Source organism: Nocardiopsis sp. TRM 82005 (genome assembly GCF_056312425.1).
In genome coordinates this window covers 113927-158564 of sequence record NZ_JBWDTQ010000023.1, presented here as the reverse complement: position 1 = coordinate 158564, position 44638 = coordinate 113927, and the positions used below count along the sequence as shown (strand labels likewise).

Sequence of the window (44638 nt, the reverse complement as noted above, 5' to 3'; positions counted from 1 at the left end):
GGGAGAGTAGGTTGCTGCCACGGTTTTTCTTAAGGAGGGGAAGGGCTCTTTCGGGGTTCTTCTCCTCCTTTTTTGTGCCTGGGCTCGTGCATTTGTGATTTCGGGTGGGGGCATGCGAGGGCCGGTTTCGTCCGGTGGGACAATTTCCGCATGACGAAGACAATCCCCGCAGAACTCCTGGCCGCGGCTGAGGCCGCCAAGGGCTTCATGCCCACGGACGAAGGCACAGCCCTCTTCGAGGCCGCGGTCGCCCACGCGCACATCGGTCCGATCGTGGAGATCGGCACCTACTGCGGCAAGTCCACCGTCTTCCTGGGCGCCGCCGCCCGTGCGACCGGGACCAAGGTCCTCACCGTGGACCACCACCGGGGCTCGGAGGAGCACCAGGAGGGTTGGGAGTACCACGACGAGACCCTCGTTGACGGTGCCACCGGCAGGTTCGACACCCTCCCGCACTTCCGCCGCACGATCACCGAGGCGGGCCTGGACGAGGAGGTCATCGCGGTCGTCGGCCGCTCCGCCGACTTCGCCGGTGTCTGGGGGACTCCGCTCGGGATGGTCTTCATCGACGGCGGCCACAGCGAGGAGGCAGCCCAGAACGACTACGCGGGCTGGAGCCCCCACGTCGCCCCCGGAGGGGCCCTCGTTATTCACGACGTGTTCCCCAACCCTGAGGACGGCGGTCGCCCGCCCCACAACATCTACCGCAGGGCCCTGGACTCCGGGCTGTTCGGCGAGGTGCGCGTCGTCGGTTCGATGCGGGTCCTCGAACGCATCGCCTGATCGCCGGCCACGCACCTTTCCCGTCCGTACCACGGAGAAGTGACCGGGTTAACAGATAATCCGCCACACGCCCGGAGAGGGTAAGCCCTGGGTGAGAAGTGACGGTGAGGTTATTGCTTTGCCCTTGACATGGTTACGGGCGGGTATCGTGGTGCCGAGGGCGGAGCGATGGTGGCGTTATTCCCCGAGATACCGCTTCGGGCCTGACTCGGTTGAACGATCAGGGACACTCGCGCGTCAAATACCAGGACGGCACGGTGCCGGACGTGATTTGCCATGGGGGCGGGGAGCTGAGCGAGAACACACACGGCGAAGGCGGGGCGGGCGGACAGCGCCCCGTGACTGATGAGCCGGAGACCAGGAACACCTCTGCCGAAGAGCTGTCCGGCAGGACCGTCTCCGAGGATGGCGTGCCCGCTACCGACGGAGACCAGCCCACTTACGACACCCCTGGAGGAGACCAGGAACCAGGAGACCAACCGGAGCCGGAGTTCATCGGTCCGGTCAGCTTCAAGACCAGCGGGACCTTCTTCCGTGAGAGGGTCGCACGCAATCTCGCGGAGCAGGGATTCGACTCCGCCGAGGCAGATACCCGGGGCCAGGCGGCTTCTTCCGACGGGGTGTCCGCCGACGCTCCGTCCTCTCCGCCCACCGCCCCGGCTCAGGACAGCGCCCCTTCGGCCGACGGCTCCTTCACCGCCTCCCCAGCGGAGGAGCCTGATGCCCGCCCGGAGAGCACCGGTGAGGACGAGCCCTCCCACGGTGTTGAGGACGGATCCGTGAGCGAGGCGGCTGTGCCCTCCACCGCCGCCGGTACGGCTGGCACTGGTGAGCCCCCATCACCCGTGTCCGACCCGACCGAGCCCATCTCTCTCGACGCCGTCCGGGCCGAAGCCACGGCGGAGGAGACCTCCGGGACCGGAGCTTCCGAAACTCCGGAGTCCGCGGACGACGAGACCTGGCAGGACGGCACCGGATCCGTCGACGACGGTGCCGGGTCCGGCGAAGCAGAAGGCACGGCCGCGGACGTTTCCGAAACCGCTCCGACCGCTGCCGTGTCCGCCGATGCCGTCGCCGCAGCGGCGGCGGCCAGTTACGTACCCGGTACCGGGGAGGACGACGGCACCGAGTCCAACAGCTCCCCGCCGACCGAACCCCTCCCGGGCGCGGGGGACGAAGGCGTCACCGCCGCTGACGGTGACGACACCTCCCACCCGCGGGACGGTTCCGCCGCGGAGGACGCACGCGGAGGAGAGGACACACAGAGACCCGAAGCCAGGACCCCGGTGGCCGGGACGGTGGCCGACGTGCAGGCCTTCGAGTCCGCGCCTGCGGCCGAGGACTTCGGGGATGAGGACAGGACCCGTGCGCAGGAGGCGCCCGACGGGGCCTCCGCCGCCGAGACCGCCTCCCTGTGGCCCTCGCCGCGCCGCTTCTCGGACTACGCGACAGAGTCGCCCGACGCTGGTGAGCGGTCGGAGGAGACCCGCTCCGATGGCCTCGGTGCCGCCGATGCTGCCAGTACCGCCGGTCCCGGTGCGCCCCGGGACTCCCACGGCTCTCAGCAGGGGCCCACGGGGCCCGGCGGCCCCAAGGGACCGGCCGGCCCCGGAGGCACCGGGCCGGGCGGACCGAAGGGGCCGGGTGATCCCAAGGGGAAGAAGACGAGTAAACCCAAGAAGCCCCTGTGGTGGAGAATGCTCCGTTCCCTCCTCATCGTCACCGGCCTGTTCATCATCATCGCCTGTGGCACGTTCGTCTACCTCTACAACACGGTGGAGGTCCCGGACGCGGCCAAGGCCGACGCGCTCGAACAGGGATCGACCTTCTACTTCGCCGACGGCGAGACCGAGTTCGCCTATCGGGGCACTGACCGCGAGATCCTCTCCTACGAGGAGATGACCGCGGGCGGTGACCACGTCGTCGAGGCGGTCGTCTCCGCGGAGGACCGCGGTTTCTGGACCGAGCCCGGTGTGTCCGTGAGCGGTACGACCCGCGCGGTCTGGTCCACCGTCAGCGGCAAGCAGGTCCAGGGCGGCTCGACCATCACCCAGCAGATGGTCCGCAACTACTACGAGGGCGTCTCCCGAGAGGTGTCGATCACCCGCAAGATCCAGGAGATCATCATCTCCATCAAGGTGGACCAGAGCGAGTCGAAGGAGTGGGTGATGGAGCAGTACCTGAACACCATCTACTTCGGCCGCCGCGCCTACGGAGTCCAGGCCGCCGCCGAGGCGTACTACCACAAGGACGTCCAGGACCTGGACGCGGCGGAGTCCGCGTTCCTGTCCGCCGCCATCCAGCAGCCCTCCTACTTCGGCGAGGCGGACGTGGAGACCACCCCGGAGATGGAGCGCCGCTGGCAGTACGTCGTCAACGGCATGGTCACCACCGGTGCCATCACCCAGGCCGAGGCCGACGCGATGGAGTTCCCCGAGCCCGAGCCGGAGAAGCCCGTCAACGGCAGCGACCTGAGCGGCTACCGGGGCTACATGTACGAGGCCGTCATGCGGGAACTGGCGGACCTGGGCTACACCGAGGACCAGATCAACCGCCAGGGCTACACGATCGTCACCACGTTCGACCAGGACATGATGGACACCATGTACCGGACCATCGAGGAGACGATGGATCCGGAACAGCTGCCGGACGGTGTCAACGTGGGGGCGACCACCGTCGATCCCGCGACCGGCGGGGTACTGGCCTTCTACGGGGGGCACGACTACAACACCAACCAGTACGACAGCGCCCTGCTCGGCGGAGCGCAGGCCGGGTCGTCGTTCAAGCCCTACGTCCTGGCCACCGCGCTCAAACAGGGCTACAGCCTGAACAGCATGGTCGACGGCCGAGGACCACGGCACATCGCCGGGTCCGCGGAGCCGATCGAGAACGCCGGGAACGGACCCGGGGGCGTCATGTCGCTGATCCAGGCGACCCGTGTCTCCAACAACCTCGGCTACATCGAGTTGGCCATGGAGACGGGACAGGAGGAGGTCCGTGAGACCGCCTACGACCTGGGCGTGGCCGAGGGCAGCATCCTGGACAACCAGCTGGTGCCGACCATGGCGCTGGGTGTGAGCACGGTCCGGCCGGTGGACCAGGCCGGCGCCTACGCCACCTTCGCCAACGGCGGTGTGCACGTCGACACACACGTGATCGAGGAGATCCGCGACACCGAGGGCGAGGACGAGCGCCCCGAGGTCGAGAGCAACCGGGCCATCAGCGAGGACAACGCCGCGGACGTCACCTACGCGCTTGAGCAGGTCGTCAATGGCGGTACCGGTACCACCGCCAACATCGGCAGCCATCCGGTGGCGGGTAAGACCGGAACCACCACGGGCAGCGTGGCGGCCTGGTTCGTCGGCTACACCCCGCAGCTGTCCACGTCGGTGAGTGTCTACAGCGGGGACAACGAGAGCTTCACGGTGCCCGGCTACGGGGAGCTGTCCGGTGGAAGCCTGCCCGCGACGATGTGGCGGAACTACATGTCGGAGGCGATGTCCGGATACGAGTGGGAGGACTTCCCGCCCCCGGCCTACGCCGGGTCCACCCAGTACTGGGCGCCGGACCCGTCCACCCAGGAGCCGGACGAGCCGCCGCAGAACGACGGCCAGCAGCAGGAGACGGACGAGTCCGAGGACCAGACCGAGCAGCAGGACCCGGATATCCCCCTCGACCCCGAGCCGAACGACCCGGACCCCGGGATACCGAGTTTCCCCGGTACGGAGACCGACGAGAACGACGAGGGCGGTGGTGACGCCGACGGCGGTGACGGCGACGGCGGCGGCAACGAGTCCGAGATGCCTCCCGGACGCGGTGACGAGGACAGGTAGCCGCCGGAACGGTGGCGGATGGGCGAAGGGGCCCGGCGGCGCGCGCCGCCGGGCCCCTTCGCGGCGGCGGGCTTCCCGGCCTCGTGCCAGGTCATGTCGTGCGGACCGTTTCCGTGTCCGCGTCCCCGTGCCGCCCACGGAGGTCGGGCTCCGCCGGTGGACGCGGGGTACCCGCTGAACGCTCCCTAGCCGCCGGGGAGCTCGTCCCAGGTGTGCAGGAACACCCGTGAGCCCGGGGTGGTACCGGTGAGCGCGTCCACCGCCAGGATCACGGCGGCCGAGGTCCACGTACTGCGCTCCACCGGCCATCGCACCTGCTCGACGAACTGGTAGCCGGTCCAGTACACGCCGTCGTCGCCGTCGCGCAGGTGCTGCACGTCCCGCAGGAGGCCCACCCCCGCCTCGGTGTCGCCCATGGCGGCCAGGGCCATCACCAGCTCCGCTGACTCCGCCGCGGTGACCCACGGCTGGTCGCTCACACAGCGCACACCCAGCCCCGGGACCACGAACCGCTTCCAGCGCTCCCCGATCCGCTCCTTGGCGGCGGCGCCGCGCACGGCACCGCCGAGGACGGGGTAGAACCAGTCCATCGAGAAGCGGCCCCGGTCGGCGAACAGGTCCTCGCGCTCGCTGATGAGTACCGCGAGCCGGTCGGCGGCGGCCGTCCACGCCGGACGTTCGCGGCCCAGACGCGTGGCCAGGGCCGCACCGCAGCGCAGCGCGTGGTGCACACTCGCGCACACCGTCAGCAGCGCGTGGTCGCCCGGCGAACCGTCCTCCGAGCGTGCCCACAGGATCTCGCCGTGCTCACCGCGCAGGGCCATGACGAACTCCAGGCCCTCCTCGACCACCGGCCACATGTGCTCGGCGAAGGACGCGTCGCCCGTGACGAGCAGGTGGTGGAACAGTCCCACCGCCGGGTAGGAGGCGTGGTTGGCCTCGCGCAGCCGTGTGACGGGGACGCCCTGGCGGAGCTTGGCGGGCCACCCGCCACCGGGCGCGCGGTTCCCGGCCAGCCACAGGTAGGCGCGCCGGGCCGCCTCGGCGTGCCCGGGCACGTTCCGCCCGGTCACGGTCAGGGCCATGGCGCACTCGACGTGGTCCCACACGTCGGTGTGCCCGCCGGGGAACCAGGGGATCGCACCGTCGGCCTCCTGGCTGTGTACCAGGTAGGAGGCGGAGCGGTGCAGCTGGTCGGAGCTGAGCATGCCGGGCAGGTGTAGCGCCCTGGCGTCGTGCAGAAGCGGTGCGGGAGCGGGAGCGACAGCCATCAGGCGGCGTGCGGCTTTCGCACGTACACGACCACGCTCTTGCCGATGACCGGGTTGAGCAGGCGCTCGGCGACCCGGGTCACCCTCGGGGCCTTGAGCATGTCCCACACCAGCATCTCGTGGTACGCCTTGGCGAGGGGGTGGCCGTCGTTGTCGGTGCCCACCGCGCACTTGATCCACCAGTACGGCGCGTGCAGGGCATGCGCGTGGTGGTGCGGGCCGACCTCGAAGCCGGTGGCCTTGAGCTTGGCCTCCAGTTCGGCGCGCGTGTAGATGCGGATGTGTCCGCCCTCGTTGGTGTGGTAGTCCTCCGAAAGCGCCCAGCACAGCCGTTCGGGCAGGAAGCTGGGCACGGTGACCGCGGCGATGCCGCCCGGCCGCAGCACCCGCAGCAGCTCCGCCATCGCGGCGGTGTCGTGCGGGACGTGCTCGAAGATCTCGGCGGCGACCACCCGGTCGAAGCTGCCGTCGTCGAAGGGCATGTCGAGGGCGTCGCCCTTGACCGTCTCGGCCCGGGCCTCCTCTGGGGCCTCTCCCTCGTGGCGCATCGCGGCGAACATGGTCTCGACCTCGGCGAGGTCGGCGACGTTCTGGTCGAAGGCGGTGATGTCGGCTCCGCGGCGGTAGACCTCGAAGGAGTGGCGGCCGCCGCCGCAGCCCAGGTCGAGCACGCGGTCGCCGGGGCCGACGGGGAACAGGTTGAAGTCGACGGTGATCAGTGGAGGCTCCCTAGGGATCTGCGGACGCGTGGTGGTGGGTCAGCGCTCGGCCGGCCGGATCAGGCGCCGTTCGCGCGCGCCCGTACGGGCGCGGGACGCGTGTCGTCGCCAGCGGGCCTGGTCCCGCTGACGGTGTCGATGGTGGTGGCGTAGCGCTGCGCGGTCAGCTCGGCGACGGCTCTCCAGGTGAAGCGTTCCTGGACCCTTCTCCAGGCGGCGGCGCCCATACGCTCGCGCTCGGCGCCGTCGTCGAGCAGGGAGGCGAGGGCGTCGGCCAGGGCTTCGGGGTCGCCGGGGGGAACCAGGTGTCCGGCGTCGCCATCGGTGCCCACGACCTCGGGCAGGGCGCCGGCATGGCTCGCCACCAGGGGGGTTCCGCAGGCCATGGCCTCCACGGCTGGCAGGGAGAACCCCTCGTAGAAGGACGGGACGACCGCGACCTGGGCGCTGGCGACGAGCTCGGCCAGGGCGGTGTCGTCGATACCGCTGACGAACTCCACGCGATCGCGCAGGCTCAACTCGTCCACCAGCCGGTCGGTGGGGCCGCCGGGCTTGGGGCGGCTGACGATGGTCAGGGTGACGTCGCGCTCGGTGGCGAGCTTGGCGGCGGCGCGCAGCAGGACCGCCACGCCCTTGAGGGGGCTGTCGGCGCTGGCGGTGCACACGATGCGGCCGGGAACGCGATCCCGTTCGGGGCGCGGGTGGAAGTAGCGGGTGTCCACGCCCAGCGGGGTGACCTCCATGGCGGCGGGGTCGACGCCGAACTCGCGGGTGATGTCGTCGGCGGAGGACCGGGAGGGGACGAGGATCGGGTCGAGCTTGCGCGCCACCCTGGCCTGCATGCCCACGAACCCGTACCAGCGGCGCTTGGAGAGCTTCTGTAGGCCGCGGGCCTCGGCCAGCTCGATCCTGCGGTCCACGCTGATGGGGTGGTGGATGGTGGTGACCAGCGGCAGCCCCGCGGCGCGGACGCCGAGCAGGCCCCAGCCCAGGGTCTGGTTGTCGTGGACGACGTCGAAGTCGGCCAGGCGCCTTCGCAGCTCGCGGTTGGCGCGCAGGGAGAAGGTGAGGGGCTCGGGGAACCCGGCGGTCCACATGGTGGCGATCTCCAGGACGTCGATCCAGTCACGCCACTCGCGCACGTGCGGGGTGGCGAAGGGGTCGGCGTCGTTGTAGAGGTCCAGGGAGGAGATCTTCTCCAGGGCCACACCCTCGTCCAGCACGGGGTAGGGCTGGCCGGACAGGACCGTGACCTCGTGCCCCAGGGCGGCCAGTTCCCGCGACAGGTGGCGGACGTACACGCCCTGTCCGCCGACGTGCTGCTTGCTGCGGTAGGACAGCAGGGCGACGCGCAGGGGGCGCTCGGCGGAAGGCCGCGGGCTCGGTGTGGTGCCCGACTGGGTCAAGAGTCCACCTCTTCGTTGGGTCGCGGGCCCGGCCGCCGCCGGTGTGGACGCGGATGTTCGCCGGTGACAGGCGTGCGCGTCCATATGTTACTCGGCAGTTGGGTTCGGGTCGGCGTCGGGCTGGTTGGTAAGGGATCCTACGTCGGGCGGTGCGCTTCGGAGACGGTGGCCCAGCGTGGTATGTCGCCGTGCACGGTACGGCGGGCGAGGCCCCGTTCTTCGAGGAGCCGCAGGTGGGCGGCGGTCTCGGAAGCCGCCATATGCCGGGCATGGATGCGCATGCGGGCCCAGGAGCGTTTCCAGGCCAGGCCGGAGGTGATCTCCCACAGTGTGGCGGGGCCCCCGGCTAGGAGGGTGGCCATCTCGTCGAGCCGTTCCTCGTGGTGGGCCGTGATCTCCCGAGCGCGGGCGGCGAGGCCGGTGAAGCGGGCCTCGTGTGAGGGAAGGCACGCCAGGCGGTCGGCGTCGGGCAGGCGTCCGATAGCGGCCTGGGAGGCGAGGAAGGCGCCCAGGGGATCGCCGTCGGTGGACAGCAGCGGGAACTGGCCCACGTGAGGGGTGATGCGGGGCAGGACGTGGTCGCCGGTGAAGAGCTTTCCGCCGTCGGCCAGGTGCAGGCACATGTGGCCGGGGGTGTGGCCGGGCGTCCACACGGCGCGTAGGTCGCGGCCGGGCAGATCGACGGCCCCGCCGTCGGCCAGGGCCAGGTCGGGGACGGCGGGCGGGCTGATCAGGTTCGGGGCCTCCAGCAGGGTCCGGACGTCCTCCTCGGGGAATCCGGAGCGGCGCAGCTGGTCGGCGGTCCCGTCGAGGCGCTCCTGCGGGGGTGTGGCGTTCAGCCGCTCGGTGATCGCGATGTCGGCCGGGTGCATGGCGATCCAGGCGTCGGAGGCCTCGCGCAGGCGCCCGGCCAGACCGGAGTGGTCCGGGTGGAAGTGGGTGAGGACGGCGCCGCGGACCTCCGCGACGGTGTGCCCGGTCTGCTTGAGGCCGTGGGTGAGGGCTTCCCAGGACTCGTCGTGGTCCCAGCCGGTGTCGATGAGGACGGGGCCGCCGGAGCTGGCGAGGACGTAGACGTAGGTGAAGCCGAGGGGGTTGCCGGGGATGGGCACCGGCAAGCTCCAGACTCCGTCGCCGAGGGCCTCGACAGGGGGTGCGTCGGGCATGCGGGGGACGACCTCTCACTAGAAACCGAATCCGGTTCGATCCTAGGGTGTGGCCGGTCCCGAGGAGCGGGCGGGGGATCGAGAGGGGTGTGACGAAGCGGTCAGATCACGCTGATCGCAAGAATAAGAACATATTCTATAAAGCTGTTCAGGTGATCCGAAAACCTTGGTTCTCTTTTCGTATTGCTACTGCTACGTCGGGCGATGAGGCGAGAGTCATGGGTGAGGAGGACCGTGTGAAGGGGAAAACCTTGGATAACGTGTTCTCATAACGGTCGCCGTCCCGGCCGGGCGCCGACCACCACAACGGGTTCCAGCGCCGCGTGCGTGCAGACGGCGTGCGAGCTGACGACGAAGGGAAGATCCTGTGGCGGTGCAGGCGTCGAGCGGAACGATGTCGCGAAGTCAGACTCAGCGCCGCAAGCGCATCGTGCAGACGGCGGCCGCGCTGGCCGTGCGCGGTGGCGTCGACGCCATGCAGATGCGTTCGGTCGCCGAGCGCGCCGGGGTGGCCCTCGGCACGCTCTACCGGTACTTCCCCTCGAAGATGGACCTGGTCGTAGCGGTGGTCACCGAGGAGCTGGACCTGCTGGAAGGCGGTATCGTCCGGCATCCGCCCACCGCCGACACCGCCGCCGGGCGCGCCGTCGACGTCCTGCTGCGTGCCACGCGCGGCCTCATGCGCGAGCCCGAGCTGGCCGACGCGCTGGTGCGCTCGCTGATCATGGCCGAGGTCAAGATCGAGCTTGACGTGCGTATCTCCGACCTGGTGTGGCGGGTGGCCGTCGGCAGCCCGGAGGGCGCGGCCGGGGAGGACGGCGCCGCGGGTACCGATGTGGACCGCGACAGCACCGGTTACGTCCTGGCCGGCTCGCTCACCAGTGTGTGGATCTTCGAGCTCGTGGAGGTCCTCAAGGGCCGCCGCAACGTGGACGAGGTGGAACGGCGGCTGCACACCGCCGCCGAGCGGCTGCTCGCCCCGTTGTCAACCTGACCCGGCTCTGAAGGACCGGGCTTGGAGGTAGGGCACCACTGGCCGTGGTGTGGCCTTCTCCGCCCAGACACCCCTATGGGGCGGCAGGGACGCGTGACTCACGCCCCGCGATCCACGCAGCCTCGCCGCGGGCGGCGATCGTGCGGGAAGCGTTGCGGTCGGCGTGGGCAACGACCCCGCACGACCGGCAGACGAAGCGGGCCTAGCCGGCCCGGTTGCGCTTGTCGGCGTGATGGCATTCGGCGCGTTCCCGGCTGGTGTACGCCGGATCGACGTACACCAGCTGGACGCCCGCCCGGCGCGCCTTGTACTCAAGGAACCGTCCCAGCTGGGCGAAGGCCCAGGAGTGGAGCGTGACCCGTTGGGGCCTGCGGAGCCGTACCCTCTTCCGGATGCCGCCCAGGTCCTCCAGCGTCACGGTGGACGAGGTCGGCTTCGCCCTTGCGGTACTCACGCAGCGTCCTGAGCGCGTCGGGGGAGCACGCGAAGCGGACGCCGCGCAAGCGTCCGGCGGTGGTCCAAATGGAGACGGTCTGCGCGTCGTACTGCCAAGAAAGGCAGCGGTCATCAAATGGGTGCGCGGCCCCGGGCTGGAAGGCGATGGGCTTGGACCCGGCCTTGCGGCGGCGTTTCGATCCCGGCTTGCCGAGATTTCCGGCCCGCAGGTTCGCCTTCAGCGTGGTGTAGGCGTCGCGGACCTTCTTGATCGTGTGCTGCGCGGCCTGCGCCCCCCAGCCCACGGGACTTCAGCTCGGCACAGGTGTGCTTACGCAGCTCGTACTCACGCGGCACGCCATGCTCGAACGCCACGCCAGACACTCAGTTCGCGGCATCGTTGACCGCGTGCGGGGTCGCCAGGAGCGCGGCGGCCTAGTCGGCCTCCGGCATCAGCTTCACCTGCGTCACGATCTTCGCCGGATGATCTCAGCATTGACCTATGTCACCACGCTGGGAACCAAACCCCGGTATTCGCAGCGGTCGTACGGTCGTCTACCCCCTCCACGCGCACTTGGTCTTCACACCCAGGTACCGGCGGGGTCCCTTCACCGACGAGATCCTTCGCCGCTGCGAAGAGGTCATGCGTGCCGTCTGCGCCGACTTCGGAACCGAACTGGTCGAGTTCAACGGCGAGACCGACCACGTTCATCTCTTGGTGCACTACCCGCCCAAGGTCGCCCCGTCCCGGCTGGTCGGCTCGCTCAAGGGCGTCTCCGCCCGCAGGCTCAGACAGGAGTACCCCGGGCACGTCCGCAAGTACCTGTGGGGCGCGCACTTGTGGTCGCCCTCCTACTTCGCCGCCTCGTGTGGCGGAGCACCGCTGGCCATCATCAAGGAGTACATCGATCAGCAGAAACGTCCGTCGTAGCCTGCTGGGCAGAGCAGGCCAGAGAAGCGCTTCCTCCCGGGTGTGAACGCCCGGGGTTCCTCGCTAGATCCTGCTGAACGGTGCTTTCGCGGAGCTCAGCTCCGTGCCGGGTGAGAGCCCCGGCCCGGATCCGTCCGACGGACGGGGCGACCGGCGTCAGCCACCGCCGAAGAACAGCCCCAACAGCCCGTCGAACAGGCCTTCTTCGCCCTCGTCGCCGTCGTCGGACCCCTCATCGGACTGGTCGCCGGGGGCGCCGTCGTCTCCGTGACCCTCTTCGCCGGGAGACTCGGAGCCGTCGTCGGACCCGCCGCCGTCGGAGGGCGGGTCCACATCCTCGGCGGGCGGCGCGGGTTCGGTGCCCGGCGTGGGCGGCTCCCGCCCCGTGTCCTCCTCAGGCTCCGGCCCGGCGGTGGCCTCCTGGCCCGGCGGCTCCGGCGACCTCGGCGGTGCGCCGGTGGAAACGGTGGTCGGTCCGGCCTCCGGCTTGGCGTCGGAGGAGGTAGCGGCCGCCTCCATCTCCGACACCAGCGGGTTGCGCTCGGCCTCCTCCGGTTCGATGCCGATGATCGCGGACGGGCCGCCTATCGCGCTCGCCCACGCCCACAGCCCGACTGCCACCACGACCGTGGCCAGTCCGGAGACGGCGGGCAGCGGCCAGCGGTGCCGGGAGGCCCGGTCCTCGTCCGTGGGGACGGTGTCGGGGCCGGCCAGTTCGGCGACCGCCTCCTCGCGCACGGGATGGTCTCGGGTGGTCACCCGGTCGCCGGGCAGGGCGCGCGGCGGCGGTTCGGGGCCGGTGGCCTCGGCGGCCTGCTCAGGCTCCCCGGCGGCGCGGGCGCGGTGCAGGGGGTACCCCTCACTGGTGAGCGGGCGCATCTGCGCCGCGACGCGCTCGCGGACCGCGGCCAGTTCGGGATCCAGGCAGGTGCGCACGACCCTCTCGCGCAGGCCCGGCGGCGGGCCGGGAGGGCGCAGCAGGGACAGAGCGCGCGAGACGTGGTCGACCCGGGCCCTCCACCGCGTTGATCCGGGATTCCCGGCGGCGTCGGGGATGTCGGCGTCCGGACCGGCTGTTCCGTTGGCGCTCCCCGGCGCGCCGGCGTGGTCTCCGGAACCGCCTGGGGTCTCCTCCGTCAGGCTCTCGGCGGCGCGGCGGATCGCCGAACGTGACAGTTCGCCGCAGATCTGGGGGTCCAGGCCCAGCACGCGCGCGACCGCCGAGGTGGCCAGGGCGTGCCGCAGGTTCAGCTCGACCAGCTCTCGGTGGCTGGCGGGCAGCCGGGAGAACATGCGGGCCACTGGTTCCTCGGCGGGCACCGTGGCCAGCCTGGTGTAGGGGCTCACATGCACCAGGCCGCGCCGCTGGCAGGCCGAACGGACCAGGGCGTACAGCCAGGGCCCGCGGTCGGCCGGATCGGCGCGCCTGGACTCAAGGAGCACACCGGCGACCAGGCCTTCGTGTACGGCCTCGGCCACCTGTTCGTCCTCGTCGCCCAGCAGCGACCAGGCGTACCGGTACAGAGGCGGCGCGAACGCGTCGTAGAGCGCCTCGACCGCTGCCGCTTCGTCTCCTTCGTTCCCTGTGGTCACACTTCTCCCCCCGCCTTTCCCGTGACGGTAGCGAGGGGAGCCCCGGAGCGTGGGTGAAATAGTGACCTGTGTCCTGAAGGTAAGAGTTCTGTAACCGTTAGTTCGACGGAGTGTGGACCCCCGTCGCCGGAGCGGGGACTACTCTCCGCCCCGCGACGGCGAGCCGATGGCGACCATCCGTTCGACGGAGCGGCGGGCGCGCTCGGTGGTGTCGGCGTCGATGGTGATCTCGGTCGTGCCGAACCGCAGCGAGTCCAGCAGTTTGTCGGCGTTGATCATCTTCATGTAGTGGCACTCGGCGCGCGAGTTGACCGCCTCGAAGCTCGTGGCGGAGTTGGCGTTGCGCAGCTGGTGCAGCATGCCGGTCTCGGTCGCGATGAGCACCTTGTCGGCGGTGGTGTTCTCCGCGGCGGTGAGCATGCCGCCGGTGGAGAGGACCTTCACGCGATCCTGCGGGACGGCGCCGCTGCCCACGAGGTAGAGGGCGGAGGTGGCGCAGCCGCACTCGGGGTGGACGTAGACCTCGGCGTCGGGCTCGGCGGCGACCCGCTCGCGCAGGGTGTGGCCGTCGATCCCGGCGTGTACGTGGCACTCACCCATCCACACGTGGATGTTCTCGCGTCCGGTGATCCGCTTGACGTGGGCGCCGAGGAACTGGTCGGGCAGGAAGAGGATCTCGCGGTCCTCGGGGATGGAGCGGATGACGTCCGCGGCGTTGGAGGAGGTGCAGCAGATGTCGGTCTCGGCCTTGACCGCGGCTGTGGTGTTGACGTAGGCGACCACGACCGCGCCGGGGTGCTCGGCCTTCCAGGCGCGCACGTCATCGGCGGTGATGGTGTCGGCCAGCGAGCACCCGGCGTTGGGGTCGGGCAGCAGGACGGTCTTCTCCGGGGCGAGAATCTTGGCGGTCTCGGCCATGAAGTGCACGCCGCAGAAGACAATGGTGCTGGCGTCGACGCTGGCGGCCAGGCGGGACAGCGCCAGGGAGTCGCCCGTGTGGTGGGCGACGTCCTGGATTTCCGGGCGCTGGTAGTTGTGCGCGAGGATGACAGCGTCGCGCTCCTTCGCCAGGCGGTGGACCTCGTCGGCCCATTCCTGCCTGGTCATGGTGTCCGCCGTCGCGGTGACCGGTGCCATGTCCAATTACTTCCTTGAGGCTGTGGGCACGTCGCACGGGCGCCGTGCCGGGGAAGGTTCGATGCGGGTGAACAAGTTTTTGTCTGTCAGGCACAAACCTCTTGCAGCTTAACATGACGGGAACGGAAGGGACAGGTTGGACATCCCTGAAGAAAACGGACAGGCTTCGACGCCCGTCTGCACCGCGGCGGACCACGCGGAGCTCTCGGTGCACGAGGCGCTCGCGGTCGTGCTCCAGATCCGCGCCGGAGAACTGTGCGTACTGCTGTGGCGCAGGGCCCTGCCGCCCTGCGAGGGGGCGTGGGCACTGCCCGGCGGCAGGCTCGGTCGCGGGGAGAACCTGGGCGCCTCCATCCGGCGCCAGCTCGCCCAGAAGGTGGATGTGAGAGATCTGTCACACCTGGAGCAGCTGGAGACACGCAGCGACCCAGGCCGGGTCCCAGGGCGCCGCGCCCTGGCCACCGCCTACCTGGGCCTGGTCCCGGCCGACGTCGACCCGGTCGTGCCTGGCGACACCGGCTGGCAGCCGGCCGCGCAGCTGCCGCCCATGGCCTTCGACCACGCCTCCATCGTCCGTTCCGGACGCCAGCGGCTGCGTGCCAAGCTCAGCTACACCAACGTGGGGTTCGCGCTCGCGCCGCCTGAGTTCACGATGTCGGAGCTGTCCGGCTATTACCGGGCCGCCCTGGGCCACGACGTGGCCGCGACCAACCTGCGCCGTGTCCTGCTGCGCCGGGGGCAGATCGAGGAGACCGGCCGCTCGGTGCCCTCCGGCCGCTCCGGAGGCCGGCCCGCCGCTCTCTTCCGCTTCCGCGGCCGGAGCCTGGAGATCACCGACGCCTTCGCCGTACTGCGGCCGCCCGGCTGAGCCCGCCCGGAACTGTTGCGGGCGGCTTGTAAACTCCCTGATCGTGGCAATTCGTACTGTGGTGTTCGACGTTGGCGAGACCCTTGTCGACGAGACGCGGATCTTCGCGCGCTGGGCCGACCGCTTCGGCATCCCGCACATGGCTTTCTTCGGCACCATCGGCGCCGTGCTCGCCTCCGGCGGGACCCTCACCGAGGGCTTCCGGCTGCTTGTGCCCGGGTTCGACCTCGCGGCCGAGAGCGCCCGCTGGTGCGCCGAGGACCCCGGCGGCGAGCGCGAGCACTTCGGCGAACGCGACCTCTACCCCGACGTGCGCCCCGCCTTCAAAGCCATGCGCGAGTCCGGCCTGTCCCTGGTCATCGCGGGCAACCAGCCGCCCGAGGCCGGTCCCACCCTGACCGCCATGGAGCTGGGCGTCGACGGCATCGGCATCTCCGACGACTGGGGCGTCAAGAAGCCCGAGCCCGAGTTCTTCGACCGCGTCCTGTCCCTGGTACGGGACACCCGCCCCGGCATCGCCTCCGAGGAGATCCTCTACGTCGGCGACCGCGTCGACAACGACGTCCTGCCCGCCCTCCGAGCCGGGATGCGCACCGTCCTGCTGCGCCGGGGCATCTACGGCTACCGCCACGCCGCCACCCGGGACGCGGCGCGGGCCGACGCCGTCCTGGACGATCTGCACCAGCTCACCGACTGGATCGCCCGCCAGAGCTGAACGGCCCCGCCCCCGGGGCCCGACACGGTCGCGGCCGAGACCCTACGGCCTGATCGGCGGGTACACGGGTAACGTTGCACGGCCCGACCTCGCCACACCCTCACCTTCCGGTCCCCGAACGGAGACGAACCGGCCGATGATCACATTCGAGGGCGCAGCCAAGCTCTATCCCGACGGCACCGTGGCCGTCGACGGCCTGGACCTCACCGTCGAGAGCGGGCAGACCACGGTCTTCGTGGGCCCCTCCGGAAGCGGCAAGACCACGTCGCTGCGGATGATCAACCGCATGGTCGAGCCCACCGGCGGCGCCGTCCTCATCGACGGCCAGGACGTGCGTCAGCGAGACCCGGCCGCGCTGCGCCGCTCCATCGGCTACGTCATCCAGCAGGCCGGGCTCTTCCCGCACCGCACCGTGCGCGACAACATCGCGACCGTGCCCCTGCTGCTCGGCTGGGGGCGGGCCAGGGCCAGGGCGCGCGCCGCCGAGCTCATGGCACTGGTCGGACTCGAACCCTCCCAGGCCAGGCGCTATCCCCACCAGCTCTCCGGAGGCCAGCAGCAGCGCGTCGGCGTCGCCCGCGCTCTGGCCGCCGACCCGCCGATCCTGCTCATGGACGAGCCCTTCAGCGCCGTGGACCCCGTCGTGCGCGCCAGCCTCCAGGACGAGCTCCTGCGCCTCCAGGAGGAGCTGCGCAAGACCATCGTCTTCGTCACCCACGACATCGACGAGGCCGTCCGCCTCGGCGACCGCATCGCCGTCTTCCGGCCCGGCGGACGGCTCGCCCAGTACGACAGCCCCGAACGGCTCCTGGCCGAGCCACGCGACGCCTTCGTCGAGTCCTTCGTCGGCTACGACCGGGGCGTGCGGCGCCTGTCGTTCTTCCCCGCCAGGGAGCTGTCGCTGCGCGAGGACGTCGTCTTCGGCGACGACACCAGCGCGGGCACCGCGGCCGCTTCCGTGCGCGGCGAACCGTGGGTGCTGGTGGTCACCGGCGACCGCGCGCCCCTGGGCTGGATCAGCACCGGGAAACTGGCCCGCGTGCCCACGGGCGCCACCCTGGGCTCGCTCGGACTCGTCTCGTACGGACACACCTTCGCTGCCGACACCGACTCCCTGCGCGCCGCCCTGGACGCCGCGGTGCTCTCGCCCGCCGGCCGCGCGGTCGGCGTCGATGCCGACGGACGTGTGGTCGGCGTGGTCTCCCAGGACGACCTGGGATCGGCCCTGTGGTCGGTGACCGAGTGATCGCCGAGGCATGGGACTGGCTCACGCGCGTCACCGAGTGGGGCGCGGAGAACTGGAGCTATCCCGGCGAGCCCGATCGCGGCGTCCTGTCCCGCCTGACCGAGCACATGCGGCTGTCCTACCTGTCCATCATCATCGGGCTGGTGCTGGCCCTGCCCCTGGGGCTGGCGTGCGTGCGCTGGAAACCCCTGTACCCGCCGGTGCTGACGGGGGTGAACGTGCTCTACGCGGTGCCCTCCATCGCGCTGTTCTTCCTCATGCTGCCCTACACCGGGTTCAGCGACTGGACGGCCGTCGTGCCGCTGGCCCTGTACACCCTGGTGATCCTGCTGCCCAACGTGGTGGACGGGCTGCGCCAGGTCCCCGACCACGTCCGCCAGGCCGCCGTCGCCATGGGCTTCGGCCCCCTGCGCCGCCTGGTGTACGTGGAGACGCCTGTGGCCGTGCCGGTGATCATCGCGGGGCTGCGCGTGGCGTCGGTGGCCACCATCAGCATGGTCAGCGTCGCCTCACTGGTGGGCCTGGGCGGGCTGGGCCAGCTCATCCTCAGTGACGGGTTCCGCCGCCAGTTCGACGCGCCCATCGTCGTCGGCATCGTGCTCACCGTCCTGCTGGCGCTGATCACCGACACCGTGCTCGTGCTCGCCCAGCGCCTGCTCACCCCGTGGACGCGCCAGGGCGGAGGCGGTCTCCTACGCCGACGGCGCCGTGCCGCCGCGCCCACCGGGGCCGCGGCGGGCGCCGCGGGTCCCGAGGCCGCGGACGCCACTCGGGCACGGCACCTCTCCGGGACCGGGCACGGCCCCGAGCACACGGCGGAGGAGAGGTAGCCGTGGACGTCCTGAACGACCTGCTCGCGTGGTTCGCCGACCCGGCCCAGTGGACCGGGAGCGCGGGTATCCCCGCGCGCATGGGCGAGCACGTCTACTACTCGCTGCTCGGACTGCTGGTGTCCGCCGCCGTCGCCGTCCCCCTGGGGCTGCTCACCGGACACACCGGCGTGGGCGGTTTCCTCACCACCAGCATCGCCAACTTCGCGCGCGCCCTGCCCACCATCGGTGTCCTGTTCCTCATCGTGCTGGCCGCCGGGATCGGGCTCGTCCCGGTCCTGTGCGCACTGGTGGCGCTGGCCGTCCCGCCGATCCTCGTCAACACCCACGAGGGCGTACGCGGGGTCGAGCCACGGCTCCGGGACGCCGCGTTCGGCATGGGCATGCGCGGTCACCAGGTACTGCTGCGGCTCGAACTGCCCGTGGCCGTCCCGCTCATCCTCATCGGGATGCGCACCGCCGCCGTCCAGGTGGTCGCGACCGCGACCATCGCCGCGTACGTGGGCGTGGGCGGTTTCGGGCGCTACATCGTTGACGGCCAAGCCCGTCAGGACCTGTCGATGATGCTGGGCGGGTCGGTGCTGGTGGTGCTCCTCGCGGTTCTCACCACGCTCCTGTTCGCCGGGCTGCGGCGTCTCCTCGTCGCTCCCGGACTGCGCGTTTCCTAGCGTGCCGGCCGCAAGTGTGAGAAGGCACAGGACACCCGCCGGGAGTAGCACGGCACCGGTCGGGCACACACTGGACTCGTTGGCCCCGCCCCACCAGCCGGCCGCCATCAGCATGGCGTGCGGGGACGGCTGGTGCGGGGCACCGCATCCGTTCACGAAGTACTGAGAGAGAAGGTTCGGAACATGCACACGAGGCTCGCCCTCATCGGGCTTCCCCTGACAGCGGTGCTTCTGACCGCGTGCGGCGGCAGCAACCCCTACGAAGAGGAGGAGGGCGCCGGCGACGGTTCGGGCGCCGGCGGCGAGGTCGTCATCGGCTCCGCTGACTTCCCCGAGAGCACCCTGCTCGCCGAGATCTACGGCCGTGCCATGGAGGCCGAGGGGGTGGACGTCACCTACCAGCTCAACATCGGCAGCCGCGAGGTCTACTACTCCCAGATCGAGTCCGGGAACCTGTCGGTCTTCCCCGAGTACAACGGTGCGATCCTGGCCTACCTCGATGAAGGAGCGCCCACCGGCAGCGGCGAGGAGACCAGCCAACGGGTGGCCGAGGCGCTGCCCGAGGGCCTGGAGATCCTGGACTCCTCCAGCGCCGAGAACAAGGACTCGGTCACCGTCACCGGCGAGACCGCCGAGGAGCACGACCTCAGCAGCCTTGAGGACCTGGCCGACGTCGCGGGCGAGATGACCCTGGGCGGCCCGCCGGAGTTCGAGACGCGCCAGCAGGGCGTGGCGGGCCTGGCCGACGTCTACGGTGTCGAGTTCGGCGAGTTCCGCTCCCTGGAGGTGGCACTGCTGGCTCAGGCGCTCCTGGAGGACGACGTCCAGGCCGCGAACCTGTTCACCACCGATCCGCAGATCGCGGCGGAGGACCTCGTGGTCCTGGAGGACCCGGAGAACCTGTTCGGCGCCCAGAACGTCACCCCGCTGGTCAACGGCGATCAGGTGGACGACACCGCCCGTGCCGCCCTGAACGCGGTTTCGGCCGCACTCACGACCGAGGCCCTCACACAGCTCAACGAGCGTGTGGTCGTCCAGAACGAGAACGCCGCCGAGGTGGCCCAGGAGTGGCTGGAGCAGGAGAGCCTGGCCTAGGTCGTGTTTTTGAATCATTTCGGGCTCGCGTCCACCGGGCTGCCTCTCGCTACGCCTCTGCGCTCGTGAAGCACGACCAGGCTGAACTTCGCACATCGTCTTGCGAGAGATGGCCCGGACGGCCGCTCACTGACCCGAAAGCCTTCTAAAAACACTCCCTAGGTGCGCCGGCTCGGGCACCTTCACCGGATGATCTTGCCCGTAGCGGCAGTCTCGACCGCCGACAGTGCCGCTGGGGGCAAGATCACCGCGAGCGGGCGCCCTTCCAGCGCATCAGCCCAGGGAGTGGTAGCGGCCCGACCAGCGGACCAGCGCCGCGCCCGAGCCCGTGACCTCGGGCAGGCCCACCAATTCGGCGAAGAAGACCATGTGGTCGCCCACCAGGACGCTCTGGCGCACGGAGCACTCCATGGCGGTCAGGGCCTCGTCAAGCACGATCGCACGGGTCCGCTCGCCCCGGTGGTGGGCCTGGCCGGTCACCAGAAGGCGGGCGCTGGGGCGTCCCGCGGCGGCGAACCGGCCCGCCAACGCGCGCTGGCCCTCGCCCAGCACGTTCACGGCGAAGGCCCCCACCTCCTCGATGACCTCGGCCATATAGCCTTCGGCGTCCACGCTCACCGACACCACCGGCGGTGCGGCCGACACCGACCCGAACGCGCTGACGGTCGCCCCCACGTCATCGCGGCCGTCGGCGACGGTCACCACCGTGACCCCGGTGGGCAGCAGCGACATCGCGTCCAGGTACGAACCGGTCAACGGATCTCCCAGATCCCCGGCATCATCAGCGGGCCCCCGACGGGCAGCCCCATCGCCGTGGCCGCGTGCTGCAAGGGCCCCCACGCGCTGAGCACGGTCTGCGGCCCCGAGGCGCCCAGGTCCTCGCTCGACTCGTGCGGGCGGATCCGGTCCAGCGGGTGCGCGCGCGGGAAGGAGCGCAGCGGCAGCGTCCCCGCGCCGGCCCTCTCCCGGGCCAGCCGCACGGCCGTCTCCAGACCGCCCAGCTCGTCCACCAGACCGCGCTCGTGCGCGTCCTGGCCGGTCCACACCCGTCCCCGGGCCACCTCCTCCACCTGGTCGCGGGTCATCTTCCGCGCTTGGGCGACCCGGCCGGTGAAGTCCTCGTAGATCTCGTCCAGAAGTGCGTTGACCCGTTCCCACTCGGACTCGGTGAACGGCTGCTCGGTGTCGAACATGCCCGCGTGATCACCGGTGCGCACCGAGTCGCTGGTCACCCCGTACCGCTCCAGCAGCTGTCCCAGGACCGGTTTGCCGGTGATCACCCCGATGGAGCCGGTGAGGGTGCCCGGCTGGGCGATCACCGCGTCGGAGCCCAGGGTCACGTAGTAGCCGCCGGACCCGGCGATGTCACCCATCGCAGACACCACGGGGATGCCCGCCTGGCTGGTCAGTTCGCTCTCGCGGCGGATCGCGTCGGAGGCGGCGGGCGAACCGCCGCGGCTGTCCACACGGAACACGACCGCCTTGACCTGCGGGTCCTTGCGCGCGGCCCGGAACGCCGCGGCCACGGTGTCCGAGCCCATGACGGTGCCGCCGCCCAGCGGCGAGCGCCGGGTCCGGCCGAGGCTGATCATCCCGGTCGCCGAGATCAGCGCGATGTATCCGGGCCCGCTCGAGACCGGGGGCAGCGGCGGCGGGGTGTGCTTGCGGTGGTAGCGGGTCACGAACCGCAACTCCGGCTCCACCGACCGGCCGCCGCCCGCACCGTCCTTGCCGCGTTCCTTCTCCCGCACCTGGTCGAACAGCTCCGAGTACACCTCGTCCCGGTAGGCCAGCCGGTCGACCAGGCCTTCCGTGACCGACTCCTGGGCCATGAACGGGCCGCGCGAGACCAGCGCGCGCACCTTCTCCGCGGTCAGCCCACGGGCCTCGGCGACCGCTTCGGCCAGCTGGTCGCCCAGGGAGGTGACGATCCGGTCGGAGGCCTCGCGCTGGGCGTCGGTGTATCCGGTCTCCGTGACGTTGTTCAGCGCGTTCTTGTACTCGTGGCGCCTGCCCACCTCGTAGGTGACGTCCAGCTTGTCCAGGGCCCCCTTGACGAAGGTCGTGCGCATGAGCAGGCCGGTCAGGCCGAGAACGCCGGTGGGCGCCATGGCCACGCGCGAGAACGCGCAGGCCAGGTAGTAGGGCAGGTTCCCCGCCCCGGTCTCGCCGAAGGACTCGGCCCAGGCCACGGCCGGTTTGCCCGTCGCGCGGAAGTCGGCGACGGTGTGGCGCAGCTCCTGGACCTTGGCGAAGCCCATCGACCGGGCGTCCACCCGGACCAGTAGCGCCGCCACCCGCGGGTCGCGTGCGCCCCTGCGGATACCCTCCAGGACATCGAGGTAGTGCTGTCGGCGCCGGTTCATGATCTGGCTGATCGGATCTCCGGGGGCCTCGTCGGCGACCCCCTCCGTCAGGTCCAGCTCCAGGACCAGCGGCCCCCGGGGGCGCTGCCGGACAAAGGACAAGGGCTCCGTGATCTTCGCGAGGTCCACCATGGGCCCAGCGTAATGGTCACCGCTCCTGCGCGTTGGACGCTTCCCCACGCGTCTTTCGGACCGTTTCGGCCGCTCCGCATCCGCGCCGGCCGGCGCCCATCTGATGGAATCGGACGAGATCGCAGGAGATCGTCCAGTGCGCGCCGTGTGTCGGCAAGCGCTAAGGTCAACGGTGTTCTGACCACGGGACGCACGAGAGGACGACGCATGGCGGGCATCCACGGGCGACAGCGGCGGGCACGCGGTGTGCGTGTCGGGATAGGAACGGCCGCGGTGCTGCTGCTCCTGGCCGCCTGCTCCAGCGGCGGCGGCGAGGTCGAGCTGGAGCGTGGCGAGAGCGGCATTCTGCCTGCGGCGGAGCCCCCGGCGCCGGAGGAGTTCGCCGCCGAGGCGATCGAGGGCGTGTCCATCGAGGTCCCCGACGGCTGGGAGGCCCAGAGCGAGGGTGACGTGCTGTGCGTGAGTCCGCCCGGGCAGGCGGCTTGCGGGTACGGCTCGGTGCATCTGATCCCGCACGCCTCGGAGAGGCACCCGCAGGACTGGCCGGCCAAGGACGAAGCCTTCAAGAAGGACGGGGGCTGGGCGGACGACACCGACAGTTGCCGCAGCCTCAACACCTCCGCCTCGGGAGGCATCGGCGTGGAGAGTGCGGAGCTGGCGGCGAAGCCCGACTTCACTGAGCACGCCGACGGCCTCAAGTCGCACCACTCGGTGTGGGAGGTGACGTGCGTCAACGACGACACCTTCGAGGTGCGCATGTGGTTCCTGCCCATCAGCGACGTCCTGCTGTACGTGTGGTCCGCCGACTCCCAGTACTCCTCGGTCTACGACGAGATCGCCGTGTCCATGGACACCACCGAGTACCAGAGCTGAACACACACAACGGTTGGCGACCCTCCACACCAGCACCGTTATCAGCCCTGCCGATTAACGATTCGGGTGTCCTCGGGGTCCTGTGAGGCCGTAGGGTCGTAGTCGTCACAACAATGGCCGTTCGCGCGGGAGCCGCCGCGCGTACGGCGGCAGTTCAGTCGACGGCGTGAATCGGGGTGCAGCACTGGTGACCAGTATCGGAGCGGCAGGACGGGTCGGTCAGTACACACTCGACAACGGATTGCGTCTGGTGACCGCTCCGGCCTCCACCGGCCAGGTCGCCTCCGTGAACCTGTGGTACGGGGTGGGGTCACGGCACGAGGTCCCCGGACGCACGGGCTTCGCACATCTCTTCGAGCACCTGATGTTCCAGGGCAGCGGCAACGTCGTCAAGGGCGAGCACTTCGATGAGATCGAGCGGCTCGGCGGCGACATCAACGCCTCCACCTCCACCGACCGCACGAACTACTTCGAGACGGTTCCCGGCCACGCGCTGGACCGTGTCCTGTGGCTGGAGGCCGACCGCCTGGCGACCCTGCGCGAGGGCATGACCCAGGAGGTCCTGGACAACCAGCGCGACGTCGTCAAGAACGAGCGTCGCCAGCGCTACGACAACCAGCCCTACGGCACCGCCCTGGAGCGCATCCTGCGCCTGGCCTATCCCGAGGGCCACCCCTACCACCACTCGACCATCGGTTCCATGGCCGACCTGGACGCCGCCGACCTCGACTACGTCAAGTCCTTCCACAAGGCCCACTACGGCCCGGACAACTGCGTGATCACCGTGGTCAGCGACCTCGACTCCGAGGACGTCCTCGCCCGGGTGGAGAAGTTCTTCGGCGCCATCCCCGCCCGAGACACCGTCCCCGAGGCCCCCGACGCCTCGTTGAAGGCACCGCTGGGCGGCCCGGTCCGCGATTCGGTCACCGAGGTCGTGCCCGCCGCCGGGGTGTTCATCGGCTTCCGCGTCGCCCCTTACGGCGAGCGCGGCTTCGACGTCATGCACCTGGCCTCGGCCGTCCTGGGACAGGGGCAGGGCAGCCGCCTGTACCGGTCTTTGGTGGTGGACCGCCCCATCGCCGCCGACGACGGCGGGGCCGCCGCCGACATCCTGCCGTTCCGCTACACCGACAGCCTGATGCTGGTGAACATGCTCGCCCGTGAGGGTGTCAGCGGCGATGTGCTGGAGACGGCCATGCGCGAGGAGATCGCCAAGCTCGCCGCCGGCATCACCGAGGAGGAGCTGGACCGGGCGCGCGCCGTCCTGGAGCGCGACCACCTGCAGTCCATCGCCAGCCCCTCCGGACTGGCCGACTCCATCAGCAGCTGCACCCAGCTGTTCGACGACCCCGAGCTCGCCTACACCTGGCCCCAGCGGTGGGCGGACATCACCGCCGAGGAGGTACGGGCCGCGGCCGAGCGCCTGCTGGTCGACGACAACCTGCTCGTCGTCCGCTTCGACCCCGAGGAGCCCCAGGCCGCCGAGGCCGCGGGGGCGGACACCGTGGTGGACGCCCCCGGCGCCTGACGCGCCCGTCCCGCCCCCTGGCCCTGTTACCGCAAGCCTCAGAAAGAGCCGCAGAGCATGCCGCAGACCCGCCCGGACCTCGGTGCCGCAGCCTCCTACACCTTCCCCAAGCCCCAACGCATCACCGTCGGCGGCGGCACGGTCGTCGCCATCGACGTGCCCGGCCAACAGCTCGTCTCCCTCCGCCTCGTCCACCCCCACGGCGGTGCCGCCGAGCCGCTCGACGCCATGGGCGTCAGCGCGCTCACCAGCGAGGTCCTGGAGGACGGGCCCGACGGCAACAGCTCCTTGGCGCCCGCCCTGGAGCGCTACGGCGCCGAGTGGGTCTCCCGCGTCAACTGGGACGGCTTCATCACCGGCCTGGACGCCCCCGCCAACCGCCTGGGCGAGGCCGTCCGCCTGTTCGCCGACGCGGTGCGCCGTCCCGCGCTCAACCCCGACGACGTCGTCCGCCGCCGCGACCAGCTGCTGGAGCGGTTCTGGCTGGAGGCCGCCTCGGCCGGCACCCTGGCCATGCGCAGCCTGGGCGGACAGCTGTTCACGGGCCGCTACGCCACACCGCTCGCGGGCGGCCCGGTGAAGCTGGCCAACGTCACCCCCGAGACCGTGGCGGCCTTCCACGCCGACTCCGTCGCCTCCGTCGCCGGAACCCTCGTGGTCGTCGGTGACCTCACCGGGGTCGACCTGGAGGAGCTGGGCAAGACCGTGTTCGGCGACGCCTCGGCGGCGTCGGCGGGGAAGCCCAGCGAACCCGCGCCGCCGCCCGGGGAGCTGCCCCGGGTCCTGGTCGTGGACCGGCCCGGCTCCGTCCAGTCGGCCCTGGTCATCGCGCACCGCGCACCCTCCCGCTCGCAGGTGGACCTGCCGCGCGCCGAGGGCATCAGCGAGGTCCTGGGCGGCATGTTCACCTCCCGGCTCAACATGGAGCTGCGCGAGCGCCTCGGCTACACCTACGGCGCCGGGTCCCGGTTCGACCTGCGCCGCGACAGCGGGGTGTTCTTCATGACCACCCAGGTGGAGGCGGACACCACCGCCCACTCGGTCACCTCCTCGCTGGAGCAGATCGCCAAGCTCCGCGAGTCCGGGGTCACCGAGGAGGAGCTGTCCGCCGTGCGCGACTCCAACACGGTGGGCCTGCCGGTCAGCTACGCGACGGCGCGCGCCATGGCGGGTGCCCTGGTCGACATGGTCGTTCACGACCTGCCCGAGGACCACGTGGACCGTGTCCGGGCCGGCTACGAGAGGCTGACCAAGGAGTCCCTGGACAGTGCCGCCACTGAGTACCTGCGTCCCGAGGAGTCGGTCGTGGTGGTCGTCGGCGACGCCGACCGCCTCCGCCAGCCGCTCACCGACACCGGGGTCGGCCCGGTCGAGGTGCGCACCCCCGAATCCCTCTGGTCCTGAGTCCCGCGGGTGTGCGGGCGCCGTGCCCGCACACCCGTTTCCGCCCTCCGCTGGGCGGAAACATTCGAACGAGAGCTACGTCACTGCATGCGCGGGTCTTCGCCGGACATAACGAAAGCGAACCTATGTGTTCGTGATATGGCAACCACCAGCATGAACCTGGCGTCCTGCTGGTATAACGAGTGATCCGTGCACCTACGTGGTGTCAGCGACCGCAATGCTCCGCAGGAGGCCACCATGGCCGGTGAATGGACCCGTGGATAACCGTGTCCTCCCTAGAGAACCCCCACACGCAGCGACCCGAGGCGTCGCGCCCCTCCGAGACCCCGGAGACGACCGGTACGACCGGCTCCGGGGCTGAGGGGCGCCTGCTCAAGGGGCGTTACCAACTGGTGTCGGAGATCGCCCGGGGCGGCGTCGGCACCGTTTGGCGTGCCACCGACCTGGTCATCGACCGCGAGGTGGCCGTCAAGGAGCTGCGCCTGCCCGCGGATCTGAGCCGCGCCGAGCGCGAGTCGCTTCTGCGGCGCACCACCCGTGAGGCCCGCGTCGCCGGACGCCTGACCCACCCCAGCCTCGTCACGGTCCTGGACGTCGTGGACGAGGACGACCGGCCCTGGATCGTCATGGAGCTGGTGGAGGCCTCCACCCTGGAGGAACTCATCCAGGTGGGTGGTCCGCTGCCCTACCAGCGTGTGGCCGAGGTCGGCCTACAGCTCATCGACGCCCTCAAGGTCGCGCACGGCGAGGGCATCGTGCACCGCGACGTCAAGCCCGACAACGTGATGATCAGCCAGACCGGGCGAGTGGTGCTGACCGACTTCGGGCTGGCCGCGTGGAACGGTGAGTCGGCGCTGAGCTCCTCGGGCCGCATCATCGGATCCCCGGCCTACATCCCGCCGGAGCGGGCCAAGGCGGGCCCGGTGGGGCCGGAGTCGGACCTGTGGTCCCTGGGCGCCACCCTGTACACGGCGGTGGAGGGGCACCCGCCCTACGACCGCAAGGGCTACATCAAGATCCTGCGTCAGGAACAGCTGGACGAGCCCGCCGAGGCCGCCAACGCGGGGCCGTTGGCCCCCGTGCTGGCCGGACTGCTGCGGGTCGAGCCACCGGAGCGGCTGACCGCCGAGAACGCCACCAAGATGCTGCGTATCGCGGCTCTGGCCCCGTGGGCTCCCAAGACGAGCCCGGAGACGGCCGCCAAGGGCACAGCCACGCCCGCCGAGCCTCGCCCCGAGAGCGACGAGGAGGCCCGCGAGTCGGCCCGAGAGCACTTCAGGGCGGGTGCGCACGTGTTGGCCGAGTCCATCAACGAGCGGCTGCGCAGCAGCCCCGAGGCGATGAACTCGATCATGACGTCCATCCGCGAGTCCACGGACACACTGGGGCTGACCAGCTCGGGCAGGCACGCGGAGAAGAGCCGGATGCCGGTGGTCGCCGTCGTCGCGGTCGCCCTCGGTGTGGTGGTACTGCTGGCCATCATGCTGTGGGCGCTGCTGGGCCGCTAGGGGAGTATCCGCCGGACGTGCCCTGGCGCGGGATCACGGGTCGTCGCGGCGCGGGGGAGACACGAAGGCCCGCCGCCGGGGGTGAAACCCGGGCAGCGGGCCTGTTCGGTAGGGCCGGCGGGATTCGAACCCGCACTGTACAGCACCTAAAGCTGCCGTCTCCTGCCGGTTGGACTACGGCCCCGTGGAACCAACTGTACCGGGATCCGGACCGGCCCCGACCGCTCGGGTCCCTTGGTTCCGCTCGGCCGGGCCGGCCCGGTACGCGTGTCAGACGCCCAGTTCCTTCTTGACGCGGTCGACGTGGCCGGCGGCCTTCACGTTGTAGAAGGCCTTCTCCACCTTGCCGTCGGTATCCACGACGACCGTGGACCGGATGACGCCCTGGACGACGCGGCCGTAGTTCTTCTTCTCCCCGTACGCGCCGTAGGCGCTCAGGGTGTCCTTGTCCGGGTCGCCGAGCAGGGTGAAGGTCAGGCCCTCCTTGTCCCGGAACGTGGCGAGCTTGTCGCTGCCGTCCGGGGAGACGCCCAGCACGGTGAACCCGGCGGAGTCGAACTCGCGCAGGTTGTCGCGGAAGTCACAGGCCTGCGTGGTGCACCCGGGGGTCATGGCCGCGGGGTAGAAGTACAGGACGACGCGCTTGCCGGTGGAGGCCAGCACCTCGCTGAGGGTGACGGGCTTGCCGTCGGCGTCGTTGAGGGTGAAGTCGGGCGCCTGGTCGCCAGGCTCCAGACGGATCGGGTCGCTCACGTGGTGTTCCCCTCTGTTCATGGGCGGGACGGTACGAGCCCCGCCGACTCTCGCCCTCACCCTAGCGATCGACGTCCCATGGGTTGACGCTTCGTGGGTTGTGCCAGGCTGGGGGGATGGTCTTCGGTTGCGATTCCGGTTCGGTTCGTCCGCATCGGGAGTGACCAGCGGTGCGATCACCTATTGTTGACCGCACCTGGCCTTTCGGTCGGTCTCCGGTGGCGCCCGCCGCGCGCACCGGGACACCGCGCCTTCCGGCGGTGCCTGGAGCCCGCCGGACCGGAACACATCCGCTTCGCTGTGGGGAGTATTGGCGACGATGCCCGCATTCACACTCGACGAGGTCAGGGATCGGACACTCAAGGAGCGCGACTCCTGGTGGACGGTCTACCTCGTGGACCCGGTCGCGGTCCGGCTCGTACGCCTCCTGGCCAACCGAACCCCGATCACGCCCAACCAGCTGACGGTGGCCGCGCTGTTCCTGGGACTCGGCGCCGCCGTCTGCTTCTCCCTGGGATACCGCCAGTTCCTCGCCCTGGGCGCGCTGCTGTACTTCCTGTGCTTCGTCGTGGACTGCGTGGACGGCAAGCTGGCCCGGCTCACCGGGTCCGAGTCGTTGTTCGGGGCGTGGATGGACTACGTCTCCGACCGGTTCCGGGTGCTGGTGTGCGTGGTCGCCCTCATGGGCGGCCAGTACGTGGTGGCCGCGGACCGCTCCGACGGCGGCGGTCCGGTGTGGTTCGTGTGGCTGGCCCTGGCCGTGGTGTTCCTGGACATGCTGCGCTACCTCAACGCGCTCCAGGTCTACAAGGTGCGCCGGGAGATGCGCTCACATCTGGCGGCCGCCCTGGAGCGCGCCCGCGCGACCCTGTCGATGCTGGAGCCGGAGGAGGACGACACCGGTTCCGCCACCGGCGGGGGCGGCCGCACGATGAGCGACGGCGGCGAGCAGGCGGTTCTACGGCACGGCATCAGTGTGCTGGAGCAGATACTGCACAGCCAGACCGAGCGCGAGGCGCGCAACCAGCGCACGGCGGGCAAGCAGCCCGACCTCACCCTGCCCAAGGTGGACCTGCACAAGGAGTTCCGGGACCGTTTCCCCTGGTACCAGCGGTTCTGGGGGACGCTCAGCACCCGGCGCGTGCGCACCCACCTGGTCGGCGGCATCGAGTTCCAGATGGCGGTGTTCGTCATCTCCCCGCTGGCGGTCGCGGTCTTCGCGCTGCCGTCCCTGATCGGGTGGATCACCGCCGTGGTGGGCGTTTTGCTCCTCGCCTTCGAGATCGCCATCATCTATAAACTGTGGTTGTCCACGCGGGACTTCTTCCGTGTGGTCGACGGAATCGACAGCGCGCTGAGGTTCTCCGGCCCGTCCGACGGCGCGGAGGACGAGAGCCGGGACACCGGCTCGGGCACGGGATCTCAGACGAGCCTGCGCTAGTGGAGAGAGGCACCCTATGACGGGACGCGACACCGGACCGCGCCAGACCCCGGCGGAGATCGAGACCGAGATCAACCGCGAACAGCGGCGGCTCGCCGAGACCCTGGACCAGCTGAGCGTGCAGGCCCGGCCGGCCAACATCGCTCGGCGGCAGATGGACAGGGCCCGCGAGCGCGGCGCCCGGATCGTCGACGAGGCGCGCGCCCTGGTGGTCGGCGGCGGCGCGGTGCGCGTACAGAGCCACTCCGTGGAGCCCGCGGAGGGCAGCATCGTCGTCAACGGCGATGACGAGGTCGTCACCACCTACCAGTCGCGCGGACAGCTCCCCCCGGAGGTCGTGTACCTCGCGGTCGGCGTCGGCGCCGTCGTCGCCGCGGGAGTGGTGGCCTGGGCCGTTCGCCGCAGGAGGTAGCGCACGCAGCAGTCGAAGGAGGGGCCCGCACAGTGCGGACCCCTCCTTCGCTTGTGGGGACCGGCCGCCGGCTGGTGGAACGCGGAGGGGGCGGCCTGGGGGCGCGGGCACGGAGCCCGGTCTAGAGGAAGGTCCGTCCCTCGCCCCGGTAGGTGGGGACGGCACCCGTGTACTCGCCGGTGTCGGAGTCGACCAGGTGCAGGGTGTCGAAGCGCTCGCACAGCTCTCCCGCCTTGGCGTGGCGCATCCACACACGGTCGCCGACCGACAGGCCGTCGGCGGCGGTACCGAGCAGGGGCGTCTGCACCTCACCCGCGCCCTCGTCGGGGCTGTAGGACAGTCCGGCGGGCAGGTGGGGGACCGGGGCGCGGTGTGCGTCCACCGGCCCGGAGGCCGGGTAGCCGCCGCCGAGGGCGGTGGCCACGCCCGGGGCGGGGCGGCGGACCACCGGGAGCGCGAACAGGGCGGCGGGGCGTCCGTCGAAGGACCGGTAGTTGTCGAACAGGTGCGGGTGGTAGAGCCCAGAGCCCGCTGCCAGCTCGGTTACGGCCCTCTCCCTGCCGGTGGTGTGCAGGCTGCCGGTTCCGCCGCCGTTGACGAAGCGCAGGTCGGCCACGGCGCGAACGGCGTGCACGATCGCGGCCCTGCGCCGGGCCAGCTCCAGGGCGGACCGGCGCTGGACGGCGCGTAGGAGGCGGCCGTAGAGGGGCCTGCCGGGCGGGGCGTCGCCCACTCCGGCGATCTGGCCCTCGTAGGCCATGATCCCGTCCAGCTCCAGCTCGGGACGGGCCACGACGGCGCGGGCGAACGCGGCGGCCTGGGCGGGGGTGCGCACGGGGGAGCGGTAGGCACCCACACGCGTGCGCGGGCCCAGCGGCTGCCAGCTGGTGTCGGTGTCCAGACACACCCGGACCGGTGGCGCGTCGGGCCCGCGGGATTCGGCGGCCTCGGCTACGGCGGCACGGATCAGGTCCAGGTGGGCGGTGTCGTCCACCATCAGGGTGATGGAGCGGGCGGCACCGGGGTCACGGACGAGCCGGGCCAGGTCCCGCCGGTCGACGGTGGGGTAGGCCACGAGTACGTCATCGCTCACCGGGCTGTCCCCGGTGGCCAGCCACAGTGCCTCCGCCAGGGTGAAGGCCATGATCCCCGCGTATCCGGGCAGGGCGAGGACGGTACGTAGCAGTTCGCGACTGCGCACGGACTTGCTGGCGATCCTGACGGGCTTGCCATGGGCGCGGTCGGTCAGTGCGGTCGCGTTGGCTCGGAGGGCGGCCAGGTCGACCATGGCGAAGGGGGCGTCGAGGCCACGGGTGACGGTCTCGTACGTCTCGCGCAAGCTTGTCATGTCCCAAGGATGTCAGAACATGAATGTTCTTCACATTCCCTGAGTGGCAGAACAGCCTCTCCCGGAGGTCCGCGGGGCGGTGCGGGGTGCTCTCCCGGGGGTATGCGGCGGCCGATATCCTGGGACGTCACGGCTGAGCAGCCGTCCGATTCCGGGAGTGGTTCTTTCCATGAGTGAGCGTGAGTACGTCCTGACCCTTTCGTGCCCCGACAGCCGGGGCATCGTTGCCGCTGTGGCCAACCTGCTGTCCGACCACGGTTGCAACATCACCGAGAGTCAGCAGTACGGCGACCACTACACGGGGCGTTTCTTCCTGCGGATGCAGTTCGTGGCCGAGCGGGGGGCCGGGGGCGTGGTGGGGGAGGACGTCCTGCGCAGCGCGTTCGCGGCGCTCGCGGGCGAGGTCGGCAACGGGGACTCGTTCGTCGAGTGGGCCCTCAAGCCCCGGGACGCGCGCCCGCGTGTGATCGTGATGGTGTCCAAGTTCGGCCACTGCCTCAACGACCTGCTCTACCGTCAGCGCAGCGGACTGCTGGACGTGGACATCGTCGCCGTGATCTCCAACCACCCGGACCTGGAGTTCCTCGCCGACTCCCACGGTGTGGACTTCCACCATCTGCCGGTCAACGCCCAGACCAAGCACGAGCAGGAGGCGCGGCTGCTGGAGTTGGTCGACTCCTACGACGTGGACCTGGTCGTCCTGGCCCGCTACATGCAGGTGCTCTCCGAGCAGTTGTGCGCCAAGATGTCCGGTCGGATCATCAACATCCACCACTCCTTCCTGCCCAGTTTCAAGGGCGCCCGCCCCTACCACCAGGCCCACACGCGTGGCGTGAAGCTGATCGGCGCGACCGCCCACTACGTCACGGCCGACCTCGACGAGGGCCCGATCATCGAGCAGGAGGTGTCCAGGGTGGACCACACGCACAGCCCGGAGCAGCTCACGGCGATCGGCAGGGACCTGGAGTCGGTGGCGCTGGCGCGCGCGGTCCACTGGCACGCGCAGCGCCGTGTCCTGCTCAACGGGGACAAGACGGTCATCTTCGGCTGACCACGGTCGCGGTTCCTCCCGTGGCGACACGTGGGAAATAGTTTTCGGACAGACAGGGGCGCCTTCGGGCGCCCCTTGCGTTTTCTTGCTTCCAGTAGGTTCCCCACGCTTCTTTGGGGCAGGGATAAGAGCAGAGTTACCTGTTCTGACCAGCAAAACCTTGCCCAAGGTGCCTTGTCGACTACACATTGTGCGTATATGGTGTGATCAGTTCGAAACCTTCCAGCCGTTCAGACGGACGGATGGGTGCGGGGTTTCGGTCCGGCATCCGGAGGTGCGCCTTCCGGGTGGGGGGACGGACATGGGCGGAAAGCACGTCGACGGCGCCGCGAGCAGGGTCGGGGACGCTTTCGTGCCCCAGGGTCGCGACCGCGGGCCGCACACTGCGCAGGGGGAGACCAGTGACGGAGATGAAGAGCGAAGCCAAGGTGCCGGGAGCCCGTGAGTCGAACCGGCCGGGCCGGGGCGACGCCTCACACGAAGAGGGCGGGCGCACACAGATCGCGGACGGGGTGGTCGCCAAGATCGCCGGCATGGCCGCGCGGGAGATCGGCGGCGTCTACGCCATGGGCGGCGGGACCGCGCGCGCCGTCGGTGCCGTGAGGGATGTGATGACCGGCGGGGACAAGGGCTCGGTGGCACGGGGGGTCGCTGTCGAGGTGGGCGAGCGCCAGGCCGCCATCGACATCGACGTGGTCGTGGAGTACGGCGCCGCCATTCGGGACCTGGCCTCGGCCGTTCGGCGCAACGTCACCACCGCGGTGGAGCGCATGACCGGCCTGGAGGTCACCGAGATCAACATCAAGGTGGACGACATCCACCTACCCGACGACGAGCGCGAAGAGGAAGGCGAGCCCGCGCCTCGGGTCCAGTAGTCGTGGGCACTGGCGAAGATCCGGGCGAGGTGGCCCGGCACCTGGCACGGGAGGCCGAGGGCTTCCCGGACGTGGTGAGGCTGTCGTCCGGCGGGTTCGGGACGCTGGCCACTCCGGTCCCCGGCGGACGGGTCCGCGGGGTGGCGGTGCACCCCGACAGCGTCGAGGTCGGTGTCGTGGTCCGCTACGGGCGGCCCTTGCCGGAGATCGCAGCCGAGACGCGCCGGGTCCTGACCCCGCTCGCGGGGGGCCGGACCGTCCACATCTCCGTGGAGGACGTGGTCGCGGGTCTGGAGGAGGACTCCCGCGCGGGCGGCTGAGGAAGAAGCACCAGAGGCTGGACAAGAGGGGGAAGCCATGTGGCCCATCGTTGGGCTGTCCTACGGGACGGTACTGGGGCTCGCAGCCGCGTTCGGCGGGTTCACGGCCTTCGCGCTGGTCCTGATCCTGGGTCTGGCGGGGTTCGTCGCCGGCCGGGCGATGGCGGGCGAGATCGACCTCACCGCGATGTTCGCGCGGCGCTCCGCCTGAGATGCGGAGAGCGGACGTGACCGGAGTGGGCACCAGCACGGTGCCCCGGCAGAGGAAGTATCCGAGCGGTGCCCCGGACAGTGCACGCGGCGTAGAGGGCCGCGACCCGGGCGGCCGTATCGTCATCGAGTCCGACGTGGTCGAGAAGGCCGCCACGCAGGCGATCCGGGAGGTCCCCGGCGCGCTGCTGGTCCGGTCGCGTGCCGCGCGGGCCCGGATGAGCGGCGAGATCGTCCTGCTGCGACTGCGAGTGGGCGTCCACTACCCGCGCTCCGCCCGCGAGATCGCCGGGCGGTTGCGCGGGCACGTCAAGCAGCGGGTCGAGCGGATCACCGGTAAACGGGTCCGCCACATCGACATCGAGATCGCGGAGTTGGTGCGCTGACATGACCACCGTGGAAGAGGTACTCGGACGTCCCGACCAGGGCGTCGACCGCCGAGCCAAGCGGGTGGCCGTCCACACGTTCCGTCCGCGGCGGTCCTGGCCCGCGGTGGTCACGAGCGTCGTGGTCCTCGTCGTGGCCGTCGTGGCCGCGGCCGAGGTGATCTCGGCGCTGGCGGGCAGCCCGCTGCGCCTGGTACCGGTCGACGCCGCAACCGGGTACGCGTCGACCACGACCTGGTCGACGCCGTCGGTACAGATCGCGTCGGCCGTCCTGGCGCTGATCGGGCTGGCCCTGATCGTGGCCGCCCTGGCCCCCGGACGGGGCCGCTGGACGGCGCTGCGCACCGACGACCCCGCCCTGGTGGTGGGGTTGACCCGGCCCGCGCTGCGTCGCGCGGTGAGCGCCGCCGCACAGGACATCAGCGGGGTCGACAGCGCTCACGTGACGATGCGCGGTAACAGGATCCGGGTGAACGTGCGCACCGGGATGCGCGAGTCGGCGGAGCTGCCGGCCGAGGTGACCGCGGCCGTGGAGCGGCGGCTGGAGGAGCTGGCACCGCTGCGCAGCATGCGGATCGCCACCCACGTGCGGTACGCGGAGGGGTGACCATGACTCGTGACAGGTCGCGCAGTTCGGCCCGGGGGAACCGGTGGGGGCTGGCGGTCGTCGGAGCGGTGCTGCTCGCCCTCGGGCTGGCGGCACTGGCCGTCGGACTCGGCCTGTTCGGCCGGGGGCCGGCCGGCAGCGCGCTGCTCAGCCCTGCGGTCCAAGGGGTGCTCGGCCAGCAGTGGGTGCCCTACGCGGTGGTCGCGGCGGCCCTCGTCGCCGGTTTCCTGGCTCTGCGCTGGCTGATGTCCCAAGGGTTCAACGACACGGTGGGACGCCTGGTCCTGGAGCGCGGTGACGGGGGCCGGGTGGAGATGTCCGAGAACGTGGCACGCGGCGCCCTGGAGCAGGAGGTCGCCGACTACCCGGGGGTGCGCCGCGCCCATGCGCGGCTGACCGAGTCCACCGACGCCCCGCGTCTGCGGCTGGCGCTGACCCTGGACGAGGACGCGGACGTGGCCGGGGTGTGGCAGCGGGTGCGCTCGGAGGCGCTGGCGAACCTGCGGCAGGCGCTCGACCTGGAACAGGTGCCCGCCGTCGTGCGGATGTCGATGACGGCACCGGCCAAGAACCCCCGGCGCAGTCTGGCCTGAACCCGCGCGGCCGTGTGCACCGGTTGAGGCAGCGGCCTTCGGGGACCAGGCCCGGCCAGAGTCCCGCGAGGTCGCGCGCGGCCCTCCTCTGGCGCGGGCCCGAGCATCCGGGACCGGGCGTCAGGAACGCTCAGGGCCCTCCGCGGCGCCGGCCGGTCAGCGCGCGGTGCTCTGTCCGTGGCGCACCCGGCCGCCGCGCAGGACGGTGCGGATACTCTTCTCCGGGGCCGCGAGCACCCCGATGTCGGCGAGCGGGTCGCCGTCGACCACCACGAGGTCGGCACACGCACCGTCACGCAGGGTGCCGACGGTCCCCTCCAGCCCCAGGAGCCGCGCTGCGTTGACGGTGGCCGCGCGCAGGACGTCCGCGGCGGGCTGGACCCGGCCGCGGACAGCGAACTCCTCGCTCTGGTGGTCCTGCATACCCCCGAGCAGGTCACTGCCGAAGACCAGGTTCACGCCGGCCTCGTGGGCCATGCGCAGGGCGTCCAGGCCGCTGCTGAGCACGGCGTCGACCTTGTCCTGGCTGGCCGGAGGCAGACCGTTGCGGGCGCCCTGACGGGAGAGCTCCTGGTAGGTGACGAGGGTGGGCACCAGGTAGGCGTCGTGTTCCAGGAACAGCTCGATACTGCTCTCGTCGATGAGGTTGCCGTGCTCGATGCAGTGCACACCGAGCCGGAGCCCCCGGTTGACGGCGCGGGCCGTGTAGGCGTGCCCGGTGACGTAGCGGTTGGCCGCCTCGGCCTCCTCCACCACGGCCCGGATCTCGTCCTCGGAGGACTGGGTGGAGTCGATTCGGTCGGTGGGGGAGGCCACCCCGCCCGAGAGCATGATCTTGAGGTGGTGGGCACCGGTGCGCAGCTGTTCACGGGCCGCGCGGCGAAACTCCACGGGTCCGTCGCAGACGATGCCCGCCCCGGGGCAGCAGGCGTGGGTGTCGTTGCCCTGGCGGCCCGGCGCGCGGAAGTCGCCGTGGCCGCCGGTCTGTGACAGGGCCTTGCCGCCGAACATGAGCCGGGGGCCGTCGATGAGCTCCTCGTCGACGGCCCGCGCCAGCCCCCAGTCCCCTCCGGCGACGTCGCGGACGGTGGTGAAACCGCGCTTGAGCATGGAGTTGAGGGAACGGGCGGCGTAACTGGCGACGTAGGAGGGGGAGTGGTCCATCGCGGCGCCGAGGTCGGCGCTGAAGGCGGTCGGGTGTACGTGGGCGTCGATGAGGCCCGGCATGAGGGTGGCCCCCTCCAAATCGACGGCCTCGACCTCGGGACTGGCCTCGGGCGCGGGGCCCCGACCGCTGCCCGCGATACGGCCGTCCCGCACCAGGAGCCAGGAGTCCGGTGTCCGGGTGCCCGCCTCGGGGTCGAGCAGTCCGGCCCCCGTGAAGAGGATGTTCGGGTCTGACTGGCGGGTCATGAAGTACCTCCGTTGGTCGACGTGCTTGCAATATATGTTGCATTTGCGGTGAGGGCGAGTCCGGCGGCGGTGGTATCGCTTGGGGAGGCGGCGCGGCCGGGCGCCGGAACGGAGGAGCGATGGTGGACTGGTTCGAGGCCGCTCTCGGCGGCGGCCGCCTCGGCCGTGCGGCCGAACGCGTGGTCGGGGTGCTGCGGGACGAGCCGAGGTTCGCCTCCTACGCGAGTACCGCCGAGCTCGCCGAGCGGGCGGAGGTCAACGTCGCCACGGTGGTGCGGGCCGCGCAGGCCCTCGGGTTCACCGGCTGGCCCGCGCTCCGCGTCGAGCTGCGCTCGCGCTACCTGGCCTCGCTCAGCGCGGGAGAGGTCCTGGCCGAGCACGCCGGGGCCGACGCCGACCCGGTGCGCGAGGCCTTTCGCGCGGACAGGGAGGGGCTCCGGGCCCTGGAGCTGACCCTCGACCCCGGGAGGGTGCGCGCCCTGGCGGAGGCGGTCCACGGGGCGCGCAGGACGCGGGTGGTGGGCTCGGGGACCTTCGCGGCACCGGGCCTGCAACTCGCGCACGCCGCGGGGATCATGGGCTATGACGTGGAGCGCTTCGACGTCGGGGGAACGGCTCTGGTCAACGCGCTGGCACGGATGGGGCCGCAGGACCTGTTGCTGGCGTGCGACCTGTGGCGGCTGCCCGTCGCGCTGCGGGCGGCGGCGGAGGTGGCCCGTGGGCGGGACGTGCCGGTGGCGGTCATCACCGACAGGCGGGACTCCCCGCTGGTTGACGGGGCCGCGCACGTGCTCCTGGTCCCCAGCGAGGGCGTGGGCATGTTCCCCTCGCTCACCCCGACGATGGCGGTGGTCCACGCGGTGTTGGCCGAACTGGCCCGGATCGGCGGGGACGCGGTACTGGAGGCCGCGCGCGACACAGAGCGCCTGTGGGAGCAGTCGGAGCTCTTCTGAGCGTTCTTCGCGCGAGTGACCTGGGACGACGGTGCAGTGTCAGACCGGCGTGTTCTGAGTCACAGTGAATGCAATGAGTGTTGCATTTCACTGGGGGCGACTGCTTTCATGGCTCGGTCGGATCACCTCCGGTGGTTGATCCCTCCCTTCCGTATCCCCTGGTTCGAACCTCGCAAGGTGGCCCATGCAGACGACCCATCTGGTGATCCTCGCCGTGTACATCCTGGCGATGCTCGGGATCGCCCTCTACTTCGTTCGCTCCGGCAGGCTGCGCGGCGGTGACGACTTCCTCTTCGCCGGACGCAGCCTCCCCCGCCCGGTCATGATCGCCACCATGCTGGTCACCTGGGTCGGTTCGGGCACCGTCATCGGTGGCGCCAACTTCGCCTACACCTACGGCCCGACGGCCGGCCTGGTCTTCTTCGCGGGGACCCCGTTGGGCATCCTGGTCCTGCTCCTGGCGGCCCGCCGTATCCGCCGTGCGTCCAGGCACACCATCCCCGAGCTGCTGGAGGTGCGCTTCGGGATCGGTGTCCGCACCGTGGCCGCCGTGGTCACCACCATCGCCTTCCTGGGGCTCACCGCCTCCCAGTTCGTCGGCGGCGGATACGTCGTCAGCCTGGTCACACCGCTGTCCGCCACCCAGGGGACTCTGCTCGTCGCGGTCGTCGTGACGCTGCTGACCGTCAGCGGCGGCCTGTTCTCGGTCGCCTACACCGACTTCGTGTCGGCCATCGTGATCGTGCTCGGCCTGTTCGTGTCGCTGCCGCTGGTGTTCGCCGCGGTCGACGGGCCGGGCGCCTACTGGGACGGACTGCCGGAGCAGGCGACCACCTTCACCGGTGGGCTGACCGCCCTCCAGCTCCTGGGCTACTTCCTTCCGCTCTTCCTGCTGCTGCTCGCGGACCAGAACATGTACCAGCGCCTGGCCGCGGCCAAGAACGAACGGGAGGCCCGCACCTCGACCGTCGGCATGCTGTTGGGCAGCTTCTTCGTCTTCGTACCCGTCGTACTGCTCGCCACCGCCGCCGCGGTCCTGATGCCCGGCATCAACGGGGACATGGCGGTCCTGAGCCTGGCCTCGGAGGGGTATCTGCCCGCGGTGCTGGGCGGGCTGATCCTGGCCGGGGCGGTCGCCTTCGTCATCACGACCGGGTCCTCGTACATGCTCTCCTGCGCCTCCAACATCACCTACGACCTGTACGTGCGGTTCGCGGGGGAGGGCGCCGGCGAACGCCGCAAGCTCGTGATCCAGCGCCTGTCGGTCCTGGGCATCGCGCTCGCGGGCCTCGCGCTGAGCCTGTTCTTCCCGACCGTGCTGGAACTCCAGATGTACTCCTACACCGTCTACGGGGCTGCGATCACGCCGGTGGTCCTGTCGGTGCTGTTCTGGAGGCGCGCGACCACCGCGGGCGCGGTCGCGGCCCTGGTGGTCGGGGCCACCACCACCATCGGGTGGCAGATCGCCGGGACACCGGGCGACCTCAACGGGGTCGTCATCGCCCTTCCCGCCGCACTGGTGGCCCTGGCCGTGGTCAGCCTGGCCACCAGGGCGCCCGATCCCGACCGGGTGTCGGCGGTCGACGCCGCCGACTCGGCGGGCGCGAACTCCTGACCGGCAACGGGCCGCCGCCACGGCGGCGGCCGGAAGCCACCTCGCCGACGAGGGCATCGCGGAACCCGCCGGGTGGCCCGCGAAGGACGGTGGCGGATCAGCCTCCGGGATACCTGTCCGCACGGCACGCGAAGGTCGCCGACGCGCGCCGCGAGTTCCACCACCAGCTCTCCACGAAGATCATCGACGACAACCAAGCGGTGTTCGTGGAGGATCTGTGTGTGAAAGGGCTCGGGCGCACGAAGTTGGCCAAGGGTGTGCATGAGGCCGGGTGGTCGGCGTTCGTGCACATGCTGGAGTACAAGGCGAAACGGTACGGGCGCGCCTTCGCCAGGGTCGACCGGTTCCTACCGTCGTCGCAGACCTGCTCGGAGTGCTGGGTGGTCGACGGACCCAAACCCCTCAACGTGCGTACCTGGGCCTGTTCCGGGTGCGGTGCCGAACACGGCCGGGATGTGAACGCGTCCCGCATCGTGCTCGCCGCTGGACGGAGACTCGTCCCAGAGCGGGAAGCGGAGAGCTGAAACGCCGGGCCCCGCTGCGAGATCATGGCGAAGCCTTCGCAGTAGGGGCGGGAGGTCGGGTAGGACCATCACCCCATGGGTGGGGCACCGGCCGGCGAAACAGGAACCAGCGGACACCGCGAGGCGCACCGCGCCCATGGCCGCGAGGTCGTGGGAATCCCCGGGGTCCACCCCGAGGAGGACGTCAACAGCTGAGGATCGCCTCCCGCGCCCGCGAGCTCGTGGACGAGGGCACCCCGATCGAGGCCGCCTGCAAGATCATCATCCTGGAGGACCAGTTGGAGGAGGCGCTGCGGATCAATGAGGAGCTTCGCACCTCCGAGCCCGCCCCGCGGACCGACGAGCGGCCGTCCCCGTAAGCCGGCGCGGCTCTTCCGAACCGGGCGGGCCGTTCCGGTGCCGGAGGGGGACCCCGGCACGGTCCGACCCGCAGCGGCCAGGACTCCGTGAACTGTCGGCGCCCGGTGTTAGGTTCGCCACATGAGCCGAAAGACCTTCGTCAACCTGCCCGTCAAGAGCATCGACGCCACCCGCGAGTTCTTCAACGCGCTGGGTTTCGACTACGCCGCCGCCTTCTCCGACGACAAGGCGCTGTGCATGGTCGTCAACGACAGTTCCTTCGTCATGTTCCTGGCCGAACCGTTCTTCGCGGACTTCGTGCCCTCCGGGATAGCCGACACCTCAGCCGGGGCGGAGGTGATCACCTGTGTGAGCGTGGACAGCCGCGAGGACGTCGACCGGATCGCCGAGGCCGCGGCCGTGGCCGGGGCGACCAACGCCAACACCACCGAGCACACCGGTATGTACTCGCGCTCCTTCGCCGACCCCGACGGCCACCTGTGGGAGTTCCTGTACATGGACGAGGCCGCCACGATCTCCTGAGCCCCGCACCATCGCGCAGGGCGGGCACGAGACCTTCGGCCCGTGCTCGCCGGCGCGCCCCCGCCCCGTCCGGCGGCCGGCCCTCAGCACTCGATGACGTTGACGGCGAGACCGCCGCGACTCGTCTCCTTGTACTTGTCCATCATGTCGCGGCCGGTGTCGCGCATGGTCCTGATGACCTTGTCCAGGGACACGAAGTGGCTGCCGTCGCCGCGTAGCGCTATGCGGGCGGCGCTGATCGCCTTGACCGAGGCCAGCGCGTTGCGCTCGATGCACGGCACCTGCACCAGGCCGCCGATCGGGTCGCAGGTCAGCCCCAGGTTGTGCTCCATGGCGATCTCCGCGGCGTTCTCCACCTGGGCGGGGGTGCCGCCCAGCACTTCGGCCAGGCCGGCGGCGGCCATCGAGGAGGCGGAGCCCACCTCGCCCTGGCAGCCCACCTCGGCGCCGGAGATCGACGCGTTCTGTTTGAACAGGATGCCGATCGCCGCGGCGGTCAGCAGGAAACGCACCACGCCCTCGTCGCCCGCGCCCGGGCTGAAGTGCAGGTAGTAGTGCAGTACCGCGGGCACGATGCCCGCCGCCCCGTTGGTCGGCGCGGTCACCACACGGCCGCCCGCGGCGTTCTCCTCGTTCACCGCCAGTGCGTACAGCGTGATCCAGTCGCTACCGCGCATGGGATCGGAGTCCACGCTCGTCGGCGCCAGCAGGCCCGACTCGTCGCAGTTGCCGCCCAGCTGCCGGTACATGCGGTGCGCCCTGCGGGGCACCTTCAGCCCGCCGGGCAGGCTGCCCTCGGTGGTCACACCTCGGCGCACGCACTGGCGCATCGCCGCGCAGATGGTGAGCAGCTCGGCGCGGATCTCCTCCGGTGAGCGCCCGAACGCCTGCTCGTTGGCGAGCATCACAGCGCTGATCGACATCCCCGTCTCGGAGCAGATCCCCAGCAGCTCCTCGGCGCTGTCGAAGGGGTACGGCAGCGCGGTGTCGTCCGGCTTGATCCGGTCCGCGCCCACGGCCTGCTCGTCCACGACGAACCCGCCGCCCACCGAGTAGTACACCTTCGCGGCGAGCTCGGTTCCGTAGGAGTCCAGCGCCACGAACCGCATCCCGTTCGGGTGGTCGGGCAGGCTCTCCTTGCGCCGGAAATCCACGTCCACGGACGGGTCGAAGGCCACGGGCGGCCCCTCGGGCCCGCCCAGGTACAGGGTCCGCCCCTCGCGCACCCGTCCGACGAGCTCGGGTACCGAGTCCACGTCCACGTGCTCGGGGGTGTGCCCCATCAGTCCCAGGACCACGGCAGTGTCACTCCCGTGTCCCTTGCCGGTGAGGGCCAGGGATCCGTACAGTTCGGCCCGCACCCGGGCCGCGCCGTCGAGCAGTCCGCCCTCGCGCAGGCCGTCCACGAACGTGTGCGCGGCCTTCATAGGTCCGACCGTGTGCGAGCTGGACGGTCCGATACCGATCTTGAACAGGTCGAACACGCTGATGGCCATGGCTGTCCTCCTCGTTGAGTACAGGGCCGGGATGTGCCGTGCGGGGCACCGGGCCCCGCACGGCGGGGCTCTACAGGTTCGGGTAGAGCGGGTACTTCGCGGTCAGTGCCTGTACGCGGCCGCGCAGCGCGGCGGCGTCGAACTCCGGCTTGAGCGCCTCGGCGATGACGTCCGCGACCTCGGCGAAGTCCTCGTCGCCGAAACCGCGGGTGGCCAGGGCCGGGGTGCCGATCCGCAGGCCGGACGTGACCATCGGCGGACGCGGGTCGTTGGGCACCGCGTTGCGGTTGACCGTGATCCCGATCGAGTGCAGGCGGTCCTCGGCCTCCTTGCCGTTGAGCTCGGAGTTCACCAGGTCCACCAGGGCCAGGTGCACGTCCGTGCCCCCCGAGAGCACCTTCACGCCGACCTCGGTCATGTCCGGACGGGTCAGCCGCTCGGCGAGCAGCTTCGCGCCGGATACGGTGCGCCGCTGGCGCCCGGCGAACTCCTCGCCCGCCGCGACCTTGAGCGAGACCGCCTTGGCCGCGATCACGTGCTCCAGCGGCCCGCCCTGCATACCGGGGAACACCGCGGAGTTGATCTTCTTGCCGTACTCCGCCTTGGCCAGGATCATGCCGCCGCGCGGGCCGCCCAGGGTCTTGTGCGTGGTGGTGGTGACCACGTCGGCGTGCGGCACCGGGTTGGGGTGCAGCCCCGCCGCGACCAGACCGGCGAAGTGCGCCATGTCCACCATCAGCAGTGCGCCGACCGAGTCGGCGATCTTGCGGAAGCGGGCGAAGTCCAGCTGGCGAGGGTAGGCCGACCAGCCGGCGACGATCATCTTGGGCCGGTGCTCCTCGGCGAGCGCCTCGATCTCGTCGTAGTCGACGGTGCCGTCCTCGTCGCGCACGTGGTAGGCCACCGCGTTGAGGATCTTGCCGGAGTAGTTGATCTTCATGCCGTGGGTCAGGTGGCCGCCGTGGGCCAGGTCCAGACCCAGGATGGTGTCATCCGGCTTGAGCAGCGCGAAGTACACGGCCGTGTTGGCCTGCGCACCCGAGTGCGGCTGCACGTTCGCGTGCTCGGCGCCGAACAGCTCCTTGGCGCGGTCGATCGCGAGCTGTTCGACGACGTCGACGTGCTCGCACCCGCCGTAGTAGCGGCGACCGGGGTAGCCCTCCGCGTACTTGTTGGTCAGGACGGTGCCCTGCGCCTCGATGACCGCCTGGGGGGCGAAGTTCTCCGAGGCGATCATCTCCAGGGTGTCGCGCTGGCGGGCCAGCTCCGCGTCGACCGCGGCCGACACCTCGGGGTCCAGTTCGCCCAGCGTCTGGTTGAGCGTGTTGTCAGTAGCCATCGTGGGCCTACTCCTCGCCTTCGGTCAGTTTGGTGTACTCCTCGGCGGAGAGCAGATCGGAGGGCTCCTCGGAGAGCCGCACCCTGAACAGCCACCCGGCCCCGAAGGGGGCGGAGTTGACCGCCTCGGGCTCGTTTTCGAGGGCCTCGTTGACCTCGACGACCTCGCCGCTGACCGGTGAGTAGATGTCACTGACGGACTTGGTGGACTCCACCTCGCCGCACGGCTCGCCCGCGGACACCTCGCTGCCGGCCTCGGGCATCTCGACGTAGACGATGTCACCCAGGGCCTCGGCGGCGAACGAGGTGATCCCGACGGTGGCGACCCCGTCCTCGACCACGACCCACTCGTGTTTGGCGGTGTAACCCAGCTCCGTGGGAACGCTCACTTCAACTCTCCTTGGAGGTGTTCCATTTTCCTGCCGCGCGCCCGTACGGCTGCCCGGCCCGGCCTACGCCCGGTCGCGCCCCGTGCGTGCGGGTCCCTCCGTGGGGGATCCCGCCGCGCGGGGCGTGCGGGCCTTCGGGGTGTGAAGGCCCCTGCTCTACGACTGCCGCTTGTAGAACGGCAGTTCGACCACGTCGACGTCCTCGCCCCGTCCGCGCACGTCCACGGTGAACGTGCCGGTCGAGGTGTCGAGGTCGCCGTCCACGTAGGCCATGGCGATGGGGCGGCCCAGGGTGGGAGAGGGCGCGCCGCTGGTGATGGTTCCGACGACCGTGCCGTCGCGCAGTACGTTCTGGTCCTTGCGCAGCGGGCGGCGACCGCGTGCGAGGAGGCCGATGAGGCGGCGGGGACGGGAGGTGCGCGAGGCTTCCTCCAAGGCGGCCCGGCCCACGAAGTCGCCCTTGTCGAACTTGACCACCCGGCCCAGGCCGGCGTCGAAGGGGGTGAGGTCGGCGGTGAGCTCCTGCCCGTA

Annotated in this window: 42 protein-coding genes, 1 tRNA gene and 2 pseudogenes (1 of these 45 only partly in view); 28 read left to right on the top strand and 17 right to left on the bottom strand. The window is 70.7% G+C overall.

The annotated features are described in order from the left end of the window. The first annotated feature begins 150 nt into the window (after positions 1–150). Positions 151–783 (top strand): class I SAM-dependent methyltransferase, encoded by a 633-nt coding sequence (locus AC0T5L_RS19215; protein ID WP_476166823.1) that lies wholly within the window; start codon positions 151–153, stop codon positions 781–783. A gap of 257 nt (positions 784–1040) precedes the next feature. After that, complete coding sequence (locus tag AC0T5L_RS19210; RefSeq protein ID WP_476166822.1) at positions 1041–4616, top strand: transglycosylase domain-containing protein; 3576 nt, start codon at positions 1041–1043, stop codon at positions 4614–4616. A gap of 185 nt (positions 4617–4801) precedes the next feature. Here AC0T5L_RS19210 and AC0T5L_RS19205 read toward each other — a convergent pair whose 3' ends face one another. From AC0T5L_RS19205 to AC0T5L_RS19190, 4 genes are all read right to left on the bottom strand, one after another. After that, on the bottom strand, positions 4802–5887 hold the full coding sequence (locus tag AC0T5L_RS19205; RefSeq protein ID WP_476166821.1) for a prenyltransferase: 1086 nt from the start codon (positions 5885–5887) through the stop codon (positions 4802–4804). Next, positions 5887–6606, bottom strand: coding sequence for a class I SAM-dependent methyltransferase (locus AC0T5L_RS19200; RefSeq protein ID WP_476166830.1), 720 nt, complete (start codon positions 6604–6606; stop codon positions 5887–5889). The genes AC0T5L_RS19205 and AC0T5L_RS19200 overlap by 1 nt, the downstream gene beginning before the upstream one ends. A gap of 59 nt (positions 6607–6665) precedes the next feature. Next, the gene (locus AC0T5L_RS19195) at positions 6666–8012 is read right to left on the bottom strand and encodes a glycosyltransferase family 4 protein (protein ID WP_476166820.1); all 1347 of its coding nucleotides are present in this window, start codon (positions 8010–8012) and stop codon (positions 6666–6668) included. Positions 8013–8149: 137 nt separating this feature from the next. Continuing rightward, positions 8150–9178 (bottom strand): MBL fold metallo-hydrolase, encoded by a 1029-nt coding sequence (locus tag AC0T5L_RS19190; protein WP_476166819.1) that lies wholly within the window; start codon positions 9176–9178, stop codon positions 8150–8152. 367 nt (positions 9179–9545) lie between these two features. Here AC0T5L_RS19190 and AC0T5L_RS19185 point away from each other — a divergent pair, with 367 nt between their 5' ends. Continuing rightward, positions 9546–10172 (top strand): TetR family transcriptional regulator, encoded by a 627-nt coding sequence (locus AC0T5L_RS19185; protein ID WP_476166818.1) that lies wholly within the window; start codon positions 9546–9548, stop codon positions 10170–10172. Between the two features lie 202 nt (positions 10173–10374). On the opposite strand, the gene AC0T5L_RS19180 is transcribed toward AC0T5L_RS19185, so the two are convergent. Further along, complete coding sequence (locus AC0T5L_RS19180; RefSeq protein ID WP_476166817.1) at positions 10375–10626, bottom strand: IS200/IS605 family accessory protein TnpB-related protein; 252 nt, start codon at positions 10624–10626, stop codon at positions 10375–10377. Positions 10627–11109: 483 nt separating this feature from the next. On the opposite strand from AC0T5L_RS19180, the gene tnpA reads away from it, so the two are divergent. Next, on the top strand, positions 11110–11538 hold the full coding sequence (tnpA, locus tag AC0T5L_RS19175; RefSeq protein WP_476166816.1) for an IS200/IS605 family transposase: 429 nt from the start codon (positions 11110–11112) through the stop codon (positions 11536–11538). A gap of 156 nt (positions 11539–11694) precedes the next feature. Here the strand turns inward: tnpA and AC0T5L_RS19170 are convergent, their stop codons facing one another. Together AC0T5L_RS19170 and nadA are read right to left on the bottom strand one after the other, a co-directional pair. After that, positions 11695–13131 (bottom strand): RNA polymerase sigma factor, encoded by a 1437-nt coding sequence (locus AC0T5L_RS19170; protein WP_476166815.1) that lies wholly within the window; start codon positions 13129–13131, stop codon positions 11695–11697. Positions 13132–13269: 138 nt separating this feature from the next. Continuing rightward, positions 13270–14268, bottom strand: coding sequence for a quinolinate synthase NadA (nadA, locus tag AC0T5L_RS19165; RefSeq protein ID WP_476166814.1), 999 nt, complete (start codon positions 14266–14268; stop codon positions 13270–13272). Positions 14269–14404: 136 nt separating this feature from the next. Between nadA and AC0T5L_RS19160 the strand changes: the two genes are divergently transcribed. From AC0T5L_RS19160 to AC0T5L_RS19135, 6 genes are all read left to right on the top strand, one after another. Beyond that, positions 14405–15136, top strand: coding sequence for an NUDIX hydrolase (locus AC0T5L_RS19160; protein WP_476166813.1), 732 nt, complete (start codon positions 14405–14407; stop codon positions 15134–15136). 43 nt (positions 15137–15179) lie between these two features. After that, a complete protein-coding gene (locus AC0T5L_RS19155; RefSeq protein WP_476166812.1) occupies positions 15180–15851 on the top strand; it encodes an HAD family hydrolase in 672 nt (223 codons plus the stop codon). 136 nt (positions 15852–15987) lie between these two features. After that, entirely contained in the window at positions 15988–17097 is a 1110-nt protein-coding gene (locus AC0T5L_RS19150; protein WP_476166811.1) for an ABC transporter ATP-binding protein, read from the top strand. Further along, positions 17097–17927 carry an ABC transporter permease gene (locus tag AC0T5L_RS19145; protein ID WP_476166829.1) on the top strand — a complete coding sequence of 277 codons (831 nt, stop codon included), beginning with the start codon at positions 17097–17099 and terminating at the stop codon, positions 17925–17927. Before AC0T5L_RS19150 ends, AC0T5L_RS19145 begins: the two co-directional genes overlap by 1 nt. Before the next feature lie 2 nt (positions 17928–17929). Continuing rightward, the gene (locus AC0T5L_RS19140; RefSeq protein WP_476166810.1) at positions 17930–18595 is read left to right on the top strand and encodes an ABC transporter permease; all 666 of its coding nucleotides are present in this window, start codon (positions 17930–17932) and stop codon (positions 18593–18595) included. 183 nt (positions 18596–18778) lie between these two features. Further along, positions 18779–19690, top strand: a complete 912-nt coding sequence (locus AC0T5L_RS19135) for an ABC transporter substrate-binding protein (RefSeq protein WP_476166809.1) — start codon at positions 18779–18781, stop codon at positions 19688–19690. A 273-nt stretch (positions 19691–19963) separates the two neighbouring features. Here the strand turns inward: AC0T5L_RS19135 and AC0T5L_RS19130 are convergent, their stop codons facing one another. Continuing rightward, the gene (locus AC0T5L_RS19130) at positions 19964–20422 is read right to left on the bottom strand and encodes a flavin reductase family protein (protein WP_476166828.1); all 459 of its coding nucleotides are present in this window, start codon (positions 20420–20422) and stop codon (positions 19964–19966) included. Positions 20423–20442: 20 nt separating this feature from the next. After that, positions 20443–22188 carry a signal peptide peptidase SppA gene (gene sppA, locus AC0T5L_RS19125; protein WP_476166808.1) on the bottom strand — a complete coding sequence of 582 codons (1746 nt, stop codon included), beginning with the start codon at positions 22186–22188 and terminating at the stop codon, positions 20443–20445. Between the two features lie 207 nt (positions 22189–22395). Between sppA and AC0T5L_RS19120 the strand changes: the two genes are divergently transcribed. The 4 genes from AC0T5L_RS19120 (at position 22396) to AC0T5L_RS19105 (ending at position 27501) form a co-directional block, all read left to right on the top strand. Further along, on the top strand, positions 22396–23061 hold the full coding sequence (locus AC0T5L_RS19120; protein WP_476166807.1) for a hypothetical protein: 666 nt from the start codon (positions 22396–22398) through the stop codon (positions 23059–23061). Between the two features lie 187 nt (positions 23062–23248). Next, positions 23249–24589: a M16 family metallopeptidase gene (locus tag AC0T5L_RS19115; RefSeq protein WP_476166806.1), complete on the top strand. Its 1341-nt coding sequence runs from the start codon at positions 23249–23251 to the stop codon at positions 24587–24589. A 57-nt stretch (positions 24590–24646) separates the two neighbouring features. Continuing rightward, on the top strand, positions 24647–25993 hold the full coding sequence (locus AC0T5L_RS19110; protein ID WP_476166805.1) for a M16 family metallopeptidase: 1347 nt from the start codon (positions 24647–24649) through the stop codon (positions 25991–25993). A gap of 248 nt (positions 25994–26241) precedes the next feature. Further along, entirely contained in the window at positions 26242–27501 is a 1260-nt protein-coding gene (locus tag AC0T5L_RS19105) for a serine/threonine-protein kinase (protein WP_476166804.1), read from the top strand. 109 nt (positions 27502–27610) lie between these two features. Here the strand turns inward: AC0T5L_RS19105 and AC0T5L_RS19100 are convergent. Together AC0T5L_RS19100 and bcp are read right to left on the bottom strand one after the other, a co-directional pair. Then, positions 27611–27685: transfer RNA gene (locus AC0T5L_RS19100), tRNA-Leu, on the bottom strand. An 86-nt stretch (positions 27686–27771) separates the two neighbouring features. Next, complete coding sequence (gene bcp / locus AC0T5L_RS19095; RefSeq protein ID WP_476166803.1) at positions 27772–28254, bottom strand: thioredoxin-dependent thiol peroxidase; 483 nt, start codon at positions 28252–28254, stop codon at positions 27772–27774. Between the two features lie 319 nt (positions 28255–28573). Between bcp and AC0T5L_RS19090 the strand changes: the two genes are divergently transcribed. Further along, positions 28574–29695 carry a CDP-alcohol phosphatidyltransferase family protein gene (locus AC0T5L_RS19090; protein ID WP_476166802.1) on the top strand — a complete coding sequence of 374 codons (1122 nt, stop codon included), beginning with the start codon at positions 28574–28576 and terminating at the stop codon, positions 29693–29695. Positions 29696–29711: 16 nt separating this feature from the next. Next, a complete protein-coding gene (locus AC0T5L_RS19085; protein WP_476166801.1) occupies positions 29712–30107 on the top strand; it encodes a DUF3618 domain-containing protein in 396 nt (131 codons plus the stop codon). A gap of 121 nt (positions 30108–30228) precedes the next feature. Here the strand turns inward: AC0T5L_RS19085 and AC0T5L_RS19080 are convergent, their stop codons facing one another. Continuing rightward, positions 30229–31455, bottom strand: coding sequence for an amino acid deaminase/aldolase (locus AC0T5L_RS19080; RefSeq protein WP_476166800.1), 1227 nt, complete (start codon positions 31453–31455; stop codon positions 30229–30231). Between the two features lie 169 nt (positions 31456–31624). On the opposite strand from AC0T5L_RS19080, the gene purU reads away from it, so the two are divergent. The 7 genes from purU to amaP all read left to right on the top strand — a co-directional run bounded on the left by purU (position 31625) and on the right by amaP (position 35497). Beyond that, positions 31625–32506, top strand: a complete 882-nt coding sequence (gene purU, locus AC0T5L_RS19075; RefSeq protein WP_476166799.1) for a formyltetrahydrofolate deformylase — start codon at positions 31625–31627, stop codon at positions 32504–32506. 410 nt (positions 32507–32916) lie between these two features. Further along, on the top strand, positions 32917–33381 hold the full coding sequence (locus tag AC0T5L_RS19070; protein ID WP_476166827.1) for an Asp23/Gls24 family envelope stress response protein: 465 nt from the start codon (positions 32917–32919) through the stop codon (positions 33379–33381). Between the two features lie 2 nt (positions 33382–33383). Further along, positions 33384–33701 carry a hypothetical protein gene (locus tag AC0T5L_RS19065; RefSeq protein WP_476166798.1) on the top strand — a complete coding sequence of 106 codons (318 nt, stop codon included), beginning with the start codon at positions 33384–33386 and terminating at the stop codon, positions 33699–33701. A gap of 37 nt (positions 33702–33738) precedes the next feature. Beyond that, on the top strand, positions 33739–33912 hold the full coding sequence (locus tag AC0T5L_RS19060; RefSeq protein ID WP_476166797.1) for a hypothetical protein: 174 nt from the start codon (positions 33739–33741) through the stop codon (positions 33910–33912). 16 nt (positions 33913–33928) lie between these two features. Beyond that, positions 33929–34297 carry an Asp23/Gls24 family envelope stress response protein gene (locus tag AC0T5L_RS19055; RefSeq protein WP_476166796.1) on the top strand — a complete coding sequence of 123 codons (369 nt, stop codon included), beginning with the start codon at positions 33929–33931 and terminating at the stop codon, positions 34295–34297. Position 34298: 1 nt separating this feature from the next. Then, positions 34299–34904 (top strand): DUF6286 domain-containing protein, encoded by a 606-nt coding sequence (locus AC0T5L_RS19050; protein WP_476166795.1) that lies wholly within the window; start codon positions 34299–34301, stop codon positions 34902–34904. A 2-nt stretch (positions 34905–34906) separates the two neighbouring features. Next, entirely contained in the window at positions 34907–35497 is a 591-nt protein-coding gene (gene amaP / locus AC0T5L_RS19045; RefSeq protein ID WP_476166794.1) for an alkaline shock response membrane anchor protein AmaP, read from the top strand. A gap of 156 nt (positions 35498–35653) precedes the next feature. Here amaP and AC0T5L_RS19040 read toward each other — a convergent pair whose 3' ends face one another. Continuing rightward, positions 35654–36910, bottom strand: a complete 1257-nt coding sequence (locus tag AC0T5L_RS19040; protein WP_476166793.1) for a metal-dependent hydrolase family protein — start codon at positions 36908–36910, stop codon at positions 35654–35656. Positions 36911–37029: 119 nt separating this feature from the next. Between AC0T5L_RS19040 and AC0T5L_RS19035 the strand changes: the two genes are divergently transcribed. The 5 genes and pseudogenes from AC0T5L_RS19035 to AC0T5L_RS19015 all read left to right on the top strand — a co-directional run bounded on the left by AC0T5L_RS19035 (position 37030) and on the right by AC0T5L_RS19015 (position 40884). Then, a complete protein-coding gene (locus AC0T5L_RS19035; protein ID WP_476166792.1) occupies positions 37030–37863 on the top strand; it encodes a MurR/RpiR family transcriptional regulator in 834 nt (277 codons plus the stop codon). 184 nt (positions 37864–38047) lie between these two features. Then, complete coding sequence (locus AC0T5L_RS19030) at positions 38048–39478, top strand: sodium:solute symporter family protein (RefSeq protein ID WP_476166791.1); 1431 nt, start codon at positions 38048–38050, stop codon at positions 39476–39478. 125 nt (positions 39479–39603) lie between these two features. Next, positions 39604–40002, top strand: a pseudogene (locus AC0T5L_RS19025) (RNA-guided endonuclease InsQ/TnpB family protein); the annotation flags it as partial. Between the two features lie 179 nt (positions 40003–40181). After that, a pseudogene (locus AC0T5L_RS19020) lies at positions 40182–40361 on the top strand (MerR family transcriptional regulator); the annotation flags it as partial. 121 nt (positions 40362–40482) lie between these two features. Next, the gene (locus AC0T5L_RS19015; protein ID WP_476166790.1) at positions 40483–40884 is read left to right on the top strand and encodes a VOC family protein; all 402 of its coding nucleotides are present in this window, start codon (positions 40483–40485) and stop codon (positions 40882–40884) included. Positions 40885–40967: 83 nt separating this feature from the next. Here the strand turns inward: AC0T5L_RS19015 and AC0T5L_RS19010 are convergent, their stop codons facing one another. The 4 genes from AC0T5L_RS19010 to gcvT form a co-directional block, all read right to left on the bottom strand. After that, positions 40968–42380 carry an L-serine ammonia-lyase gene (locus AC0T5L_RS19010; protein ID WP_476166789.1) on the bottom strand — a complete coding sequence of 471 codons (1413 nt, stop codon included), beginning with the start codon at positions 42378–42380 and terminating at the stop codon, positions 40968–40970. Positions 42381–42450: 70 nt separating this feature from the next. Beyond that, entirely contained in the window at positions 42451–43719 is a 1269-nt protein-coding gene (locus tag AC0T5L_RS19005) for a serine hydroxymethyltransferase (RefSeq protein ID WP_476166788.1), read from the bottom strand. Positions 43720–43726: 7 nt separating this feature from the next. Continuing rightward, on the bottom strand, positions 43727–44107 hold the full coding sequence (gcvH, locus tag AC0T5L_RS19000; RefSeq protein ID WP_476166787.1) for a glycine cleavage system protein GcvH: 381 nt from the start codon (positions 44105–44107) through the stop codon (positions 43727–43729). A gap of 156 nt (positions 44108–44263) precedes the next feature. Then, positions 44264–44638: the end of a glycine cleavage system aminomethyltransferase GcvT gene (gcvT, locus tag AC0T5L_RS18995; protein WP_476166786.1), read on the bottom strand. The gene runs 738 nt beyond the window's last position; 375 of the gene's 1113 nt are visible here — the last part of the coding sequence; the start codon falls outside the window, past its right edge — the gene reads right to left on this strand; the stop codon is at positions 44264–44266.

Bases quoted from the DNA above. Each gene is read 5' to 3' on its own strand.
- AC0T5L_RS19215 (WP_476166823.1), top strand. From the start codon at position 151: ATGACGAAGACAATCCCCGCAGAACTCCTGGCCGCGGCTGAGGCCGCC.
- AC0T5L_RS19205 (WP_476166821.1), bottom strand. From the start codon at position 5,887: ATGGCTGTCGCTCCCGCTCCCGCACCGCTTCTGCACGACGCCAGGGCG.
- AC0T5L_RS19190 (WP_476166819.1), bottom strand. From the start codon at position 9,178: ATGCCCGACGCACCCCCTGTCGAGGCCCTCGGCGACGGAGTCTGGAGC.
- tnpA (WP_476166816.1), top strand. From the start codon at position 11,110: ATGTCACCACGCTGGGAACCAAACCCCGGTATTCGCAGCGGTCGTACG.
- nadA (WP_476166814.1), bottom strand. From the start codon at position 14,268: ATGGCACCGGTCACCGCGACGGCGGACACCATGACCAGGCAGGAATGG.
- AC0T5L_RS19150 (WP_476166811.1), top strand. From the start codon at position 15,988: ATGATCACATTCGAGGGCGCAGCCAAGCTCTATCCCGACGGCACCGTG.
- AC0T5L_RS19135 (WP_476166809.1), top strand. From the start codon at position 18,779: ATGCACACGAGGCTCGCCCTCATCGGGCTTCCCCTGACAGCGGTGCTT.
- AC0T5L_RS19130 (WP_476166828.1), bottom strand. From the start codon at position 20,422: ATGTCGCTGCTGCCCACCGGGGTCACGGTGGTGACCGTCGCCGACGGC.
- sppA (WP_476166808.1), bottom strand. From the start codon at position 22,188: ATGGTGGACCTCGCGAAGATCACGGAGCCCTTGTCCTTTGTCCGGCAG.
- AC0T5L_RS19120 (WP_476166807.1), top strand. From the start codon at position 22,396: ATGGCGGGCATCCACGGGCGACAGCGGCGGGCACGCGGTGTGCGTGTC.
- AC0T5L_RS19110 (WP_476166805.1), top strand. From the start codon at position 24,647: ATGCCGCAGACCCGCCCGGACCTCGGTGCCGCAGCCTCCTACACCTTC.
- AC0T5L_RS19105 (WP_476166804.1), top strand. From the start codon at position 26,242: ATGGACCCGTGGATAACCGTGTCCTCCCTAGAGAACCCCCACACGCAG.
- AC0T5L_RS19090 (WP_476166802.1), top strand. From the start codon at position 28,574: ATGCCCGCATTCACACTCGACGAGGTCAGGGATCGGACACTCAAGGAG.
- AC0T5L_RS19085 (WP_476166801.1), top strand. From the start codon at position 29,712: ATGACGGGACGCGACACCGGACCGCGCCAGACCCCGGCGGAGATCGAG.
- AC0T5L_RS19080 (WP_476166800.1), bottom strand. From the start codon at position 31,455: ATGACAAGCTTGCGCGAGACGTACGAGACCGTCACCCGTGGCCTCGAC.
- purU (WP_476166799.1), top strand. From the start codon at position 31,625: ATGAGTGAGCGTGAGTACGTCCTGACCCTTTCGTGCCCCGACAGCCGG.
- AC0T5L_RS19070 (WP_476166827.1), top strand. From the start codon at position 32,917: ATGAAGAGCGAAGCCAAGGTGCCGGGAGCCCGTGAGTCGAACCGGCCG.
- AC0T5L_RS19060 (WP_476166797.1), top strand. From the start codon at position 33,739: ATGTGGCCCATCGTTGGGCTGTCCTACGGGACGGTACTGGGGCTCGCA.
- AC0T5L_RS19050 (WP_476166795.1), top strand. From the start codon at position 34,299: ATGACCACCGTGGAAGAGGTACTCGGACGTCCCGACCAGGGCGTCGAC.
- amaP (WP_476166794.1), top strand. From the start codon at position 34,907: ATGACTCGTGACAGGTCGCGCAGTTCGGCCCGGGGGAACCGGTGGGGG.
- AC0T5L_RS19040 (WP_476166793.1), bottom strand. From the start codon at position 36,910: ATGACCCGCCAGTCAGACCCGAACATCCTCTTCACGGGGGCCGGACTG.
- AC0T5L_RS19035 (WP_476166792.1), top strand. From the start codon at position 37,030: ATGGTGGACTGGTTCGAGGCCGCTCTCGGCGGCGGCCGCCTCGGCCGT.
- AC0T5L_RS19030 (WP_476166791.1), top strand. From the start codon at position 38,048: ATGCAGACGACCCATCTGGTGATCCTCGCCGTGTACATCCTGGCGATG.
- AC0T5L_RS19015 (WP_476166790.1), top strand. From the start codon at position 40,483: ATGAGCCGAAAGACCTTCGTCAACCTGCCCGTCAAGAGCATCGACGCC.
- AC0T5L_RS19010 (WP_476166789.1), bottom strand. From the start codon at position 42,380: ATGGCCATCAGCGTGTTCGACCTGTTCAAGATCGGTATCGGACCGTCC.
- AC0T5L_RS19005 (WP_476166788.1), bottom strand. From the start codon at position 43,719: ATGGCTACTGACAACACGCTCAACCAGACGCTGGGCGAACTGGACCCC.